The 57,671-nt window shown below is 28.9% G+C and carries 57 protein-coding genes and 1 riboswitch (2 of these 58 cut by a window edge); of the genes, 49 read left to right on the forward strand and 8 right to left on the reverse strand.

What is annotated here, in order from left to right:
• The 3 genes from IC174_RS00240 to IC174_RS00250 all read left to right on the forward strand — a co-directional run.
• Positions 1-2,771, forward strand: partial view of an EAL domain-containing protein gene (locus IC174_RS00240; protein ID WP_227481825.1) — the 3' portion only. It extends 109 nt beyond the left edge of the window; the window shows 2,771 of its 2,880 coding nt (coding positions 110-2,880); its start codon lies beyond the left edge, outside the window; it ends in the stop codon at positions 2,769-2,771.
• A 379-nt stretch (positions 2,772-3,150) separates the two neighbouring features.
• Positions 3,151-3,597 (forward strand): Lrp/AsnC family transcriptional regulator, encoded by a 447-nt coding sequence (locus tag IC174_RS00245; protein ID WP_413927173.1) that lies wholly within the window; start codon positions 3,151-3,153, stop codon positions 3,595-3,597.
• A 71-nt stretch (positions 3,598-3,668) separates the two neighbouring features.
• Positions 3,669-4,253 carry a DJ-1/PfpI family protein gene (locus tag IC174_RS00250; RefSeq protein WP_227481826.1) on the forward strand — a complete coding sequence of 195 codons (585 nt, stop codon included), beginning with the start codon at positions 3,669-3,671 and terminating at the stop codon, positions 4,251-4,253.
• 4 nt (positions 4,254-4,257) lie between these two features.
• Here the strand turns inward: IC174_RS00250 and IC174_RS00255 are convergent, their stop codons facing one another.
• Positions 4,258-4,581 carry a winged helix-turn-helix transcriptional regulator gene (locus IC174_RS00255; protein ID WP_227435669.1) on the reverse strand — a complete coding sequence of 108 codons (324 nt, stop codon included), beginning with the start codon at positions 4,579-4,581 and terminating at the stop codon, positions 4,258-4,260.
• 153 nt (positions 4,582-4,734) lie between these two features.
• Between IC174_RS00255 and IC174_RS00260 the strand changes: the two genes are divergently transcribed.
• Positions 4,735-5,253 carry a nitroreductase family protein gene (locus IC174_RS00260; protein ID WP_227435671.1) on the forward strand — a complete coding sequence of 173 codons (519 nt, stop codon included), beginning with the start codon at positions 4,735-4,737 and terminating at the stop codon, positions 5,251-5,253.
• 243 nt (positions 5,254-5,496) lie between these two features.
• Here the strand turns inward: IC174_RS00260 and IC174_RS00265 are convergent, their stop codons facing one another.
• Positions 5,497-6,165, reverse strand: coding sequence for a phenylalanine--tRNA ligase beta subunit-related protein (locus IC174_RS00265; RefSeq protein ID WP_227481827.1), 669 nt, complete (start codon positions 6,163-6,165; stop codon positions 5,497-5,499).
• A 114-nt stretch (positions 6,166-6,279) separates the two neighbouring features.
• Here IC174_RS00265 and IC174_RS00270 point away from each other — a divergent pair, with 114 nt between their 5' ends.
• The 7 genes from IC174_RS00270 to clpP (IC174_RS00300) all read left to right on the forward strand — a co-directional run bounded on the left by IC174_RS00270 (position 6,280) and on the right by clpP (IC174_RS00300) (position 11,600).
• On the forward strand, positions 6,280-7,686 hold the full coding sequence (locus tag IC174_RS00270; protein WP_227481828.1) for a PLP-dependent aminotransferase family protein: 1,407 nt from the start codon (positions 6,280-6,282) through the stop codon (positions 7,684-7,686).
• 168 nt (positions 7,687-7,854) lie between these two features.
• Positions 7,855-8,598, forward strand: coding sequence for an ABC transporter ATP-binding protein (locus IC174_RS00275; protein ID WP_227481829.1), 744 nt, complete (start codon positions 7,855-7,857; stop codon positions 8,596-8,598).
• A complete protein-coding gene (locus tag IC174_RS00280) occupies positions 8,591-9,448 on the forward strand; it encodes an ABC transporter permease (RefSeq protein ID WP_227481830.1) in 858 nt (285 codons plus the stop codon). Before IC174_RS00275 ends, IC174_RS00280 begins: the two co-directional genes overlap by 8 nt.
• A 57-nt stretch (positions 9,449-9,505) precedes the next feature.
• A complete protein-coding gene (locus IC174_RS00285; protein ID WP_227435684.1) occupies positions 9,506-9,943 on the forward strand; it encodes a LytTR family DNA-binding domain-containing protein in 438 nt (145 codons plus the stop codon).
• 15 nt (positions 9,944-9,958) lie between these two features.
• A complete protein-coding gene (locus tag IC174_RS00290) occupies positions 9,959-10,402 on the forward strand; it encodes a DUF3021 family protein (RefSeq protein WP_227481831.1) in 444 nt (147 codons plus the stop codon).
• Positions 10,403-10,530: 128 nt separating this feature from the next.
• Positions 10,531-11,019, forward strand: coding sequence for a helix-turn-helix domain-containing protein (locus IC174_RS00295; protein ID WP_227435689.1), 489 nt, complete (start codon positions 10,531-10,533; stop codon positions 11,017-11,019).
• Positions 11,016-11,600, forward strand: a complete 585-nt coding sequence (gene clpP / locus IC174_RS00300) for an ATP-dependent Clp endopeptidase proteolytic subunit ClpP (RefSeq protein WP_227435691.1) — start codon at positions 11,016-11,018, stop codon at positions 11,598-11,600. The genes IC174_RS00295 and clpP (IC174_RS00300) overlap by 4 nt, the downstream gene beginning before the upstream one ends.
• 377 nt (positions 11,601-11,977) lie before the next feature.
• Here the strand turns inward: clpP (IC174_RS00300) and IC174_RS00305 are convergent, their stop codons facing one another.
• Positions 11,978-12,469, reverse strand: coding sequence for a DUF2284 domain-containing protein (locus IC174_RS00305; protein WP_227435693.1), 492 nt, complete (start codon positions 12,467-12,469; stop codon positions 11,978-11,980).
• A 279-nt stretch (positions 12,470-12,748) separates the two neighbouring features.
• On the opposite strand from IC174_RS00305, the gene IC174_RS00310 reads away from it, so the two are divergent.
• From IC174_RS00310 to IC174_RS00330, 5 genes are all read left to right on the forward strand, one after another.
• Positions 12,749-13,825 carry a glycosyltransferase gene (locus tag IC174_RS00310; RefSeq protein WP_227435695.1) on the forward strand — a complete coding sequence of 359 codons (1,077 nt, stop codon included), beginning with the start codon at positions 12,749-12,751 and terminating at the stop codon, positions 13,823-13,825.
• Positions 13,826-13,903: 78 nt separating this feature from the next.
• Positions 13,904-15,970, forward strand: a complete 2,067-nt coding sequence (locus IC174_RS00315; protein WP_227481832.1) for an exosporium glycoprotein BclB-related protein — start codon at positions 13,904-13,906, stop codon at positions 15,968-15,970.
• Positions 15,971-16,115: 145 nt separating this feature from the next.
• Positions 16,116-16,877, forward strand: coding sequence for an epoxyqueuosine reductase (locus IC174_RS00320; protein WP_227481833.1), 762 nt, complete (start codon positions 16,116-16,118; stop codon positions 16,875-16,877).
• Positions 16,878-17,139: 262 nt separating this feature from the next.
• Positions 17,140-17,418 (forward strand): CD3324 family protein, encoded by a 279-nt coding sequence (locus IC174_RS00325; protein WP_227435701.1) that lies wholly within the window; start codon positions 17,140-17,142, stop codon positions 17,416-17,418.
• Positions 17,419-17,713: 295 nt separating this feature from the next.
• On the forward strand, positions 17,714-18,277 hold the full coding sequence (locus IC174_RS00330; protein WP_227435703.1) for a DUF1062 domain-containing protein: 564 nt from the start codon (positions 17,714-17,716) through the stop codon (positions 18,275-18,277).
• A 280-nt stretch (positions 18,278-18,557) separates the two neighbouring features.
• Here IC174_RS00330 and IC174_RS00335 read toward each other — a convergent pair whose 3' ends face one another.
• Entirely contained in the window at positions 18,558-19,187 is a 630-nt protein-coding gene (locus IC174_RS00335) for a DUF3786 domain-containing protein (protein WP_227481834.1), read from the reverse strand.
• Between the two features lie 318 nt (positions 19,188-19,505).
• Here IC174_RS00335 and IC174_RS00340 point away from each other — a divergent pair, with 318 nt between their 5' ends.
• The 8 genes from IC174_RS00340 (at position 19,506) to IC174_RS00375 (ending at position 27,383) form a co-directional block, all read left to right on the forward strand.
• Positions 19,506-20,165 carry a response regulator transcription factor gene (locus tag IC174_RS00340; protein WP_227481835.1) on the forward strand — a complete coding sequence of 220 codons (660 nt, stop codon included), beginning with the start codon at positions 19,506-19,508 and terminating at the stop codon, positions 20,163-20,165.
• A gap of 204 nt (positions 20,166-20,369) precedes the next feature.
• Entirely contained in the window at positions 20,370-21,428 is a 1,059-nt protein-coding gene (locus IC174_RS00345; protein WP_227435711.1) for a lysylphosphatidylglycerol synthase transmembrane domain-containing protein, read from the forward strand.
• Positions 21,429-21,672: 244 nt separating this feature from the next.
• Positions 21,673-23,817: a formate dehydrogenase subunit alpha gene (fdhF, locus tag IC174_RS00350; protein ID WP_227481836.1), complete on the forward strand. Its 2,145-nt coding sequence runs from the start codon at positions 21,673-21,675 to the stop codon at positions 23,815-23,817.
• Positions 23,818-23,864: 47 nt separating this feature from the next.
• On the forward strand, positions 23,865-24,698 hold the full coding sequence (gene fdhD, locus IC174_RS00355) for a formate dehydrogenase accessory sulfurtransferase FdhD (protein WP_227435717.1): 834 nt from the start codon (positions 23,865-23,867) through the stop codon (positions 24,696-24,698).
• Between the two features lie 11 nt (positions 24,699-24,709).
• Complete coding sequence (locus tag IC174_RS00360) at positions 24,710-24,883, forward strand: hypothetical protein (RefSeq protein WP_227435728.1); 174 nt, start codon at positions 24,710-24,712, stop codon at positions 24,881-24,883.
• A gap of 36 nt (positions 24,884-24,919) precedes the next feature.
• A complete protein-coding gene (locus tag IC174_RS00365) occupies positions 24,920-25,471 on the forward strand; it encodes a 4Fe-4S dicluster domain-containing protein (RefSeq protein ID WP_227435731.1) in 552 nt (183 codons plus the stop codon).
• Positions 25,472-25,491: 20 nt separating this feature from the next.
• Complete coding sequence (locus tag IC174_RS00370) at positions 25,492-26,868, forward strand: [FeFe] hydrogenase, group A (RefSeq protein ID WP_227481837.1); 1,377 nt, start codon at positions 25,492-25,494, stop codon at positions 26,866-26,868.
• Positions 26,868-27,383 (forward strand): 4Fe-4S dicluster domain-containing protein, encoded by a 516-nt coding sequence (locus IC174_RS00375; protein ID WP_227435736.1) that lies wholly within the window; start codon positions 26,868-26,870, stop codon positions 27,381-27,383. Before IC174_RS00370 ends, IC174_RS00375 begins: the two co-directional genes overlap by 1 nt.
• A gap of 83 nt (positions 27,384-27,466) precedes the next feature.
• On the opposite strand, the gene IC174_RS00380 is transcribed toward IC174_RS00375, so the two are convergent.
• Positions 27,467-28,750: a conjugated bile salt MFS transporter gene (locus IC174_RS00380; protein WP_227481838.1), complete on the reverse strand. Its 1,284-nt coding sequence runs from the start codon at positions 28,748-28,750 to the stop codon at positions 27,467-27,469.
• 193 nt (positions 28,751-28,943) lie between these two features.
• Between IC174_RS00380 and IC174_RS00385 the strand changes: the two genes are divergently transcribed.
• The 8 genes from IC174_RS00385 to clpX all read left to right on the forward strand — a co-directional run bounded on the left by IC174_RS00385 (position 28,944) and on the right by clpX (position 38,084).
• Positions 28,944-29,366, forward strand: a complete 423-nt coding sequence (locus IC174_RS00385; protein WP_227481839.1) for a DUF3783 domain-containing protein — start codon at positions 28,944-28,946, stop codon at positions 29,364-29,366.
• Between the two features lie 107 nt (positions 29,367-29,473).
• Complete coding sequence (locus tag IC174_RS00390; protein WP_227435742.1) at positions 29,474-30,412, forward strand: phosphoglycerate dehydrogenase; 939 nt, start codon at positions 29,474-29,476, stop codon at positions 30,410-30,412.
• Positions 30,413-30,598: 186 nt separating this feature from the next.
• The gene (ligA, locus tag IC174_RS00395) at positions 30,599-32,623 is read left to right on the forward strand and encodes an NAD-dependent DNA ligase LigA (RefSeq protein WP_227481840.1); all 2,025 of its coding nucleotides are present in this window, start codon (positions 30,599-30,601) and stop codon (positions 32,621-32,623) included.
• Positions 32,624-32,780: 157 nt separating this feature from the next.
• A complete protein-coding gene (gene rph, locus IC174_RS00400) occupies positions 32,781-34,130 on the forward strand; it encodes a ribonuclease PH (RefSeq protein ID WP_227481841.1) in 1,350 nt (449 codons plus the stop codon).
• Positions 34,130-34,600, forward strand: a complete 471-nt coding sequence (locus IC174_RS00405; protein WP_227435747.1) for a metallophosphoesterase family protein — start codon at positions 34,130-34,132, stop codon at positions 34,598-34,600. Before rph ends, IC174_RS00405 begins: the two co-directional genes overlap by 1 nt.
• A 193-nt stretch (positions 34,601-34,793) precedes the next feature.
• A complete protein-coding gene (gene tig, locus IC174_RS00410; protein WP_227481842.1) occupies positions 34,794-36,080 on the forward strand; it encodes a trigger factor in 1,287 nt (428 codons plus the stop codon).
• 150 nt (positions 36,081-36,230) lie between these two features.
• The gene (gene clpP / locus IC174_RS00415) at positions 36,231-36,815 is read left to right on the forward strand and encodes an ATP-dependent Clp endopeptidase proteolytic subunit ClpP (protein ID WP_227435751.1); all 585 of its coding nucleotides are present in this window, start codon (positions 36,231-36,233) and stop codon (positions 36,813-36,815) included.
• A gap of 18 nt (positions 36,816-36,833) precedes the next feature.
• Positions 36,834-38,084, forward strand: coding sequence for an ATP-dependent Clp protease ATP-binding subunit ClpX (gene clpX, locus IC174_RS00420; protein ID WP_227435752.1), 1,251 nt, complete (start codon positions 36,834-36,836; stop codon positions 38,082-38,084).
• A gap of 60 nt (positions 38,085-38,144) precedes the next feature.
• On the opposite strand, the gene IC174_RS00425 is transcribed toward clpX, so the two are convergent.
• Positions 38,145-38,675, reverse strand: coding sequence for a chromate transporter (locus IC174_RS00425; RefSeq protein WP_227435754.1), 531 nt, complete (start codon positions 38,673-38,675; stop codon positions 38,145-38,147).
• Positions 38,663-39,175 (reverse strand): chromate transporter, encoded by a 513-nt coding sequence (locus IC174_RS00430; RefSeq protein ID WP_227435756.1) that lies wholly within the window; start codon positions 39,173-39,175, stop codon positions 38,663-38,665. The genes IC174_RS00425 and IC174_RS00430 overlap by 13 nt, the downstream gene beginning before the upstream one ends.
• A gap of 171 nt (positions 39,176-39,346) precedes the next feature.
• Here IC174_RS00430 and lon point away from each other — a divergent pair, with 171 nt between their 5' ends.
• Positions 39,347-41,710, forward strand: a complete 2,364-nt coding sequence (gene lon, locus IC174_RS00435) for an endopeptidase La (protein WP_227435758.1) — start codon at positions 39,347-39,349, stop codon at positions 41,708-41,710.
• On the forward strand, positions 41,700-42,311 hold the full coding sequence (gene yihA, locus IC174_RS00440; protein WP_227435760.1) for a ribosome biogenesis GTP-binding protein YihA/YsxC: 612 nt from the start codon (positions 41,700-41,702) through the stop codon (positions 42,309-42,311). Before lon ends, yihA begins: the two co-directional genes overlap by 11 nt.
• Before the next feature lie 177 nt (positions 42,312-42,488).
• Here the strand turns inward: yihA and IC174_RS00445 are convergent, their stop codons facing one another.
• A complete protein-coding gene (locus IC174_RS00445) occupies positions 42,489-43,859 on the reverse strand; it encodes an MFS transporter (protein WP_227481843.1) in 1,371 nt (456 codons plus the stop codon).
• A 186-nt stretch (positions 43,860-44,045) separates the two neighbouring features.
• A riboswitch (FMN riboswitch) is annotated at positions 44,046-44,161 on the reverse strand.
• Between the two features lie 276 nt (positions 44,162-44,437).
• Here IC174_RS00445 and IC174_RS00450 point away from each other — a divergent pair.
• From IC174_RS00450 to IC174_RS00520, 15 genes are all read left to right on the forward strand, one after another.
• Complete coding sequence (locus IC174_RS00450) at positions 44,438-45,517, forward strand: ATP-binding protein (RefSeq protein WP_227481844.1); 1,080 nt, start codon at positions 44,438-44,440, stop codon at positions 45,515-45,517.
• 169 nt (positions 45,518-45,686) lie between these two features.
• Positions 45,687-46,574 (forward strand): AraC family transcriptional regulator, encoded by an 888-nt coding sequence (locus tag IC174_RS00455; RefSeq protein ID WP_227481845.1) that lies wholly within the window; start codon positions 45,687-45,689, stop codon positions 46,572-46,574.
• Positions 46,571-46,987 (forward strand): SRPBCC family protein, encoded by a 417-nt coding sequence (locus tag IC174_RS00460; protein WP_227481846.1) that lies wholly within the window; start codon positions 46,571-46,573, stop codon positions 46,985-46,987. The genes IC174_RS00455 and IC174_RS00460 overlap by 4 nt, the downstream gene beginning before the upstream one ends.
• Before the next feature lie 421 nt (positions 46,988-47,408).
• Positions 47,409-48,089, forward strand: a complete 681-nt coding sequence (locus IC174_RS00465; RefSeq protein ID WP_227435794.1) for a DUF881 domain-containing protein — start codon at positions 47,409-47,411, stop codon at positions 48,087-48,089.
• A 28-nt stretch (positions 48,090-48,117) separates the two neighbouring features.
• Complete coding sequence (locus tag IC174_RS00470) at positions 48,118-49,461, forward strand: GspE/PulE family protein (protein WP_227481847.1); 1,344 nt, start codon at positions 48,118-48,120, stop codon at positions 49,459-49,461.
• Positions 49,462-49,617: 156 nt separating this feature from the next.
• Positions 49,618-50,703, forward strand: a complete 1,086-nt coding sequence (locus IC174_RS00475) for a type II secretion system F family protein (RefSeq protein ID WP_227481848.1) — start codon at positions 49,618-49,620, stop codon at positions 50,701-50,703.
• A 52-nt stretch (positions 50,704-50,755) separates the two neighbouring features.
• On the forward strand, positions 50,756-51,106 hold the full coding sequence (locus IC174_RS00480; protein WP_227481849.1) for a type II secretion system protein: 351 nt from the start codon (positions 50,756-50,758) through the stop codon (positions 51,104-51,106).
• A gap of 266 nt (positions 51,107-51,372) precedes the next feature.
• On the forward strand, positions 51,373-52,245 hold the full coding sequence (locus IC174_RS00485) for a pilus assembly protein PilM (RefSeq protein ID WP_227435807.1): 873 nt from the start codon (positions 51,373-51,375) through the stop codon (positions 52,243-52,245).
• Positions 52,246-52,689 carry a hypothetical protein gene (locus IC174_RS00490; RefSeq protein WP_227481850.1) on the forward strand — a complete coding sequence of 148 codons (444 nt, stop codon included), beginning with the start codon at positions 52,246-52,248 and terminating at the stop codon, positions 52,687-52,689.
• 14 nt (positions 52,690-52,703) lie between these two features.
• A complete protein-coding gene (locus IC174_RS00495) occupies positions 52,704-53,288 on the forward strand; it encodes a hypothetical protein (protein ID WP_227481851.1) in 585 nt (194 codons plus the stop codon).
• Between the two features lie 252 nt (positions 53,289-53,540).
• Positions 53,541-54,581 carry a YecA family protein gene (locus tag IC174_RS00500; RefSeq protein ID WP_227481852.1) on the forward strand — a complete coding sequence of 347 codons (1,041 nt, stop codon included), beginning with the start codon at positions 53,541-53,543 and terminating at the stop codon, positions 54,579-54,581.
• Between the two features lie 80 nt (positions 54,582-54,661).
• Entirely contained in the window at positions 54,662-55,027 is a 366-nt protein-coding gene (locus tag IC174_RS00505) for a hypothetical protein (RefSeq protein WP_227435824.1), read from the forward strand.
• 4 nt (positions 55,028-55,031) lie between these two features.
• The gene (locus tag IC174_RS00510) at positions 55,032-55,349 is read left to right on the forward strand and encodes a hypothetical protein (RefSeq protein WP_227481853.1); all 318 of its coding nucleotides are present in this window, start codon (positions 55,032-55,034) and stop codon (positions 55,347-55,349) included.
• Positions 55,350-55,396: 47 nt separating this feature from the next.
• Positions 55,397-57,001, forward strand: coding sequence for an FAD-dependent protein (locus IC174_RS00515; protein WP_227481854.1), 1,605 nt, complete (start codon positions 55,397-55,399; stop codon positions 56,999-57,001).
• Between the two features lie 123 nt (positions 57,002-57,124).
• Positions 57,125-57,671 carry the 5' portion of a Na/Pi cotransporter family protein gene (locus IC174_RS00520; protein ID WP_227435832.1) on the forward strand. It continues 1,082 nt past the right edge of the window, so the window shows 547 of its 1,629 coding nt (coding positions 1-547); its start codon is at positions 57,125-57,127; its stop codon lies off the right edge, out of view.

A 57,671-nucleotide genomic window follows, 5' to 3' on the forward strand; every position in this document is an offset into this window, starting at 1 on the left:
GTTTTTTTGATTTTGAAGGATATCATGATTATGATAAAAATGGAAATAGAAATGGGTATGGATATGAATATCTTCATGAGATTGCAAAGTATACTGGCTGGACATATGAGTATGTATCTGGTACATGGGAAGAGTGTCAAACTATGTTAGAAAATGGACAGATTGATTTACTTACTTCTGCACAATATACAAAAGAACGTGCTGAGAAATTTGATTTTTCAGAGGTACCTATGGGAAGTAGTTATGCACGACTTACAGTAAAAAGTGGAAATTCAAAGTATACACCAAATGATTATAAAAATTTTAATGGAATAAAGGTTGGACTACTTTATGGAAATAGTAGAAATGAACATTTAAAGAAATTTGCAAATGAAAAAGGATTTAATTACACATTTAAATATTTTAAAAATCAGGAAGAATTGGAAAATGAACTAAAAAATGGAAAAGTAGATGCTATATTAACTAGTAGTTTGAGAAAAGTCAAAAATGAAAGCATAATTGCGCAATTTGCTCCATCCCCATTTTATTGTATTGTAAAAAAAGGTAACACTGAACTGTTACAAGATGTAAATGAAGCTTTAGAAGATATTGAGATGGACAATCCAGCATATAAGTTTAATTTATATAGTAAGTACTATCAGTCTAGTAATAAAGATACATTTATTCTTTCCAGGGAAGAAAGCAATTACTTAAAAAGAAATAATCATATACGTGTAGTAAGTATGCCAAACTCATATCCATTATCATATTTAGATACAGGTAGACTTAAAGGTATTGTACCAGATATATTTGATTTAATTGTAAAAGAGCTTGGATTAAGTATAGATTATGTAAAAGCTAATTCATATAAAGAATCGATTGATATGGTAAAAGAGGGAAAGGCAGATGTTATATGTTTTTTTAATTCAGATTATGGGTGGTCAGAGCAGAATGGAATTAAGATTACATCTCCTTATATGACATTGAACTATAGCATTATAACTAAAAATTATAAAAATACCAAAATTGATAATATAGCTGTTGCTGAGAGCGATACATTCAATGATGAGTATATCAAAGAACACTATAAAGGTAGCAATATTCAAAGATATAAATCTGAAGAAAAAGCTATAAATGCAGTAAAAAGTGGAGATGCAGATGCAGCATTTGTAAATACATATTCTGCTGAAGACTATATACAAAAAGATTATAATAATTTAAAAGCAATTCTAGTTAATGATTATAAAACTAATATATCTTTAGGTGTTGGAAAAAATATAAATCCAACATTATATTCCATTTTGGATAAGAGAATAAATGCACTTAATAAAGATGAGTATTCAGAAATTATTGCAAAGCATACAATTTTTCAAGACTATAAAATTAGTTTATCACAGTATATTCATCAGCATCCAGTTCAAACAGTTTTAATTTCTTTTTGTTTCTTTTTAGTTATAATAGCAGTACTTTCTTATGTTATTGCAATCAACAAAAGACATTCCAATCATATTTTTGATTTGGCATTTAAAGATGTAGAGAATGGAGTTTGGAATTACAATGGATTTGAAGATCAAGCACCACGAATTCTAGAAAAGCATAGAGAAAAATTTTATACAGTAATTGCTTTTGATATATCTAAGTTTGCTATCATAAATGAAAATTATGGTAGAGATTCTGGAGATATGATTATAAAAGAAGTTGCATCAGTTTTGAATAGAGTTATTGGAGACAGGGCATTAATAGCTCATGTAAAAGCAGACCATTTCCTTTTACTCCTACCCTATGATTTAAAAGAAGATTTGGAATTAACTCTTATTGATATAAGTAAAAGTATTTCATACTTTGAAGTTAAGGGGATTGGCATTAAAGTAAAGGCAAATTTTGGAGTATATATTATCAAAGAGCAAGACATTGTTATTACAAAGGCTATTGATTATGCTGAAATTGCTAGAAGAAAAGCAAAAATAAGTAATTCATCTATTATATATTTTGATGAATCTCTTAGAGAAAGTCTTAACAAAGAAAAAGAGATTGTTGATAGGATAGATTATGCATTAGAACATAATGAATTTCAGATTTATTATCAACCTAAGTTTGATATGAGAACAAATAACATTATTGGTGCAGAAGCACTTGTTAGGTGGAATCATAAAGAACTTGGATTTATGAATCCAGGAGAATTTATACCTATACTTGAAAAGAGTGGTGGAATTATAGATGTTGATTTTTTTGTGTTAGAAGAAGTATGTAAGTTGACAAGATTTTGGATAAGTTCTGGAGTTAAACCCATTTCAATCTCTGTAAATCAATCAAGAGTACATTTTCAGAAAAAAGATTATATAAATAGATTACAAAGTTTGCTTACTAAATATGATATACCTAAAAGCATCATTGAACTTGAGATAACTGAAAGTCTATTTGAAAATGATAGTATATCAAATGATATGATAAATGAGATTAAGGAACTTGGTTTTTTAATTTCTGTTGACGATTTTGGTTCTGGATATTCTTCATTACATCTTCTTAATCAAGTTTCTGTAGATATTCTTAAAATAGATAAATCTCTCTTAGATAATTCTGAAGGAAAAGGTAAGGTAGGTAAGATTATTAGTAAAGTAGTTGAGATGGCAAATGACTTGGGATTAGAGGTGATTTGTGAGGGTGTTGAGAGGATAGAACAAGCAGAATTTTTAATGAGTATTGATTGTTACTATGCACAAGGTTATTTGTATGCAAAGCCTATGCCAAAAGATACATTTCTTAAAGAAGTAGATAAATTTAAAGGTATGTAAAAGGATACATATAATATATGTATATAGAGAAATACATATATTATTAATACTAAGTAATGATTGTAATTTTATAAATATATAAATTATAATCATTACTTTTTTTATAAAATAAAAAAGTTTGTTACTATAAAATAATAATTCGAAGAGTATTAGCTTTACACTTAGAAAAATTTAGTTGATATACAATAAAAATACTAATTTTAATTTAGTTTAAATATTTTAAGTGTGTCATGTATGTTGTATTTAATTAGTTTAAAAATTTAATGATAAATACTATATTTCATTAAATTTTATTGAAATAATTTAAATTATTTACTTATTTTAAATTATTAGATAAAATCATATTAAATAATTAAGGAGGTGAATAGACATAGACGAGATAGATTTAAAAATAATTAATTCTCTAAAAAAGAACAGTAGAGCCTCAACTTCTGAAATAAGTAGACAAGTTAATCTATCAATACCAGCAGTTTCAGAGCGTATAAAGAAAATTGAACAGTCAAATATAATTCAAAAGTATACTATTCAAATCAATCGAGAAAAAACAAAGTATAAACTTTTAGCTTTCGTATTTATCAATACAGATTTATCTAAAAGTATAGAAGAGTTTAAGAAGACTATGTTGGAGTATGACACTGTATTAGAATGTCATCACATTTCAGGAGAATATGATTATTTAATAAAAGTATTAGCAGAGGATACAAATGAACTTGAAGAATTTATATCAATAACTTTGAAAAAAATTAGAGGAATCCAGAAAGCTAATACAACCATTGTTTTATCAACAATTAAAGAGGAAATTAATACAATCAAAGATATTTTTTAGATAAGCATATACTAAAATATTGATTATATTAATACCTACTTTCTTACATATTTTTAGGAGGAAAATACAATATGAAAGTTTTAGTTTTTTTAGCAAAAGGTTTTGAAACTATGGAATTTAGTGTATTTGTAGATGTTATGGGATGGGCTAGAAATGATTATGATTACGATATAGATGTAGTAACTGGTGGATTTAAAAAGCAAGTTGTAAGCACATTTAATGTTCCAGTATTAGTTGACAAAACAATAGATGAAATATGTGTAGATGATTATGATGCATTAGCTATTCCTGGAGGATTTGAAGAGTTTGGATTTTATGACGAAGCATATGATATATCTTTTTTAGACTTAATAAGAGAGTTTGATGCAAAAGGGAAGATAATTGCTACTATTTGTGTAGCAGCTTTACCTGTTGGTAAAAGTGGTGTTTTAAAAAATCGTAAAGCTACTACATATCATTTAAAAGATGGTCAAAGACAAAAACAGTTAAGTAAATTTGATGTAAATGTAGTCAATGAGCCAATTGTTGTAGATAGAAACATTATAACTTCATATTGTCCAGAAACCGCACCACATGTAGCTTTTAAGCTTTTAGAAATGTTGACATCTAAGGAACATATGGAAGTTGTAAAATTAGCTATGGGATTTAAATTATAATAAATTAAAGATTATTTAAGTAATCAGAACCCCAATCACACATAACATCTAAAATAGGAATAATGCTTTTTCCAAAATCAGATAATGAATATTCAACTTTTGGAGGTACAACAGGGTAAACAACTCTTACAATTAAGCCATCTGTTTCTAATTCACGTAATTGTTGAGTTAGCATTTTAGCAGTTGCTTTAGGTATTAATTTTTTAAGTTCATTAAACCTTAATGTGGTATCTTTAAGATGCCAAAGAATAAGTGTCTTGTATTTACCACCAATCAATGCAAGGGTTGCTTCTATAGGACAACTGTAATTACTTGAACATTTTTTCATTTTTTTAGACCTCTCAATATATTTTGAAGTACCCTTTTTGGTACTATGTTACAAAAAAGTACATTATTGTAATATATAATTATAGTGATAAGATTATAGCATAGGTTAAATAAATCATCAACTTAGCCTAATAAAATGATAGGGGGGAAATAAATGAATTTTGTTGAAATCGCAAAAAAAAGATATTCTTGTCGTAATTATCAGGATAAAAAGGTTGAAAAAGAAAAACTTGAGAAAATTTTAGAAGTTGCTAGAGTAGCTCCAACAGGGGGGAATCGTCAGCCTCAAAGATTAATTGTAATACAAGAAAAAGAAGGTCTTAATAAAGTTTCTAAGGCTGCGAATATATATGATGCACCATTAGCAATTATCGTATGTGGGGATAAGGATAAAGTTTGGACAAGACCTTTTGATGGTAAACAACTTACAGATATTGATACAAGTATAGTTACTGATCACATGATGTTACAAGCAACTGAACTTGGATTAGCGAGTGTATGGGTATGCTATTTCAATCCAGATGTAATTAGAGAAGAATTTAATTTGTCAGATAATCTTGAGCCAGTAAATATATTACTAATAGGATACGAAGTTGGAACACCAGAAAGTCCAAATAGACATGATAAAACTCGTCTTCCTTTAAATGAAATTGTTTCTTATGAAACTCTTTAGATATAAAAGTAAACTATCTATATGAGATATATAATGAGTTATTTTTTTAAATAAAGTTTTAAAAAAAGTTAATACTTATATAAAATTAATTTTAGTGAAGTATATATCTAGTTGAACAATGATGTATACTTCACTATTTTAATTACTTAGAATACCCACTAATACTTTGAATATCTGCTAAGCTTAAATTTTCATTATATTAACTAAAATACATTGATATTAATTAAAATATATTTATATTAATTAAAATACATCAATTAAATCAATTTTCGAGTCTGGAAAACCACTTAAAATATAATCCTTTATATCACTTAGGTGGTTATAAATTTGTTTTTCATAAATTCCATCAGGACCATATACAAAGTATAGAATATTTTTAGTTTTTTTTGTAATTTGTGTACGATTATCTGGTCCATTAAGAATACTAGATAGTATACCAAGGTTATCTGATAAAAATAAATCGTCTTTTTTTAGAGTTTGCTTTCTTTCTCCTATACCATAAAAATGTTCATTTTCATTTGCTAAATCTATTTTTAAAGGCAATTCTATCTTATCAAGGTCATGTCCTGCTGTTAGAAGAAGATTTTTTAATTCTGCTAAAAACATTGCTTGAATAGGCAGATTTACATTTGGAATACCTTTTGATTTTAGTAAAAGGGATTCTAATTGAAGTAATACAGGATAAGTTTTTTTAAATTTTTTATAATACTTTATGTAGTTGGAAAGAGGCTCTGTTTTAATTTTTTCTTTGCGATTGTATTCAGGGTTTTGTGCAATAATATTTTCAATTTCAGAGTTTTTAAGAAGTAAAAAATTTTCTTCATTAGGTGTTGAATAGGTCATATTTACAATCATAACTCCAAATTTAATATTGGGATAAATTTCCTTTGTGTTACTTGATATTTCTAACATAATTTAGACTCCTTTTAATTTTTTGTTTTATGGTATAATCTTAGCAAGTAAAAAATGGATTTTGTAGTTCCATTTTTATAGTAATTTTATAGAACCACTTTTGGAGGTATTAAAATGTGGATTACAATTAATAGAAATAGTGGCATATCATTGTCAAGACAAATTTATTGTGAGATAAAAGACATGATTTTAAGCGGGAGCTTAAATTTTGAACAAAAACTACCTTCATCTAGAACTTTGGCAAAAGAACTTTCTGTATCACGAAATACAGTGTTAGATGCATATAATCAATTAATTGCAGAGGGATATTTGGAAACAAGGCATGGCTATGGCACAACTATAGCCAAAGTAATATTAGACCATCAAATTGACTTTAAGTTAGACTATACTTCTGAAATTAGAGATAGTTTACATGAGTATAAACAAAATAATTATATAGATTTCTGTTCTGGAATTCCAGAATTAAAGCTATTTCCACGCAAAGAATTATCAAAGTTATATAAACAAATACTACATGATTTGTCACACTTAGATTTTAGATATAATAGTACTGCAGGGGTGTGGAAATTGAGAGAAGAAATATCACAATATTTATTTCGTATTAGAGGAATTAGATGTAGTCCACGAAATATTATGATTGTTTCTGGTTCAACACAAGGGCTATCTTTAATATCACAAGTTTTATATAAAAATAATCAAAAAGTTATTGTGGAGGATCCTATTCACAAAGGATTGTTAAAGGTAATTTCTACTGTGGGATATTCAGTTGTTGGGATTCAAGTGGATGATAAAGGTATAAATACTAACCTAATAAAATCTATAAAGGATGTTTCTTTTATATATACAACACCTTCACATCAATATCCATTAGGTGGTATTTTACCAATTCAAAGAAGACTAGAACTTATTAAATATGCAGTAGAGAATAATTGCTATATAGTTGAAGACGATTATGACAGTGAATTTAGATATGAAGGTCAACCAATTAGTTCCCTCTATGAACTTAATCCAAATAAAGTAATTTATATAGGTTCGTTTAGTAAAATACTATCTCCAGCCATTCGTATGGGATTTATGTTGTTGCCAGATGATATAATAGATGATTATAAATCCTTAAAAATGTATTCTGATGTTCATACAGAATCTATATCTCAGTATGTTCTAGCTGAATTTATTAAAAATGGAGGTTTGGAAAAACATATATTTAAAATGAAGAAGTTATATAATAGAAAGCGTAAATATCTTATTGATATTTTGAATATTGAATTTATAAATGAATTTAAAATAAAGGGTCAAGTAGCTGGGCTTCACATAGTTGTTCATTTTTATAATGTTATTTTTACTGAAAAACTAATCAATCAAATTTATAAAGCAAATATCAGGGTTTATCCTATACAGCAATATGCAATTGAGAATAAAGCAGAATATGACCATGAAGTTGTCCTAGGATATGCTCATCTTAATTTTGATGAAATTGAACAGGGAGTAAGAATGCTTAGAAAAATAATACATACAAATTAAGATGTATTAGGAAAGGTTTTTTACAATATCTTATTTTTAGGTATGTATTTTACTTTAGTTTTTTTACAACTCACATATTCATTTATACTACATACTTCCAGTTGTATTGTGTGGACAAATTACTTATTGTATTCTGAAATCATCAATTAAGGAAGGTAGATGAAATGTATGAATAAGATAATAGAAGTAATTAATTTGCAAAAAAGCTATGATACTTTTAAAGCTGTGAAAGGGATTGATTTTTATGTAGAGGAAGGGAATTTGTTTGCATTACTGGGAGCTAATGGTGCTGGAAAATCTACAACAATTGATATTCTTTGTACGTTATTGAGTTATGATAGCGGAGAAGTGATTATAGATGGGCATAAATTAGGTGTAGAGGATAATAAAATTAAAGAAAAAATTGGAGTAGTATTTCAAGAAAGTATACTAGATTCACTTTTGACAGTAAGAGAGAATCTTACAATTCGTGCAAAATTTTATATCAAGAATAAAGATAAAGTAAGACAAATTGTGCATAAATCTGCTTTATCTGTAGGAGCTATGGAATTTATAGATAGACCATATGGTAAATTGTCTGGAGGTCAAAAGCGTAGGGCCGATATAGCAAGAGCTCTTTTAAATACTCCTAAAATACTGTTTCTAGATGAGCCTACAACAGGGCTTGACCCAGAATCTAGAAAATGTGTATGGGATACTATATTAAAATTACAAAAACAATATGGTTTTTCTATAGTTCTTACAACCCATTATATGGAGGAGGCTTCAAAAGCTGATTATATTGTAATGCTTGACTATGGTGTTATAACAGCAAAAGGTTCACCTCATGAACTAAAATATAAATACAAAGCAAATAATTTAGATGATGTATTTTTGAATATAGTTAGAAATAGAGGTGAAAAAAATGTTTAATATAGCACAAAGAAATATAATGATTTTTTTAAGAAATAAAAGAGGAGTATTTTCATCTTTTTTAGGTGCAATAATTGTAATCGGCATCTATGTTATTTTTTTAGGAGAAAATTTAAAGGAAGGTTATCCAAATATTAAAGATATAGACATATTAATGAATAGTTGGGCAATGGCAGGAATTATTTCTGTTGTTTCTGTAACTACAACAATGGGTTCTTTTGGAGTTACAGTATTGGATAAGGAGTTAAAAAGAAACAAAGATTTTTATTGTTCACCTGTTAAAACAAGAGAGCTGGTAGGAGGATATATTTTAAGTTCATATTTAATTGGTGTAATTATGAGTATATTTACATTTATACTTGCAGAGATATATATTGTATCAAGTGGGGGACAATTTTTACCTATGCTTTCTATTATAAAGGTTATTGGTGTAATTTTATTAACCGTTTTATCATCTAGTGCAATGATATTTTTTATTGTAAATTTGTTAAATAGCATAGATACATTTTCAACTGCTTCTACGATTATAGGTACTCTTATTGGATTCTTGACAGGAATTTATATACCTATTGGAAGCTTACCTCAAGCAGTGCAAACCCTTATAAAGTTATTTCCAATTTCACATGGGACTGTATTGCTTAGACAAATTATTACGGAGCCTCCATCAAAAGTAACATTTGTGGATTCAACAAATGCATTAACTGAATTTAATGAGCATATGGGAGTAACATTTGGTGGTATTGGAAGTTTGTCTGAAAATTCAATTCATATTATGTTTCTAGTTATTTCTGCAATAGTATTTTATTTTGTTACTATACTTATGGTATCAAGAAAAAAAGCTAGAAATTAATAGTAGGAAAATATACTATAGTCTTTTTATAGAAATCAAAAGAAAGGATGTGTTAGAGTGAAGGTAATAATTGAAACTCCCTTAGACGGAGAAGAGGATGAAATTATAATAAGATGCAGAAATATTGATGATGAAATACTTAAATTGATTTTTAACATCAAGATGCAAAGAGAGTCTCTTATAGCATATAAAAATGAACAACTCTATCGTATCAATCCTTTAGATGTCTATTACTTCGAATCTGTAGATAACCACACTTATCTTTATTGTAAAAATGATGTTTATGAGTTTAAGAAGAAGCTTTATCAGATTGAGGAAATTTTTTTTAATAGTGACTTTCTTAGAATATCTAAGTCTGTAATATTAAATCTTACAAAAATAGACTCAATTGTACCAGCGTTTAATGGTAGATTTGAAGTAATACTAGATAATGGTGAAAAGACAATTATTTCACGCCAATATGTACCAATGTTGAAGAAAAAACTAAAGATATAAAGGAGTTGATTGAATATGAATTTAATAAATACACTAAAGTATGTAGTTCGTTATTTTTGTATGATAACTACAGGAGTTTTAATATCTGTTTTTACTTCTTGTTTAGTATTTAGCCCTGATGAGACATTTAGTATAAATATTTTCCAACAGATTTTATTAATTGCATTGGTCACATCTCTATCCACATTAATTTTTTATTCAAAACGAGAACTAGGTAGAAAAGAGTTACTAATTCGCCAAGTAATTCATATAATTTTTCTATTTGTTTTCGTTCTGTGGTTTTCATTTAAAAGTAATTGGATTGATAGTGGTCATATTTTTCAAACTCTGTTTATAGCACTATCTATATTTATTATCTATCTTTGTATAACACTTGCTACTTGTAAAAGAGATAAGGAAGAATCTATTTTATTAAATAAAGGTTTGAAAGAATATAGGAAAAATAAAATTAGTAAATAATAGCTAAGACAATTCAACAAATTATAAATTTATTATTAATTGAGTTTTTATATCAGTCATTAATTTAAGATAGCAATTTATATTAAGAAGAAAATTCTTGTATGAGTTATAATACTTAAAAGGAGATGATGAGGTTGAAAACAAATACAGATGTAATTATGGAAATCATTGATTATATAGAAGAACATCTTACAGAAAATCTAAATCTAGATAAAATGGCTGATGTTGCTAGTTATTCAAAATATCACTTACACAGAATGTTTACAAACATTGTGGGATGTACTATGTATCAATATATTAAAAGAAGGAGACTTACTGAAGCAGCTAGACAACTTGTATTTACAGATAAATACATTATAGATATAGCTCTTACAGTTGGATATGCTACACACCAGTCTTTCACATTAGCATTTAAAACTTTATATAAAGAATCTCCACAAGTATATAGAAGTAAAGATGAATTTTATCCTATTCAACAAAGATTTGTTTTAAATCCAAATCATCAAATCCAAAATGTAGATTGTATTTCTTATACAAGTATTAGTTATGAACGAAGAAGAGATGAAATCAATTCTTATCTCAACTTTAATATTAATTGTGAGGTGAAAGTAGCATGAGTTTAGTACCACATGTAATTGAACAGACAGGTCAAGGTGAAAGGTCTTATGATATATATTCAAAACTATTAAAAGATAGAATTATATTTATAGGCGAAGAAATTAATGATGCTATTGCAAGTTTAGTAGTAGCTCAATTACTATTCTTAGAATCAGAAGACCCAGATGCAGATATAACTATATATATAAATAGCCCAGGAGGGGCTGTAACATCAGGGTTTGCTATATACGATACTATGAACTATGTAAGATGTGATGTATCAACTATTTGTATTGGTATGGCTGCAAGTATGAGCGCTTTTTTACTTTCTGGAGGTACAAAAGGAAAAAGATATGCCTTACCTAATGCAGAAATTATGATACATCAACCTATGGGTGGAGCTAAAGGGCAAGCAACAGATGTAAAAATAGCAGTAGATAATATGTTGAGAACAAAGGAAAAATTAGATAGAATTCTTTCTGAGAATACTGGAAAATCAATAGAAGATATTAGAGTAGATACAGATAGAGATAATTTTATGACTGCAAAGGAAGCTAAAGAATATGGATTGATTGATCATATAATGGAGAAGTGTGAGTAGAGTATTATTTTAAAAGCTTAATTTATAGTATATAACTAATGTCAAAATAATCATGTTTAAATGAACATGATTATTTTTTTGTTTAAAAAAAGAAGTTTTTTAAAATGTCAAGTAAATAAGTAATAAATAGTAATTTTACGTATCAGTTTAGAGATTTTCTAGAGATATTAACCAATGTGGTTGCAATGATATGATAACTTATAGACCACACTGGTTAATTTGCATAAGGGGTTAATTTAGATGTAAATCCTATGAACTTATGATAAAAGATAAAGAAGATTATAAATATAAGTTTATAATATATAATTGCATACTATTATGCAGATAATAAATACAAAAAATTGATATAAAAAGTTCAGTAGAAAATATTAATTTTTTTAATCAACTAATAATAAGCCAAAGTGGTTTTGAATTTCTCCTTTTTCTCGTAAAGTATTTATTTCAAGTCCATTTGACCTTACTGTAGCAAAAACATCAATACCACATGCTTCCATTGATGGAGCAGTCTTGTTAGGAAAACTACAAGTATCAGGATTACATTTAGCACACTTTGTACAAGGGCCACTTCCAAAAGCAATTGATTTATAATATCCATCTAAAAAAAGTTCTCTTGCTATTTCAACAGCTAAAGGAGTAACAATACTCATTTTATGACATCGAAATAAAATAGCTTTTTTGTAACAATCTATTATTGCTTGCGTCTGTTGATAGGTTGGAGTATTGGGTGGACAACAATGACTATGACCATATGTATTACAACCAAACTGACACTTATAAATTGTCCATGCTGCTGTGACAATCGTTTTAGGGTCTATTGAAACTGCAATGTCAGCTCCACTAGATTTTAATATTTCAAAGTATTTTTTCATAATTTACCTCCTATCAAAAATAGTTTTATTTTTTATCTTGTATGAATGGTTAAATTTTACGTATTCTTATACTTATGGTAACGCAAAAATAAATATCAATCAAATCGATATATTTAAATTATGAATTAAATAAAAATGAACTATAAACATATATGATAAATAAACTTAACTACTAATTTTTTGTCGTTAAAAATTTTCCATATTTCAATAACAAAATAAGAGTAAATACCATATATTACTTATGTCTGTAATATATAAAAGACAAAGGAGTTGTACATTATGATTACAATAAGTTTGTGCATGATTGTTAAAAATGAAGAAGAAGTTATAGGCAGATGTTTAGAGTGTGTAAAGGATCTAGTAGATGAAATTATAGTTGTAGATACTGGTTCCACAGATTCCACAAAAGAAATAGTTTCAAAATATACAGACATGGTGTACGATTTCGAATGGATAGATGACTTCTCTGCTGCGAGAAATTTTTCATTTTCTAAAGCTTCTAAAGACTATATAATGTGGCTTGATGCAGATGACATAATTTTAGAAGAGGATAGAAAAGAACTATCAAAAGTTAAAGAAAATTTAGATACTTCTATTGATATGGTCATGGCAAAATACAATGTATCATTTGATGAAAACGGAAAACCAACTTTATCATATTATAGAGAACGCTTATTTAAGAGAAGTTCTAATTATAAATGGGTTGACCCTATTCATGAAGTAATACCTCTTGTTGGAGAAATATTTTATTCTGACATTGCAATATCACATAAAAAACTTCATAGACAGGACCCTTTAAGAAATCTCAGAATTTTTGAAAAAATGATTTCAGAAGGTAGGATATTGGAGCCAAGACATCAGTTTTATTACTCAAGAGAATTGTATTATAATGCAAGATATAAAGATGCTATAGAAGGTTTTACTAAGTTTTTAGACTCTTCAAAAGGGTGGATTGAGGATTGTATAAGTGCTTGCAGAGATTTAGCCACATGTTATTACTTAATTAATGATGAAAAAAGTGCCTTATATTCTTTATTTAGAAGCTTTGAATTTGATGAGCCAAGAGCAGAAGTTTGCTGTGATATAGGAAAGCACTTGTTTGATAGACAAAGATATAAAGAAGCTATTTTTTGGTATAAAGTAGCATTAACTAGAGATAAAAATGACATTAATGGAGGATTTAAGTCAAATGATTGTTATGGATACTTACCATATATACAATTAAGTGTATGCTATGACAAACTAGGAGAAATGGATAAAGCGATATCTTATCATGAAAAAGCAAAAGAAATCAAACCTAACGATAGTGCTATTTTGTACAATGAAAATTATTTTAGTAAATATAAAAGTTATTGATAAGTCACAATAATACTAATTTTGACATATTATATAGAGAGCATGAAAGCTCAAATATATTAGGAGGTGCTTTAAGTAATGAGTAGAAATAAATATTTTGGCCCATTTGATGGTAATAACCATGATAACAACTATGATGATTGCAATAGCAGTTGTGATAGTTGTAATAGTTGTGACTGTCATCATGGTTGCCCACCATCATGTATAGGTCCAACCGGACCAATGGGTCCAAGAGGTAGAACAGGTCCAACAGGCCCAACAGGTCCAACCGGACCAATGGGTCCAACAGGCCCAACAGGAAACACAGGAGTAACAGGAAACACAGGAGCAACAGGGTTAATAGGTCCAACAGGTCCAACAGGGTCAGTAGGTCCAACAGGAGCAACAGGAGCAACAGGATTTGGAGTAACAGGCCCAACAGGTCCAACGGGAGCAACAGGAAATACAGGAGCAGATGGAGTAACAGGCCCAACAGGTCCAACAGGAGTAACAGGAGCAAATGGAATAACAGGTCCAACAGGGATAACAGGAGCAACAGGATTTGGAGTAACAGGCCCAACAGGTCCAACAGGAGCAACAGGAGTAGGAATAACAGGAGCAACAGGTTTAATAGGTTCAACAGGAGCAACAGGGACACCTGGAGCAACAGGTCCAACAGGAGTAACAGGAGCAACAGGAGCAGATGGATTGGCAGGTCCAACAGGTCCAACAGGAGCAACAGGAACACCTGGAGCGACAGGAGTAACAGGTCCAACAGGAGCAACAGGAGATACAGGAGCAGATGGACTGGCAGGTCCAACAGGTCCAACAGGAGCAACAGGAGCAGATGGACTGGCAGGTCCAACAGGTCCAACAGGAGCAACAGGAGTAGGAATAACAGGAGCAACAGGTTTAATAGGTCCAACAGGAGCAACAGGAACACCTGGAGCGACAGGTCCAACAGGCCCAACAGGAGCAACAGGAGCAAATGGATTGATAGGCCCAACAGGAGCAACAGGAAATACAGGGGCAGATGGAGCAACAGGTCCAACAGGTCCAACAGGAGCAACAGGAGATACAGGAGCAAATGGATTAGTAGGTCCAACAGGTCCAACAGGAGCAGCAGGAGCAGCTGGAGCAACAGGTCCAACAGGTCCAACAGGAGCAACAGGGGTAGGAATAACAGGAGTGACAGGAGCAACAGGAGCAACAGGCCCAACAGGAGCAGATGGATTAGTAGGTCCAACAGGAGCAACAGGAAACACAGGAGCAGATGGAGTACCAGGTCCAACAGGTCCAACAGGAGCAACAGGAAATACAGGAGCAGATGGAGCAACAGGCCCAACAGGAGCAACAGGAAATACAGGGGCAGACGGATTGGTAGGTCCAACAGGAGCAACAGGAAATACAGGAGCAGCTGGAGCAACAGGAGTAACAGGCCCAACAGGAGCAACAGGAAATACAGGAGCAGATGGAGCAACAGGCCCAACAGGGGCAACAGGAAATACAGGAGCAGATGGAGCAACAGGCCCAACAGGAGCAACAGGAAATACAGGAGCAGCTGGAGCAACAGGAGTAACAGGTCCAACAGGAGTAACAGGTCCAACAGGAGCAACAGGTCCAACAGGGGCAACAGGAATACCAGGAGCTAGTGCTATAATACCTTTTGCATCAGGTATACCACTAGCACTTACAACTATAGCTGGTGGATTAGTGGGTACACCAGGATTTGTAGGTTTTGGAAGTTCAGCTCCAGGCCTAAGTATAGTTGGTGGAGTAATAGACCTTACAAATGCAGCAGGAACATTGACTAACTTTGCATTTTCAATGCCAAGAGCTGGAACAATAACATCTATTTCAGCATATTTTAGTACAACAGCAGCGCTTTCACTTATTGGTTCAACAGTCACAATTACAGCTACACTTTATGAATCAACTGCACCAAACAACTCATTTACAGCTGTACCAGGAGCAACAGTTACACTGGCTCCACCACTTACAGGTATATTATCACTTGGTTCAGTTTCTAATGGAATTGTAACAGGATTAAATATATCAGTAACAGCACAAACTAGATTCTTACTAGTATTTACAGCGACAGCGTCAGGACTTTCATTAGTTAATACTGTAGCAGGATATGCAAGTGCAGGAATTTCGATTAACTAAATTATATAATTAAAAAAAGGCTTCTAGTATCTGATTGATATTAGAAGCTTTTTTATATTAATTGATGAGCAGAATATAGCATACTATTATATAATATAAAATAATAGTATTAAATTAGAAAGAGATACTTTTTTGGGGGGATATTATGAAAAATAGAATTGAAAAATTAATGAATAACTTTGTAAAAGATTATTATAATTCAAATGATGTGACTCAAAAGTGGCAAGAGCTTTTATTTGCCTATGCTTCTGCTGAAGATGAAATGTTTTATCAGTTAAAAAATATTGTAGGAACATCTCATGCTATGCCAAAAGATTTTTTAAAAGATGGTAAGACTATAATTACATATTTTATACCCTTTGATAAAAACATAAATAATAGTAATATTGGAGGGCTCGAATGTTCAGAAAGTTGGGCAAGAGCTTATATAGAAACTAATAAATTGATTTCCGATTTAAATAATTTTTTATGTGAAGAGCTAGGCAACATGGGATTTGACTCCTATGCTATTCCTGGGTCATATAATTTTGATAATGATAAATTGATTAGTGATTGGTCACAAAGACATGTAGCATTCATAGCAGGTCTTGGAACTTTTGGTCTAAACAATATGCTTATTACAGAAAAAGGATGTTGTGGAAGGATAGGAAGTATAATCACAAGCTTAAAGTTAGAACCAACTAAAAGACCAGAAAAGGAATACTGCTTGTATAAACAGAATAATAGTTGTAAAAAGTGTGTAAGTAAATGTGTGAAAGAAGCTTTAAAAGAAGATGGGTTTGATAGAAATAAGTGTTATGAAATGTGTATGATAAATGAGAAAAAATATTCTTATATAGGTGGATGTGATATCTGTGGAAAATGTATAGTTGGAGTTCCATGTTCAGTAATAAACCCATCAATGTAAAAGTTTCTTTTAATTAACAATTCTAATTTGATATATAATAAACTACAAATATAAATAAAAAATAAAGAAATTATGTTGATTGACAACTATTTGTGCTATTGATAGACTTATATGTATCGCTGTGATATAAGGAGGGGTGAGACTTTATGCTTGATTTAATCTTTATTTTTGCATAGCAAGGGCTATTGCAACTATAAAATTTAATATACAGATAGCCCTTTGCTATTCCTAATAAAAAATTACTGTTTAATAGGAGAGCAAAATGAGCTATAAAAAAGCAATACATATATTACCAGAAGAATTACTTGAATTGATACAAGAATATGTGGATGGAGAATGTATTTATATTCCCAGAAAATCAAACAATAAAAGAGAATGGGGAAGTAATACATCTACTCGTGAAGATTTAACAATTAGAAATATGCAAATTTATGAAGATTATCAAGTTGGTCATGATTTGCAGTATTTATCAGAAAAATATTATCTGTCTTTGAAGAGTATTCAAAGAATTATATTACAAGAAAAAAGAAAAGATATTTAAATGTAAGCCAGTATAGTTCTATAACTATACTGGCTTATTTTCTTTTGTTAAAAATGTTTAAGGTATAGTTTTTTTTTAGTGGATGCTATAATTTAATTAATTTCAGAAGCTTATATAATAAGAAAATTCAGCAGTAGTGTCGATATTAAGAGAAAATAATTTATTATATAAGTGTGTAATTGAAATTTAAATTTATTAAAAATTAGGAGGTACTGTTTTGAAAAAAATGCTTGATTATATTCCACCTTTTCACGACTTTCTATTTTAGCAATATTATAGAAAGGAAAATGTATTTATGCAAAAAATTACTTGGGAGATTGAGTATAAATCCCAATTGCCAGTAATTAGGTACTGTAAAAAATGTGGGAAAAAGACTGAATACATTTGTTCAGATTTATTTAGAGTGAATGCCCAACATAAGTATTTAGATATTTGGTTAATATATAAATGCTCAAATTGTGATTCAACATGGAATTCAACCATATATTCTCGTATTAATCCAAAAAACTTAAATCCAGAGATATTAGAACAATTTTATACGAATGATTATAATCTTGTTAAACAATATGCTATGAATGTTGAGTTTTTACATAGAAATGGGGCGAAAGTTGGCATCCCAGAATATAAAATAGTAGGTCAAGATATTTGTATTGATGACTCTACACAAATTCGTATTGCAAGTAAGTATCCATGTCAATTAAAGGTATCCACGTTATTACGTGAGAAGCTTGGCATATCTAGAAAGGTCTTTGAAGACATGTTAGACTGTGGGATGATAAAAAGTATATCTGGAGTTGACCTAAGGAGAAGTAAGTTAAATTATGAGATTGTGTTACAAATTGGAAAGAGTAAACAATAATATTTAAATCGGTTAGACCAGCCAGTTTAACATGTTTTATGTAACATCATTTTAAATAAGTATAGCAGCTTTAAAAAATACAAAGAAGCTATACTTATTTGTGTATAATAACATTATCTTTTTTCTAGATTTTCTAATATCTCATAGTAGTGTGTTGTAGCTAGTGTACTTGGCTTACCTTATCTGATAAATATTGATTTTCTACGTTCATTTCTTAATTCCATTTCATATTAGATTCTGACTAAATTTATCAAGAATTCTACTACAATAGTATCAATGTTTATAATTGATTTACTTTATTCAAAATTGCATCTATAGCTGTGTCAGGAACAACTGCTAAGTCTTCTGCATTAAAATAATAAATTATATTAGAGTCAAATAATATATTTGAATTTGGTGGAAATTCATCATCTCCAAACCAAAGTATAAATATCATAGAAGTATTACCTATGTATGTAAACTTATAAGCTAGGTCACCCATCTTTACTTTTTCAGCTCCAATATTCTCCATGACCAGTTTATATTTATCTATTTTAGATGTAAAGATTTCTGAAAGTCTTGCTAGAGTTCTATTTAGAAAGTTAGGATAATAGACATTGCCTCCAGGAACTTCTTTAAAAGTTATATATTTATTTGTAAGAGGTATACCTTTAGAATTACACAAATACCTAAGCATTAGAATCTTAAGTTCGAAATTTTTACAGAGACTTCCATTACTATTCCAAACTTCTCCACTCGGATAATCAACTATATACTGTCTATCAAAAAAATCAATAGTAAATTTGCTTGAATCACTATTAAAGTCAATATTACTTAAATTACTAATTGTATGAGGGTCCAATTCTTTGAGTTTTTTTCGTGCATAATCAAATGGGACATTATAATTACTTGTTTTGATATTTTTATCCATAATATTTTCCTCCGATTTAAAGACCTATTTATATATTTATAAAAAGTTTTCTTATTATTGATTTTATTATATATCCAGAATATTACAATATTAAATTAATAAATAAATTTTGCTATTTAAAGGAATCTATGTAAAATAAATATTAAGTGTTTAAAATATAAATTTTTTATGTTTGAAGTGTTAAAATGATTCTACTATAAAATATTAATTAATTGCTTTAAGTTATAATATAATAGTATGAGATTTTATATAAATTTATAAAGATATAACTAAATATATAAATTAAGGTGTCATTAAATATGTAATGGAGGTGTTAGTATGTCTAAGATACTAGTAGTAGATGATGAATTAGATATGTTAAAGTTAATTGAAAATATATTAAAAAGAGATGGGCATGAAGTAAAGGTAATTAGTGATGTAGAAAACATTTTTGATATTGATTATAATCCTTTTAATCTAATAATATTAGATGTAATGATGCCCAAAATGGATGGTTTTGAAGTATGTAAAATTATAAGAAATAAGGTTGATTGTCCAATATTGTTTTTGACAGCTAAAAATATGGAAAGTGATGTTATGTATGGTCTTGGTATAGGGGCAGATGATTATATTACAAAGCCTTTTGGTGTAGGTGAGTTAAGAGCCAGAATAAATGCTCATTTGAGAAGAGAAAATAGAGAGAAAAAAAATTCATTAACTATATCAAATGTTCAATTTAATTTTTTGGGAAAAGAAATTTCTGTTGATAATAATAAGATAAATTTTACTAAGAGTGAGTACCTAATATGTGAATTTCTAGCAAAAAATAAGGGACAAGTCTTTTCAAAAGAAAGAATATATGAGCATATATATGGATTTGATGGAGAAAGTGATATAAGTGTTATTACAGAACACATAAAAAATATACGAAGCAAGTTGAAATCTTATGATATTTATACAATAGAGACTGTATGGGGGATAGGATATAAGTGGATATAATAAAGTATTACTCAGTGCAAATACATTATATATCTACAAAATGTTTGTAAAATATTAATCTATATATTAAAATTTAATTTATAGATTAATATTTTTTGTAAATTACAAAATTGTAAGGTATTTTGTTATAAAATATTAATATTAGTAGTGTATACTAATAATATGGTGTTTAATATAAATCTTGAGCAAAGGATGGTTTTTCTAATGGATAAACTAAAAAATATTAGAAAGAGTCTACTACAGTATACATTTTTATTTTTATTAATAGGTATAACAATTTACTTGGTATTTAAAACATTAGATATTAAGATGTTATCAAATGTTATAACTATGGTAGATAAAAAGTTTTTATTTGTAGGGGCTTTGGCAATAATGTCTCACATAATGCTTGAAGGATTAGTAATGAAGATAATTATAGAAAGTACTCACAAAGTCAATATTAGATTTATTGGTTTCAAGCTAGCCATTATGGGATTTTATTATAATCTAATAACTCCATTTGCTTCAGGAAGCCAACCAGTACAAATATATGTACTTAAAAAATGCAAAATGCCACTTAGTAAAGCAAGTGCAGTTGTTACAAATAAGTCTATTATTTTTCAAATAGTAGTTACTGTTTATTGCACAATATTAGTATTAATGAATCTAGCTATGCTAGAAAAACAAATGAAAGTAATCATGCCCTTAGTGTTTCTAGGAATAGCAATTAATTCATTTGTTTTAATTATGATAATTTTAGTTATTTTAAATCCTCAAAAAATAAAATATTTTATGAGAGTTTCAGTAAAATATTTATCAAAATTTAAGTTTTTAAGATTCCTAGAGAGTAAAGTAGACTCTATAGAAAATTTTATAGATGATTATAGTAAAGCAATAAGTTTTTTTGCTAAAAATAAAAAAGTATTGATTTTAACTATTATAGTGACTTTTATTCAATTAAGTGCTTACTTTAGTGTATCATTTTGGATATATAAAGCATTTAATTTACAAGGTTATAGTTATATTTATATATTAACACTACAAGCTTTTTTATATATGGCAATATCTCCAATACCAACACCTGGTAATGTAGGAGCTAATGAATTAGCATTTTTCACTATATTTAAATCAGTATTTCCTCAACCTCTAATGGGTTATGCAGTATTTTTATATGGTGGATTTATGTACTATTTGATTCTGATTGGAAGTGGTATCTTTACTGTAATCACTCACTATAGAATGAAAAATAGAATTGGTAGAAATGCCATTTTAAGTGAAAATTAGATAAATCTAAATAAGCATATAGTAAAAAATATGTCATAAGAACTATAATATTTTAATTAGGCGATTAAAATATAAGGATTGTTATGACATATTTTTTTTAAAATTTAAAAGGAATTGTGAGAAAATTGTTGAATTTAATAGATAATATTGCAAAATATTTGTAAATTTTGCATATTATAAAAGTACTTTATTATCTTTAAGGTAAATTTTACTCATCAGGGGATAAATCTAAGGGGGGAAATGTATGGAGAAGAAAATTTTAACAGTTTGTCCATACTGTGGAGCTGGATGCCAATTATATCTAGTAGTAAAAGATAACAAGATATTAAAAGCGGAGCCAGCTGATGGTAGAACAAATCAAGGAAGTTTATGTTTAAAAGGTCGTTATGGATGGGATTTTCTAAATGACCCTAAAATTTTAACACCTAGGCTAAAAAAACCAATGATAAGAAAACAAGGTGTGTTAGAAGAGGTTGAATGGGATGAAGCTATAAGTTATACAGCTTCAAGATTAAACGAAATTAAAGAAAAATATGGTCCTGATTCTATTATGGGAACAGGCTCTGCAAGAGGGCCTGGTAATGAAGCAAATTATATAATGCAAAAATTTATGAGAGCTACAATAGGAACTAATAATGTTGACCATTGTGCTCGTGTCTGACATGCACCATCTGTAGCCGGTCTGGCTTACTCATTAGGTAGTGGTGCAATGTCTAATTCTATACCAGAAATAGAAAACGCAGATGTTTTATTCATATTTGGATATAATGGAGCAGATTCACATCCAATAGTTGCAAATAGAATAATTAAAGCTAAGAAAAATGGAGCTAAGTTAATTGTTACTGACCCTAGATTAACTGAGTCTGCAAGAATTGCTGATATACATCTACCTATAAAGGGTGGAACAAATATGGTTTTAGTAAATGCTTTTGGAAACGTTTTAATAGAAGAAGGTCTTTACAATAAAGACTTTGTTCAAAACCATACACAAGGATTTGATGAGTACAAAGAAATTGTTAAACCATATACAGCTAAATATGCTGAGAAGCTGACAGGAATTCCAGAAGAACTTATAAGAAGAGCTATGAGAGAATATGCAAAAGGTAAGAAGGCAATGATACTTTATGGAATGGGTGTCTGCCAATTTGGTCAAGCTGTTGATGTAGTTAAAGGGCTTGCATCAATTGCTCTACTTACAGGTAATTTTGGTAGAGAAAGCGTTGGAATAGGACCTGTACGTGGACAAAATAATGTTCAAGGAGCTTGTGATATGGGGGCTCTTCCTAATGTATATCCTGGTTATCAAAATGTAACTGATGATAAGATAAGAGAAAAATTTGAAAATGCTTGGGGAGTAAAGTTATCTCCTAATAATGGATATAGTTTAACTCAAGTTCCAAATTTAGTGTTAAAAGAGAAGAAGCTTAAAGCTTATTATATATTTGGGGAAGACCCAGTACAAAGTGACCCAGATGCATCAGAAGTTAGAGAGGCTTTAGATGAGTTAGAGTTTGTTGTTGTTCAAGATATATTTATGAATAAGACAGCACTTCATGCTGATGTTATACTTCCAGCTACTTCTTGGGGCGAACATGATGGAGTATATACATGTGCAGATAGAGGATTCCAATTGATGAGAAAAGCTATAGAGCCACAAGGAGATGTAAAACCAGACTGGCAAATTATAAGTGAAATTTCTACAGCAATGGGATATCCTATGAACTACAAAAATACTAGAGAAATATGGGATGAACTAAGAGCATTATGTCCAAATTTCTTAGGCGCTACTTATGAAAAAATAGAGGCTCAAGGTTCTGTTCAATGGCCTTGTAAGAGTGAAAGTATGGAAGACAAAGGAACTATGTATCTATATGAAGGACAAAAATTCTCTACTCCTAATGGAAGAGGTAATTTATTTGCTGCAGAATGGAGACCTCCTATGGAAGTTGAAGATGATGAGTATCCATTTAGTTTATGTACTGTGAGAGAAGTTGGTCACTATTCAGTAAGAACTATGACTGGTAACTGTAGAACACTTAGTTCATTAGAAGATGAGCCAGGTCGTGTTCAAATAAATTGTAATGATGCAGATAGATTAGGAATTGAAGATGATGAACTAGTTAGAATTAGTTCAAGAAGAGGAAGTGTAATAACAAGAGCAACAGTAACTGACAGAGTTAAAGAAGGAGCAACATATATGACTTATCAGTGGTGGGTTGGAGCTTGTAATGAGCTTACAATAGCAAACTTAGACCCTATATCTAAAACACCAGAATACAAATATTGTGCTGTTAAACTTGAAAAACTTGATGACCAAGAGTTAGCAGAGAAATGTGTAAGAGAAGAATATCAAAGTCTTAAAGATAAAATGACTGCCACAAATGTTTAGTAGTTATTAGATTAAAGATTTATAAAAAGCGGAAGGGCAAATATCTTATGGAGAATATATACTCAAAAACTAAGTCCCAAGAAAATAGTAAAGGTGAAGTTTTTGAAAACAGTTATAGTTTAGTAGATTATGAATACATGAATTCTTTTAAATTAGAAATAAGCAAAATAAATGAACATGATTTATCAAATGAATATGAAGAAATAATTGCAGAATATCCACTTAGCTTTATTTTAAATGATAAATACATAAATACATTTTTATGTACACCATATAATTTAAAAGAGCTTGTAGTTGGTTTTTTGAGAACAAAGGGATATATAGAAAATAAAAAAGACATATTAGATATAGAAATAAATGATAAGGAACGTGTTACAAAAGTAACTATTCAAGAGAGACATAAGGATGAAGAGGAACAAATTATATTTTTAAACTCACTAGACTATATAAGTTGTGCTCCTGTAGAGAGTAATATAAAAATAAATTATGATGCGATTTACAGTATAATGGATAAAAACTTAAATTCGTCAGAATTATTTAAAAATACAGGTGGAGTACATAGTGTATCCATATTTGATAATGATAAAAAAATAGTGACCTGTGAAGATGTAGCAAGGCATAACGCAATGGATAAAGCAATAGGGTTTTGTGTTTTAAATGAAATATCACTAAAAGATAAAACTGTAGTTGTAAGTGGGAGAATATCTTTAGAGATGATACTAAAGGCAGCTATGACTCAAATTCCTATTGTAATATCAAAATCAGCACCAACTAATTTATCAATAGAGCTTTCTAAAAAATTAAATATAACTCTTATTGGATTTGTAAGAGGAAGACGAATGAATATCTATGCAAATTCACAGAGAGTTATCAAAAAGTGAGACTGAAGCGTATGTATGCTAATAAAGAAGAAAAAAAATATTCAAGATGTGAAGTGTGTGGAGTAGTAATTGATGATACTGACAAAGTATATGCCAATAAATATAATTTGTGTAAAAAATGCAAGCGAAATATAAGTATTGAAAAAACACTAAAATATATAAATATATATAATAAAAATAACTAGGGACTTAGAAATATACAAATTGAAAGGTGGGATAATATGAATAATAAAATAGGCTCTTTTGTAATAGCAGACCCAAGTAAATGTACAGGTTGCAGATCTTGTGAAGTAGCTTGTTTTACAATGCATAACCAACATAATAATGTAGGATATACGGTTGGGACAGTTGACATACCAGTTATACCTAGACTCTATTTAGTAAAAGGTGATACTTTCTGTATGCCAATACAATGTAGACATTGCGAAGATGCTCCTTGTCTAAATTCATGTCCACAAAAAGCTATAAACAAAGAGAACAATGTCATGTTTGTTAATGAAGAAAAGTGTATAGGGTGTAAAACTTGTCTCCTAGCATGTCCTTTTGGAGCTATAGATTTACTTCCACAATATAAAGATGGTAAAGAAGTAGAACAAGTAATTTTGGAAGAAAATAAAAAAATAGCGTATAAGTGCGATTTATGTAAAGACAATGAAAAAATAGCTTGTATAAGCGCATGTCCTCAAGATGCATTAAAACTTGTTACTCCAATAGATGACAAAAAAGCTAAGAATAGACAAGCTGCACTTAGTTTATTGTTGACAAATAAATAAAGGATAAAGGGGTGACGTTTATGATAATAAATATAGATAAAGATTTATGTACTGGATGCAGAGAATGTTCAAAGGTATGTCCAGTAAATGCTATTGAGGGGGAAGAAGGAAAACCACAAGAGATAAACCTAGATAGATGTGTTATGTGTGGTCAATGTGTTCAAACTTGTAAATCGTATGCTTCAGTTATAGATGAAGGATTTGAGTTTTTGAAAGATAAAAAACAAGAACGAAAAATACCAGAATCAATAAATGAACCTATATTCGCAGCACATAATGTATGCGATGTAGATAGGGTAAAAAAAGCTTTAAGTGACCCAGATGTATTTACTATGGTTCAATGTGCACCAGCAGTTAGAGTAGCTTTGGGAGAGGATTTTGGATACTATCTAGGATATTTAGGTGCTGGAAAAATGGCAGCAGCGCTTAGAGCATTAAAATTTGATAGAGTTTATGATACTAATTTCGCAGCTGATTTAACTATAATGGAAGAAGGTAGTGAGTTAATTAAGAGGGTTACAGAAGGTGGAACTCTTCCAATGTTTACATCTTGTTGTCCAGCTTGGGTTAAATTTATGGAAAAAAATTATCCTAAGTTAACTAATCACTTGTCTTCTTGTAAATCACCTCAACAGATGGGTGGCGCAATATTTAAGACATATGGCGCAGAAATAAATAATGTGGATGTATCTAAAATATTTAGTGTTTCTATAATGCCATGCACATGTAAAAAGTATGAATGTGATAGAGAAGAGATGGATTCTAGTGGATATAGAGATGTAGATGTAGTGTTAACTACTAGAGAACTAGCTTACCTAATAAAAGACATGGGAATTGATTTTAAAAATTTAAGAGAAGAAAAGTTTGACAGCCCTTTAGGTAGTTACAGTGGAGCTGGAACTATATTTGGTGTTACTGGTGGAGTTATGGAAGCAGCTATAAGAACAGGTTATGAGCTTATAACTGGAGAAAGCATACCTAATGTAGAAGTAAAACAAGTACGAGGAGAAAGTGGTTTTAGAAAATCAACTATTAAGGTAGGAGATTTAGACTTAAGAGTTGGTGTAGTAAGTGGACTGCAAAATGTAATACCAGTACTTGAAGATTTAGAAAAAGGAAAGTTGGATATAGATTTTATAGAGGTTATGACTTGTCCTGTTGGATGTGTAAGTGGTGGAGGTCAGCCAAAAATTTTACTAGAAGAATATAAAGAATTAGCCTATGAAAATAGAACAAAAGCAACATATGTGCATGATGAACACTTGGCAATTAGAAAATCTCATGAAAATTCTGACATTAAAAAATTATATGATGAATATCTAGTGGAGCCATTAGGAGAAAAATCTCATCATTTATTACACACTACATACTGTATAGGAAAGGAAGTGGCTAAGTAATGAATTATTTTGTTATAGCAGACCCTGATAAGTGCATAGGATGTAGAACTTGTATGATAGGATGTGTGGTTGCACATTCAGATGAAGATATTTTTTACAAAAGTCCAGACGAGATAAACTTTAATCCAAAACTTTCTGTCATAAAAACAAAGGAAGTTAGTGCTCCAATACAATGTAGACATTGTGAGGATGCTCCTTGTGCAAAGGCCTGTCCAAATGGTGGTATAGTTAGGGTGGGTAATACAATAAAAATAAATGAAGAAAATTGTATAGGATGTAAGACTTGTATGCTGGCATGTCCTATAGGAGCAATAGATATAGTTACACTAAAAGATATAGACAAAGGAAAGCTTTGCTTTAGAGAAAGAATGACAGCAAACAAATGTGATTTTTGCATAGATTCACCAGAAGGACCAGCATGTGTAAATGTATGTCCAACAAAAGCATTTACTATAGTTAAAGATGAGGATATAGATAATACTGTTAAAAATAAAAGAAAGTTAGCTATATTATAATATAATTAATAAAAAGATGGAGTTCTAGTTGTTATTAGAGTCTCCATCTTTTTTGTATAATTTTTATAGGGATTAAGAATTAATTATTGTGCCAATTTATCTAACCTTTTCTTATTTAACTTTGTCATTCCCATAGAAGCTGTGATAAGTAAAGCATAGGCGACTATAACTGATAAAATTATAATAGACCAAGAGAATTTATAGCCAAAATTATCAACGAGTAATCCAAATAATGTTGAACCAAGTGCAAATCCAATTGCAAAAATTAACTGAACAATGCCAAAAATACTGCCAAACTCCTTTTGACCAAAAAAAGCACCAGTTAAATAAGCAGGTCCTATCATATAAGCAAATACAGAAAGACCCTTTAAAATAGCAAATACAAATGCAAGATTAGAAGATTTATCGACAAATAGTAATGATAAAGTAGCTATAAGTACAAATATAAAAGATATAATCAGTGGTTTTATTTGACCAAATTTATCAAACAATAATCCTCCAAATAAATTACCAATAAGAGCAAATAATGCAAAAGTGGAACCTACTGTTCCTATTAAAATTGGATTTATATAATTTCTAAGGTAGGTCGGATATTGTACAGATAATGATGAAACATATATACCTACAAAAGCAAATCCAATTGTCATAATCCAAAAATATTTATTCTTTTTAGCCTCTTTTAACGTATAACCCCATACTGAAGGGGATATTTTATTAGGTGTTTCATCATTTTTTATTTTAGAGTTTATTTTCTCATTAGTATCTTTAGGCATTTTAAGCATAAATAATGTCACAGGTATACCAACTATTAGTGCTACAATTCCAAATGTTAGATAAGAACGGCTATATCCTTGAGATGCTAATGAACGAACTACAAGTTGTTGTAGAAATATACTACCAATAGAGCCACCAGCAAAAGCAAAGCCCATAGCTTTTCCTTTACTTTTTTCATCAAACCAAGCACTTATTAAAATTGGTATTCCTATCGCAGATATAATTGTAGCTCCAATTTGTACGATGCATGATACTGTATAAAATTGCCATAGTTCAGTACATATAGAAAATGTAGCAAAACCAATGCTAGAAATTATACAGCCTAATAAATATAATATCTTAACATTGACCTTGGAAAATAATTTACCTATAAATGGTGAAGCAATTGCTGAAGCAATAGTACCAAAAGTAAATATTAGAGAAAAAGATGCTAATCTAAAACCTTCTCCTTCTACAACATAACTTATAAACTGAGGCTGTATACTTGCTACAATACTAAATGGTATAGCTTGTATCAACATGCAACCAAGTACTATAATCCAAGCAGATGAAAAGTTTTTAATGCTAAAATTTTTGTTTAGTAGTATCTTCATGGTATGATATCTCTCCTTTAGATTATAATTTGTAAATATTAATCTAATTATTCTAAATTTATATATTAGTTTTGGATAGATGAATTAGTTGTATGTAATTTGGGGTATTAATATAAAAATTATCTGTAAAAATTGATTATTTTAAATAGATAGGGTAAATTAAAATATATAGATAAATGAAAGGATGGATAAAATGTCATTTGAAAAAATAAATAATAATAATCTAGATAAAATACACAGCAGGAAATGTATTATGTTTGTAAATTTTAATCAAAAAGAATTATCATTAATTAAAAATGTTAGTAATTTTGCTGGAATAAGAGACCATATCATTTTAAGTGATAAAAATGGTGAAAACATAGTAAGAGATATTTTGGATGGGAATATATCAAGTGAATGTGATAATGGAATTAAAAGTAAGTCTGTAATATTTAATAATATTTCCAGCACACAAGTAAATGCATTTTTAGAAGGATTGAAAAAAGTAAGAATAAATAGACCTTTTACAGCAATGGTAACAGAGACATCTATTGATTGGACATTAAATAATTTAATAGAAAATTTAGTTCAAGAACGCAATGCTATGTCTTCAGGAAAAACAATTGAGCATAAGTAAATTAGTTTTTAGAACCATCTTCTAATAAATTTAACTAATATGTGTTAAGTATCATATTATACTGTAAGATATAAAAATCTTAATATAAGTGGATGGAGGAAAGTAAAATGAAAGTATTATTTACAATAAATTATGGAGAAGAAAAATTTAAAAAAATAAATGAATTAGGATATGATGTTATACATTATTCTGAAGATAGTATAGAAAATAATGAAGATGTAAACACTGCAGATGTGCTAGTTACATATAATCCTTTTGACAGACTAGATATTTCCAAAATGGAAAATTTAAAATATATACAAACAACAAGTGTAGGTATAGACCAAATACCAAAAGAAGATGTGTTAAAAAGAGATATCAAAATAGCTAACAATAGAGGCGGGTATAGTATACCTATTGGTGAAAGCATTGTTATGTATATTTTAGAAATTTATAAAAATAGTGCAAAATTTTTTAAACAACAGAAAAATAAAGAATGGAAAATGGATTTTTCTGTATCAGAATTATATGGTCAAAGGGTTGGATTTCTTGGAACAGGAACTATATCATCAGAAGCAGCTAAAAGGTTAAAGGCCTTTGGTGTAGAAATATGGGGAGTCAATACTGATGGAAGTAATAAAAAATACTTTGACAAGTGTTTTTCTACTGAAGATATGGATGTTGTATTTAAGGAATGTGACATAATAGTCGTAGCAATGCCTTCTACAAAGAGTACAGACGGAATAGTAAATAAAGATATGTTTAATCTTATGAAAGAAGGTTCTGTATTTATTAATGTAGGTAGAGGAAACACCATTAATCAGAAAGATTTAGAAGATTGTGTAGAGAAGTTTAGAGGTGTAGCGTTAGATGTATTTGAAAGTGAGCCTTTAAGTAAAGATAATAAACTATGGGAGCTTGAAAATGTTATAGTAACTCCTCATAACTCTTGGGTGTCTGATAAAAATAAAGAGAGAACATTTAATATGGTCTATAATAATTTAAAACATTATATAATAGAAAATAAACCTGTAGATAATGTTGTAGATATATCAAAAGGTTATTAAATATATAAAAATTCTAATGAAAATAAAAAACTCTTATTGGTATTGTTAGAGATACTATAAGAGTTTTTTTTGTAATAAATTTAAAGTCAAAAAAGTGATATACTAAAAAATATATAAATAGGAAATAATTAATTATAGGGAAATTTTAAAATGATTCAATTTAAAAAATATGAAGAGGTGCTAAGAGTGAGCGTTAAAAATGAAATTAATAAACTTATAGAACAAATAAACTATCATAATGAAAGGTATTATAACCAAGATAGCCCAGAAATATCGGACTACGAATATGACAAGCTAATGAAAGAACTAATATCTTTGGAAGAACAAAATCCAGAACTAAAGAGAGTTGATTCTCCAACAAATAGAGTAGGAGGTAAGCCATTAGATAAATTTAATCAAATTGTACATAAAACTCCTATGCTAAGTTTATCAAATGCTTTTTCAGAACAAGATTTGAGAGATTTTGATAAGAGAGTTCAAGATTATGTGGGAGACAATGTTGAATACGTTGTTGAATTTAAAATAGATGGGCTTTCAGTAGGTCTTACCTATGATAATGGAGCGTTTGAAAAAGGAGCAACTAGAGGTGATGGGATTGTGGGAGAAGATATTTCTCAAAATTTAATGACGGTCAAAAGCATACCTCTTAAAATAGATGAAAAAAAAGAGTTAATAGTTAGAGGAGAAGTCTATATATCAAAAGATAACTTTAGAAAAGTGAATGAACAACAAGAAGAACAGGAACAACCACTATTTGCTAATCCAAGAAATCTTGCAGCAGGTTCATTAAGACAATTAGACTCAAAATTAACTGCAAAGAGACCACTAGATATATTTGTATTCAATATGGAAAATATAGAAGATTATGACTTAAAAAGTCACAGCGAATCCTTAGAATATTTAGAAAAGCTAGGCTTTTCAGTAAGTCAAAATTATAAAGTTTGTAAAAATATAGATGAAGTTATCGAACATATTGAACATTGGACAGAAAATAGAGGTAATTTAGAATACGAGATAGATGGAATGGTAATAAAAGTAAATAATATAAAACAAAGGGAAGAGATGGGATATACGGCAAAGAGCCCAAGATGGGCAATTGCATATAAATTTCCAGCAGAAAAGAAAAAAACTAAAATAGTAGATATAATAGTAGAAGTTGGAAGAACTGGTACAATAACACCATCAGCAGTACTTGAACCAATTAGACTTGCTGGTACTACTGTAAGTAGAGCAACACTTCATAATGAAGACTATATAAAAGAGAAGGACATAAAAATAAATGATACAGTATTGGTTCAAAAAGCAGGAGATATAATACCTCAAGTTTTAGAAGTTATAAAAGAAGCTCGTACTGGGGAGGAAGTAGATTTTAAAATGCCAGAAAAATGCCCTGTTTGTTCAGAACCAACAGTAAGATTAGAAGGAGAAGCTGCTGTAAAGTGTATAAATATGTCTTGTCCAGCTCAAATAAGAAGGGGAATTATACATTTTGTATCAAGAGACGCGATGAATATAGATGGTTTAGGAGAATCTATAATTACATTGTTGCTAAATGAAAAAATAATTCAAGATGTGTCTGATTTATATTATATAAAACAGGAAGATGTAGTTGATTTAGAAAGAATGGGTGAAAAATCTGCTGATAATTTAATAAATTCAATAGAAAAGTCAAAAGAAAATGATTTATGGAGACTTATAAATGGTTTAGGAATTAAATTTATAGGCGTTAAGGCAGCTAAGATACTTGCTTCAAAATTTAAAGATTTAGATGATGTGATTTCTGCAACAATTGAGCAATTAGAAGATTTAGAGGAATTTGGGAGTATAATGGCAAATAGTGTTGTTGAGTTTTTTAAGGAAGATAAAAATATAAATGTCATAGAAAAACTAAAAAGTGTAGGAGTAAATACAAAATCATTAGAAAATACAGGTGAAACAGTAGAAAGAATATTTGAAGGAATGAAAATAGTATTGACTGGTACACTTCCTACATTAAAAAGAAATGATGCAAAAGATATGATAGAAAAAAGAGGTGGAAAAGCTACATCTAGTGTAAGTAAATCGACAACTTTTGTTTTAGCTGGAGAAGAAGCTGGCTCTAAACTTACAAAAGCAAATGATTTAGGAATTAAAGTTATAGATGAAGAGAGATTTTTAGAATTATTAACTTTATTATCGAAAGATGAAGTAAAAGCTGTATTAGAGGGCTAAAAAGTCACTTAATTTAGTAGAAAACTACTATAATTAATGATAGAATAGTTCAGTAAGCTATCGAATTATGAAAAATGACATTATATGAGATTAATAAAATTAAAACTTATAAAAATAAATTTATAAAATATATAAGGATTAGGAAAGGATATAAAAAATGACCAGAAGTTATGATAGAACTAATGAACAGATAAGACCTGTAAAGATTACTAGAAATTATACAAAGTACGCAGAAGGTTCTGTTCTTATAGAAATGGGAGAGACAAAGGTTATATGTACTGCATCAGTGGAAGAAAAAGTACCTCCTTTTTTGAGAAATAGTGGTACTGGGTGGATAAATGCTGAATATTCAATGTTACCAAGGGCAACTCAACAGAGAAAAATAAGGGACGCATCTAGAGGAAAAATCGACGGAAGAACTCAAGAGATACAAAGGTTAATAGGAAGAGCGATAAGGTCTGTTATAGACTTAAATAAATTAGGAGAAAGAACTATTTGGGTAGATTGTGATGTGATTCAAGCTGATGGTGGAACTAGAACTGCATCTATAACTGGGGCGTTTGTAGCAGTTGCAGAAGCAATCTATAAATTATATAAAGCAAAAACATTAAAAGAAATGCCAATAACAAATTTTGTATCTGCAATTAGTGTCGGAATAGTAAATGAAACTCATATGCTAGATTTATGTTACGAAGAAGATTCTAAAGCACAAGTAGATATGAATATAATAATGACTGATAAGTGTGAGTTTGTAGAAGTACAGGGGACTGGTGAAGAGAAACCTTTTTCAAGAAAAGATTTAAATTTATTGTTAGAGTTAGGAGAAAAAGGGAATAAAGAACTAATAAGGCATCAAAGGGATGTTTTAGGTGAAATAGCAGATGATATATTAGGTATGGATTATGGCAATGAAGTTGTTATTGCTACTAATAATGCTCATAAGTTAGAAGAAATAGGTGCAATCTTAAAGGACTTTGAATATACTGTATATTCTCTAAAAGATGTTGATTTAGCAGGTATAGAAATAATAGAGGATGGAAAAACCTTTGAGCATAATGCATTGATAAAAGCTAGAACAATAGCTAGAAAAACTAAACTTATAGCTATAGCAGATGATTCTGGTTTAGAGGTAGATGCATTAGGCAAAAAACCAGGTGTTTATTCAGCTAGATATGCAGGAGAGCATGCTACAGATGAAGAAAATAGAGAAAAGCTATTAAAAGCCATGCAAAATGTGCCAATGAGTAAAAGAAATGCAAGATTTGTCTCTGCAATAGCAGTAGTTTTTCCAGATGGAAAAGAATTTGTAGTAAGAGGAATTTGTGAAGGAATGATAGGCTTTGAAGAAAAGGGCAAAAATGGCTTTGGATATGATAGCTTGTTTATAGTAAAGGGATATAATAAAACTTTTGGTGAAATACCTAGTGTTATAAAAAATTCAATCAGCCACAGAGCAAATGGACTAAAGATTATGAAACAAGAGTTTATGAAAAGGGTAGTGAAGTAATGAGAATAGGCATAATAAGTGATACACATATGATGATTAAAAATATGGAAAAGACAATACCATATTTAGAAGAATGTGACTTAATAATTCATGCAGGAGACAACTTTACAGACTCAAGATATCTTCATAATATGACTAAAGTGGGAATTATTGCAGTTAAAGGAAATTGTGATTTTGATGCTATAGAAGAAGAACTTGTCTTTGAAGTAGCAAATAAGACTATATTTTTATGCCATGGTGATAAGTATGGTGTAAAATATGGAACACAAATGTTAGAAAATAAAGCTACTGAAGTTAATGCCGACATAGTTATATTCGGTCATACTCATACTCCATTTAGAGAAATTAAAAATGGTGTGCTTTACATAAATCCTGGAAGTACTTCACTTCCAAGAGGAGTATCGTATAAGAGTTTTGTAATTATGGAGATAGAAGAAGATGATATAAATATAGAGGAAATACGCATATAAAGGTGTATTTATCTAAAAAAATAGCAAAAAACACTCAAAAAATTAAATTTTATCAAATAAGTACAACGATATTAATGGAACACTTGTAAATAAAAAAACTTATGTGATATAATTAAGTGGTTGAATTATAAATAGAATGAATTATGATACCATTATCGGGTATTACATAAATATCACTAGGAGGATTAGAAGGATGAAAGCAGAACTAATTAAAAAAGAGGGTAATAAAGTTACTTTAAAAATAACAGTAGATAACAATAAATTTGAAGCAGCAGTAAATAAGGCTTATAATAAAAGCAAAAGCAAATATAATATACCTGGATTCAGAAAAGGTAAAGCTCCAAGAATTGTTATAGAAACTCAATATGGAAAAGGTATCTTCTATAATGATGCTATAGAAGTGTTATTCCCAGAAGTTTATCCAGAAGCTATCAAGGAATTAGATATAGATCCAATAGACAATCCAGATTTAGATATAGAAGAAATAAGCAAAGACAATGGATTAGTTATGGTTCTTAATGTTGAAGTTAAACCAGAGTTTGAATTAGGAAACTATAAGGGTATAGAAGTAGCTAAGGTTGAGAATACTGTAAGTGATGAAAATGTTGAAGCTAAATTACAAGAAATGGTTGAAAAAAATGCTAGATTAGTAAGTGTTGAAGACAAAGCTTTAGAAGATGGAGATACAGCTATAATAGACTTTGAAGGTTTTGATAATGGTGTAGCTTTTGATGGTGGTAAAGGTGAAAATTATAACTTAGTTATAGGTTCAAACACATTTATACCAGGATTTGAAGAGCAATTAGTAGGTAAAAAAGCTGGTGAAGAAGTTGAAGTTAATGTTACTTTCCCAGAAGAATACCACTCAGAAGATTTAGCTGGAAAGCCAGTTGTATTTAATGTAAAAGTAAATGATGTAAAAGTAAAAGAATTATCTGTATTAGATGATGAATTTGCTAAAGATACTAGTGAATTTGATACTTTAGATGAATTAAAAGCAGATGTAAGAGCTAAATTAGAAGAAGAAGCTAAAAATAAAGCAGATGCAGAAATTAGAAATTCAGTAGTAGAAAAAGTTGCTGAAAATACAGAAATAGAAATACCAGAAGTTATGGTAGAACATCAAATAGATAATATGTTAAACGAACTTAATTACCAATTACAATATCAAGGATTTGGATTACAACAATTACTAGAGATGACTGGTAGAACTATGGAAGAATTAAGAGAAGAAAGAAAAGAAGATGCTAAAAAATTAGTTAAATCTTCTCTAGTATTGGAAGCAATAACTAAAGCTGAAGGAATTGAAGCAACAGAAGATGAATTTAAAGCTGAATTAGAAAAAATGGCTTCTGCTTACAATATGGAAGTAGAAAAAATAGAAACTACTTTAAGAGATGCTGATAAGGAAGATATAAAAGGACAAATAAAAATAAGAAAGACAATAGACTTATTAGTTGAAAGTGCAACAATAGCTTAATAAAATAACCGCTATAACTAATACAGTTGACGTTATAGAATGTTTAGTATATAATGTTGTGCAAATATAATTTAGTTAAATGCGTAAAATAATTTACAGTAGCTTAAAAAAGCTACTGTAAATTATATAGAATAAAGGGGGTATGAAACCATGGCATTAGTACCTGTAGTTGTTGAACAAACAGGAAGAGGAGAAAGATCTTATGACATCTTCTCTAGACTATTAAAGGACAGAATAATCTTCTTAGGAGATCAAGTTAATGATGCCACAGCAGGGCTTATAGTAGCACAGCTATTATTCTTAGAAGCTGAAGACCCAGACAAAGATATACATTTATATATAAATTCTCCAGGAGGAAGTATAACTTCTGGAATGGCTATATATGATACTATGCAATACATCAAACCAGATGTAAGTACTATATGTATAGGTATGGCTGCTTCTATGGGAGCATTCTTGTTGGCAGCAGGAGCAAAAGGAAAAAGACTAGCACTACCAAATAGTGAGATAATGATACATCAACCACTAGGTGGAGCTCAAGGTCAAGCAACAGATATAGAAATTCACGCAAAGAGAATTTTAAAAATAAAAGAAACTTTAAATGAAATATTATCTGAAAGAACTGGTCAGCCATTAGAGAAAATCAAAATGGATACTGAACGTGATAACTTCATGAGTGCATCAGAAGCTAAGGAATATGGCTTAATAGATGAAGTATTTACAAAGAGACCGTAGATAGAGAGAGGTGTTAATATGTCTAAATACGAAGAGAAACGACAATTAAAGTGTTCATTCTGCGGTAAAAATCAAGATCAAGTAAGAAGATTAATTGCAGGTCCAAATGTATACATTTGTGATGAGTGTGTTGAACTTTGTGACGAAATTATTCAAGAAGAAATAGAAGATACTATAGATGAAGATACTACATCTTTACCAAAACCAAAAGAAATGATGAATATCTTAAATGATTATGTAATAGGTCAAGAAAAAGCTAAAAAAGCTTTATCAGTTGCAGTTTACAATCATTACAAGAGAATATATAGTAAAAAGTCTAGTAGCAAGGATATAGAAATCCAAAAGAGTAATATACTTTTATTAGGGCCTACAGGTTCTGGTAAGACATTATTAGCACAGACTTTAGCTAGAACTTTAAATGTACCTTTTGCAATGGCAGATGCTACATCACTAACTGAGGCTGGATATGTTGGAGAAGATGTTGAAAATATACTTTTAAAACTTATTCAAGCTGCTGATTTTGATATAGAAAAAGCTGAAAGAGGTATAATATATATAGATGAGATAGATAAGATTGCAAGAAAATCTGAAAATCCATCTATAACTAGAGATGTTAGTGGAGAGGGTGTTCAACAAGCTCTTTTAAAAATATTAGAAGGTACTGTTGCAAATGTCCCACCACAAGGAGGAAGAAAACATCCTCATCAAGAATTTTTAAAGATAGATACTACAAATGTATTATTTATATTAGGTGGAGCTTTTGATGGGCTAGAAAAGATAATCCAAAAACGTGGTGGAGATAAGACACTAGGATTTGGAGCTAAGATAGAAAGTAAAAAAGAATTAGATTTAGGGAAGTTATATGAAAAAGTACTTCCAGAGGATTTATTAAAGTATGGTATAATACCTGAATTTATAGGAAGAATACCAGTTTTAGCTACTTTAGAATTGCTGGATGAAGATGCACTAATGCAAATACTACAACAACCTAAAAATGCTCTAGTAAAACAATATAAGAAATTATTAGAGTTAGATGATGTTGAACTAGAATTTGAAGATGATGCTCTTCGTGCAATAGCTAAAAAGGCTATAGAAAGAAATACAGGAGCTAGAGGACTTAGAAGTATAGTTGAAAGTGTAATGATGGAAACTATGTTTGAAGTACCATCTAGAGATAATATAAAGAAGGTTATAGTAACAGAGAAATCTGTGAACGAAGACTCAGTAAATCCTATCATAGTACTTAAGGATCAAGAGGAAAGTGCATAAGATGATGAAAAGGAGCTTTAAAAGGCTCCTTTTTTTATGCTAATATGAAATTAGGTATTATTATGATAAAAATGTGAGTAGAATACCTATAATACCAAAGACGAATACAATTGCAATAGAGCCAATTTTTCCCTTATATAGAAGATAGAATGATGCTGCAAATGCGATTATTCCATATAAGTCCCAATTAACTTCTTTTGCAGATGAAAAAGCGGCTGACAGTATAAAACCTAGAGTAATTGGTCTAAGTACCATTAATAAATTCTCTACCTTTTTATTATTTTTGAACTTAGCAAATAACTTTGATATAATGGTTAAACCTACTAATGCAAATACTGTAACACCGATAGTTGCAGATAAAGAACCAAAAAAACCAGCAGTCTTAAATCCAACAAATGTAGCACTATTTATTGCTACAGGACCTGGCGTAGATTGTGATATAGCAAGTAAATCTAAGAACTCTTGATTAGTTATAAGGTGGTATTTAGATATAAATTCTTGTTGAATAAATGGTAGCATAGCATAACCACCACCAAAACTAAAGGCTCCTATTTTAAGGAATATTAAGAAGAGTAGTGTTATTTCTGACATAGACTATATACACCTCCTCCAATTATTAAATAAATAGGACTTATATTGAATACACCAACAGATAAAACTGCTATAATTAATAGTAGTATGTTAGTTTTAGACTTTGGCAGTTTCTTAAACATGCTTGTAAAAGAATACAATATAAGAGCTATTACTACAGGCGCAACTCCTTTAAAAAATCCATCTAGAATTTTAGATGAGGAATTTTTAAAGTATAAATATGACAATACTAAGACTATACAAAATGACGGTAGAGCAGAGCCTAGGGTACATATAAGAACTCCTGGTATACCATAAAGCTTATATCCTAATAATACAGATATATTAATTGCTAGTACTCCAGGATAACTTTGAGCTATGGATAGATAATCGATAAATTCTTCCTGCTCTAAAAGTTTTTGTTTGTTTACAAGTTCATCTTGTATAAGAGGAACCATAGCGTATCCACCACCAAATGTAAACGCACCAATTTTTAAAAAGGTTAAAAACAATTTCAACATAATAGAAACCTCCAAATGATAAATAACATCTAAGTATACTAACATTAATATTATATCATAATAAAATAATAATATAATATGCCAAGAAGTTATTGTTAATGTTGAAAATTAACATGTGCAAATATATAATATAAAATGCAAAATAATTAAACTAGAAAAGGAGTAATGTTGATGGAACAAAATTATACTAAAATAGATCATGAATTACCATTAATCCCTTTGAGGGGATTAGCAATATTTCCATATATGATATTAAATTTTGATATAGGAAGAGAAATATCTCTTAAAGCTTTAGACCAAGCTATGATGGATGAAGAACTTATATTTTTAACATCTCAAAAAGAAGCAGATGTTGATGAACCAGGTGAAGAGGATTTTTATCATGTAGGAACAATTTGTAAAGTTAAACAAATGATAAAATTACCAGGAGATACAGTTCGCGTTTTGGTTGAGGGTGTATCAAGAGGTAGAGTTAAAAAAATAGAGCAAGAAGAAGGATACTTTAGAGCAGTAATAGAAGAAATTGTTTTTGATAGTGATAATTTAGATAGTGAAACAGAAGTTGAAATTGAAGCATTTGTAAGAAATGTATTTGATGCTTTTGAAGAGTATATAAATATTGGAAATAGAGTATCACCAGAAATATTGATATCTTTAGCTGATATAGAAGATGTAGATAGATTTATAGATACAATAGCTGCAAATATTTATCTAAAATCAAGTCAGAAACAAGAAATATTAGAAGAATTTGATATTAAGAAAAGACTTGAACTTATATATTCTATATTACTAGAAGAGATAGATATATTAAAAATAGAAAAAAAGATAACTTTAAGAGTTAAAAAACAAATGAATAAAGTTCAAAAAGAATACTATCTTAGAGAGCAATTAAAAGCTATACAAAAGGAATTAGGTGAGGAAGAAGATATAAATTCTGAAGCAGATGAGTATAGAGAAAAGCTTAAAAAAATAAAAGCACCTAAAACTACTAAAGAGAAAATAGAAAAAGAAATTGATAAATTTTCAAAGATATCTTCAATGTCTCCAGATGTATCTGTAAGTAGAAATTATTTGGATACTATATTCTCATTACCATGGAATAAAGAAACAAAGGATAAACTAGATATAGTTAAAGCACAAGCTATACTAGATGAGGACCATTACGGGCTGGAGAAGGTTAAAGAAAGAATATTAGAGTATTTAGCCATAAGAACTCTTGCTAAATCACTTAAAGGTCCTATAATATGTCTAGTTGGACCTCCAGGGACAGGGAAAACATCTATAGTCAAATCAATAGCAAGAGCATTAAATAGAAAATTTGTAAGAATATCTTTAGGTGGCGTTAGAGATGAAGCCGAAATAAGAGGACACAGAAGGACTTATGTAGGTTCTATTCCAGGAAGAATAATTAATGGAGTCAAAGAAGCTCAGACTAAAAATCCTGTGTTTTTATTTGATGAGATAGATAAAATGGCAGCAGATTATAAAGGTGACCCAGCTTCAGCTATGCTGGAAGTATTGGACCCAGAGCAAAATAAGGATTTTGTGGACCACTATTTAGAAATACCTTTTGATTTATCAAAGATACTATTTGTTACAACAGCAAACAGTTTAAGCAATATTCCAAGACCATTATTGGATAGAATGGAAGTAATAGAAGTATCTGGATATATAGAAGAAGAAAAGTTAAATATAGCAAAACAATACTTACTTCCAAAACAAATTAAAGAGCATGCTTTAAAAGAGAATTTTGTAAAAATGGATGATGAAACTTTAAGAAGCATAATAAATCATTATACAAGAGAAGCTGGAGTAAGAACATTAGAAAGAACTATTGGTAAAGTTTGTAGAAAAATTGCCAAAAAATATGTTGAGGACCCAACACTTGAAGAAGTTGTTGTAAATAAGTCTGACTTAGAAAAATATCTTGGAAAAGATATGTTTAAATACCAACTTGCAGAGCTTAATCCTCAAATAGGGCTTGTAAATGGACTTGCATGGACAGCAGTTGGTGGAGTTACCCTTGAAGTAGAGGTAAATGTGCTTAAAGGAAAGGGTGAAATTGTATTAACTGGAAAACTAGGAGATGTTATGAAAGAATCTGCTAAGACAGGTATTTCTTATATAAGATCAATAGTGGACAAGTTTGATATAGACCCTGATTTTTATAAAACTAATGATATTCATATACACATCCCAGAAGGTGCTGTTCCAAAAGATGGACCATCAGCTGGTATAACTATGGCACTTGCAGTGATTTCAGCACTTACTAAGAGACCTGTACCAGGTAATATAGCTATGACAGGAGAAATAACTTTAAGAGGTAGAGTGTTAGCTGTAGGAGGAGTTAAGGAAAAACTATTAGCAGCTCATAGAGCTGGCATAACAAAAGTTCTAATTCCTAAAGAGTGTGAAGCTGATTTAGATGAGATACCAGAAAATGTAAAAGAAAAGATGGAGTTTGTACTTGTAGAGCATATGGATGAAGTATTAGAACAAGCTTTATTAAAGAGTGGTGAAAAAAATGAAAATTAGAAGTTCAGAGATAACTATGAGTGCTGTGAATAAATCACAGTATCCAGCAGAAGGTATCCCAGAGATAGCTCTGGCTGGTAGGTCAAATGTTGGAAAATCATCAATAATAAATACATTACTTAATAGAAGAAACTTTGCTAGAACTAGTCAAACACCAGGAAAAACTAGAACTATAAATTTTTATCTTATAAATAACGAATTTTATTTTGTAGACCTTCCAGGATATGGGTATGCTAAAATAGCCAAATCTGAAAAAGAAAAATGGGGAGGTATAATGGAACGATATCTAGAAAGTAGACAAGAATTATGTTCTATATTCCTACTTGTAGATATTAGACATGAACCTACAGCAGACGATAAACTTATGTACGAATGGATAAAACATTTTGGATATAACTGTGTAGTTATTGCAACTAAGGCAGACAAAATATCTAGAGGACAATATCAAAAGCATATAAGTATTATAAGAAAGAAATTGCAAATGGAGAGTAGTGAAAAAGTAATTCCTGTTTCTTCACTAAAAAAGACTGGTGTTGAAGAACTTTGGGAAGAAATTGTAAGTCAATACAATCAACATGGATATGAAATAACAGTAGATTAATTTTAAGTGTTTATATATATTAAAATCAAATAAAGGATGCCTCAAAATGTTTTTAAGGGAAATTTTGTGGCATCCTTGTTGTTTATAAGCAATAAATATCGGTAATTATTGTTAGAAATTAATAAAATTAGTTTGTTTAAAGATTTACTGACTTATATAATTAGTAATGAATTTTGACTAAGAAGTAGATTTTTCTGTCTTTCTCATAAAGCAAACGGTAAGTATGAGTCCTATAAAGCATACTGATGCTGCAATCCAGTAAGATTGATTACTAGCCGCAACATAAGCTAGTGTATGACTTGTAGACTTTTGATGATATGTAAGTCTTTGTGCAAAGAAACTACTGAAAAAGGCTGTTCCAAGAGCAAATGACAAATTACGAACAGTTGCAAGAAAACTTCCCCCATATCCTTGTTTTTGAGGAGGAACGTCTGCCAAGATACTACTATTGTTTGGTGAACTAAAAGAACCTAATCCAAAGCCAAAAATAATTAAGCATAGAATCAAAAGATATAATGGAGAATCAGCTTTTAAAAGTGCCATTCCAACCAGAGCAATAGTCATAAATGAAAAAGATACAGTCAGAATATTTTTTGCACCATGTTTGTCAGAAAGAGAACCGGAAATAGGTGCTATAAGTACCATAATAAGTGGATGAACAGTCATGACAGAACCAGCCATCATAGGAGATAAATTTTTTAGTTGCTCTAGATAAAAAGGAAGTAGAAAAGATACTGCCATTTGAGGAAAATAACAAGCTATTCCAATAATATTGCCTATAGTGAAATTTCTATTTTTAAACAAAGGTAAATCAATAAAACTTTGTTTAAATTTTACTTCTCTTAATACCAACATTAAAAATGCTATAATTGCTACTATTCCTAGATACCATTTTGTATTTCCTTCTCCATTCATTGCAAGTAAGATAAGTGTGGTACAAGATGCAAATAATAGAAGTCCTGGAATATCGAAACTTTTGTTTTGTTCATCTAAAATAGGTTTTGGTAGAAATTTTATTCCAAGAAAGACTGCTATAATACCAATAGGTATATTGATTATGAAGATAGAAGGCCATCCAAAGTGCTCTAAAAGTATTCCACCAATTACAGGACCACTCATATTCCCTATCCCAACTACTGCTCCAGTAATTCCTATAGCCTTTCCCTTCTCATTTGCTGGAAATGCATTAGAAACTATACCAAGTCCAGTTGCCATTAAAATACTTGCTCCAATTGCTTGAAATATTCTTGATAAAATCAATGTTGTTAGGTTATTAGATATACTACATAGAAAGGAACCTATTGTAAATACAAAAAATCCTAACGTATATAGATAATTTGAACCCACCTTATCGCCAAGTTTCCCAAAAAACAACATAGTAGCTGTTACAACCAACATATAAGCTGTAACTACCCATTGGATTTGCGACATATTAATTTTAAAGTCGGCAGCAATTGTAGGATTTGCGATATTTAGTATACTTCCATCAAGAGTAGACATAAATACACCAATACAGATGATAATTAATACTATCCATTTTTGTTTCACTGATAACACCCCAATCTTTTACATAGTAGATTTTGTTTTATAAGTACAGTATAGTTACAAAATAAACAACAAAAAAGCACCTATGTTTTAGGTACCTTAGAATATGTTTATTTTCATGAATAAATGCGGTAGTTGAAGGATTTGTATAGATTACTCATGTAAAATTACATAAAGGTACTCGTATACTATTTTCTTCTACCATCCAGATTTTACTGTCGGCTTTGGAATTTGACCAAATTCTGCCATAAGGCTCGCGGGCTTTTACCGCCGATAGGGAATTTCACCCATTTCTGAAGAAAAACAGATGTATTTTTTAATTTTATTTTAACATAAAATAACAATCGAGACAATTAGATTTAAGCAATACAGACAGCTACACCACAATATAGAAGGTTTTATTATACTTTTGGACAAAACCTAAATTAGAGTATAATAATAGATTGAAATTAAGTAAAATAAGTTATTGTCATTGCTGAATGATAAGTTTTATATTTAGTAAAAGCATAAAGCTGTAACAAAACTCGTATAATATTAATATCTTAATTAAGAGGTATGGTAAATTATGAGGAGGCGCTAATATGGAAGGAAAGATAAAAAAGGCATTTCCAGGTGGAAACACATCACAAGGCTCATATTCTTTTTTTGACTATATAATTCCGGAAAATGTAAAAAGAGTTTTTTGTTTAAAGGGTGGACCTGGAGTAGGAAAATCCTCACTAATGAAAAAAATTTATAAAGAGTTTTTGCATAGAGGATATGATATTGAATTATATCATTGCCCTTCTGACCCAAGTTCGTTGGATGGTGTAGTTATAAAGAAACTAGGCGTGGTACTTATGGATGCAACTGCTCCACATACTGTAGACCCTAAACTCCCAGGTGCTTTGGACGAGATAATTAATTTAGGAGATTACTGGAATACAGAGGAGTTAGAAAAAAATAGACAAGAAATTTCAAACTATGATAAAGATATTAGTAATGCTTTTAAAAGAGCATTTAAATTTTTAAAATCAGCAGAGCCAATTTTTAGAGATATCGAGGAAAAATATTCTGACTGTATGGACTATGGAAAAGTAAATTTAGTTACAGAAGAATTCATAAAAAGATTATTTGATGGAGTAGATAGTACAGGAAAGTTAAAGAAAGAAAAGCATTTATTTGGCTCAGGGATAACTCCTGTAGGATGCTTAGATTATACAGAACATATTTTAAAGGATGTAGGGAAGGTTTATTATTTATCAGGGGAAATAGGCTCTGGGAAAACTACACTTTTGAGTAAAGTGTACAAAAAAGCAATTGAGAAAGGTTTGAATGTAGAAGTTTATCACTATCCGCTTATTCCTGAAAAAATTGAAACTATATTATTAACTGATTTAGATATAGGAATAACTATAAGCAGTACTTTTAAAGATGAAGATACAATTGATTTGAATCAATTTTTAAATAGAGAAAAATTACTTAAATACGAAGAAGATATTAAATTTGATGAGAAAGTTTTAGATGACTTAATTTGTTGGTCAATTTTAAATCTTAAGAGAGCTAAATCAAAACATGATATTATAGAAAGTTACTATAGTCCGAATATGAGATTTGATGAAGTAGGAAAATTGAGAGATGAATTAGTTAAGAGAATCTCAAAATATGAGGAAAATATATAAAGTATGTCTGTTTAAAATTAATATTAACTAGTATATATAATCAACAGCAAACTGCTATGGCTTTGAAGCTATGGCAGTTTGCTGTTTTTTGCTATAATTTAAACAGATAAATCTTTGCACAAAAAGACAAGAAAATTTAGAAAATTTATTATAAAATATGGGGGTACATATGAAATGGCTAGATGGATTACAACAATCTATTGATTATATTGAAGAAAATATTTTAGAAAAGTTAGATTATGAATATTTAGCAAGGTATACAAATATGTCAGTGTTTTATTATCAACGAATGTTTAGTGTATTAGTAGGTATATCTGTTGGTGAATATATTAGGAATAGACGATTAACACTAGCTGGGCTTGAATTAACTACTTCAAATAGTAAAATCATAGACATAGCTTTTAAATATGGTTACGAAACAGCAGAAAGCTTTACTAAAGCCTTTGTTAGATTTCATGGAATAACGCCATCTATTGCTAGAAAAGGAAATTCAAGCCTAAAATCATTTAGCAAGATAACATTAAAAATATCTTTAGATGGAGGAAATATTTTAGATTACAAAATTGTCGATGAGGGAGAATTTTCAGTAATTGCTTTAAAAAAACAATTTTCGAAAGATGAAGATGTATTTAGAAAACAAATACCAAGGTTTTGGCAAGACTTGTTTAAGAGTAGTTTGTATAGAGAACTAATTTCTTATGTAAAAGAAAACACTATTACAAAAGGTGGGATTTTAGGAATAGATGAAATGGCAGTTTCACAAAACAAACAATTATTTAATTATTATGCAGCTGTTGAGACAGATGAAAAACCTAAAAATGATAAATTTACCTTATTTAAAATACCTTCTCATAAGTGGGCTATTTTTAAGTGTACAGGTGCCATGCCAAATTCTATTCAAAACTTATGGGTAAAAATATATAGTGAGTTTTTCCAATGCTCTAGCTATGAACCAGTTGCTGATTTCAATTTTGAACTTTACCTTGAAGGAGATAGTAATAAAGATGATTATGTTAGTGAAATTTGGGTTCCAATAAAAAATAGGAGGAGTTTATGAAAAAATGTAGAGTATCTGAGATAACAGCTTATTTTAATGCAGATGTGGAAACAGTTTGGAATATAGTTACAGACAATCGTGATTATAAATGGAGAAGTGATATAAGTAAAATTGAAGTATTCGATGATGGAAGTACTTTTATTGAGTACAATAAGGATGGAAACAGTACAAAATTTACTGTTACAGAAAAAACTAAAAATAAGCTTTATAAATTTAACATGGAAAATAAATTTTTCTATGGTAATTGGCAAGGTGAATTTTTTGAAGAGAATGAAAAAACTAAAATAGTGTTTATAGAAAATATATATGTTAAAAATCCTATTATAAAAATTTTATCTTATCTCTTTATGAACTTAAAAAAAATACAAATGCAATATGTTGAAGACTTAAAAAGAAAATTAAATGAGATGTAAAATATTAATACTTTGTATACATATAGATTTATTATAATTAAATTATATTGGAGAAATATTTTAATTTATAAATAAAAAGGAAATGAACTAGTAAAAACTCATTTCCTTTTTCTATTTTAGATTTTAATAGATTTATATTTACAATTACATTTTCTAAAGCATTAATTTTATTATATTTAAAAATTGGAAATAGAAAAAACTATTTTTAAGGCGACTTAAGTTATTTTTTTCTTCTACAGCAAAATCCAATGTACCCATATATTCGATGTTAGTAGGGTAGGGGCATAAGTATAATGTATGATATTATATACTAAAGATGAATTTTAACATATAACTCTGATATAATAAGCATATGTAAATGTTTAATATTTAATTAAAGAAAATTATCATATAAAAATAAATTTGTAAGGAGTAATACAGTATGAAAAAACAATATGTGTTTATAATACTAGCAAGTACTATTTTAGGTATGCTTGTTGGAACCATATTTAGAGATTATAGCAATGAAGAAACAGTTTATACAAGTAAGGATAAGTCAATAAGAAAAGAAATAAGAATAACAAGAAAATCTATAAAAGAACTGGCAAAAGAGAAAGATAAATTAGATAAAGAAATTAATTCAATGAAGAAAAATCAAAAGAATTCTGATGAAATCTCTAAAATAGAAAGTCTTAGGGAGAGTCTTTCATATTCAGATGTAAATGGTAGCGGAATAGTATTAAGTATAGATGCCATAGATGAAAAAACAGGAAACATTGCCAATAGCATAGACTACAATAAAATCCTTGTGAAAGTCATAAATGAATTAAAAGCAAATGGAGGAAAATACATAGAAATAAATGGTCAAAGAATTAATCAGTACTCAGAAGTTGTACTTGCAGGTAGCCATATAAATATAAATGGAGTTCCAGTGGCACAACCCTATGAAATAAAATGTATTGGTGATAAAGATAAACTATCTAGTTACGTAGATAAAGGTAGTAAATATTTAGATAGTATACAAAGTACTTATCCAATGAAAGTTAGTATAAAAGCTGAAGAAAATATCTCTATGAAAAAACTAAAAATACCTAATAAATTAAAGTATATAAAGGGTGAGTAAGATTATATTAGAGGAAAGCAGTTTACCAATGTTAATACCAGAAAAACTTGCAAAAAAATATAATGTATTTCCAGTGGAATTTCAAGATGATAATCTAGTAGTAGAAATAGAAGATGAAGACATATATGCACTACAAGACTTGAGACTAGCAACAGGGAAAGAAATTATATTAAAAAAAGAAAGAAGAGAACTTATAAGTGAGAAGATAGAAAAATATTACAATAGCTTTGAACTTGATGAAAATTATGCAAAAAAATTATTTGAAAATCTTATAGAGAAAGCTATAAAAGAGAACGCAAGTGATATACATATAGAACCATTTAAAGAGCATTTGATAGTTAGAATGAGAGTTGATGGAGAGTTAAAAGAAATATCAAAATTTTTAATAGATGTTTATCCAGCATTAGCTACAGTTGTTAAATTAAAAGCTTCAATGGACATAACAGAAAAAAGACTTCCTCAAGATGGAAGAGTAGACATAAAGCTAGATGATAGCTTAATTGACATTAGAGTTTCATCAATCCCAACTGTATATGGTGAAAAAATTGTTTTGAGAATCCTTAATAGAGATACTTTTTTAAAAGATAAATCAGAACTTGGATTTTCAGAAGAAGCGATAAATTCTATAAATCATATAATAAGTAAAAGAGCTGGAATATTATTAGTAACAGGGCCTACAGGGAGTGGAAAGACTACTACAGTATATTCCTTATTAAATGATTTAAGAGGGATAAACAAAAATATAATGACTATAGAAAATCCAGTAGAATACAAGATGGATGGAATAAGTCAAATACAAGTAAATTCAAAAGTAGGGTTGAGTTTTGACGTAGGTCTTAAAGCTATATTAAGACAAGACCCAGATATAATAATGGTTGGAGAAATCAGAGATGCAGAAACAGCTAAGATAGCAGTAAGAGCCGCTATAACAGGCCATTTAGTTATAAGCACTTTGCATACTAATGATGCAGTATCTTCTATAGCTAGACTATTGGAAATGCAAATCCCACCATATCTTTTAAATGCATCTCTTATAGGTGTAATATCTCAAAAACTAGTTAGAAAGGTTTGTAATCATTGTAGTCATGAGATTATGATAAAAGATGATTTTAGTGGAGATGTAAATACTAAAGTAGCTGTAGGCTGTGAAAAATGCAATGACAAAGGTTATTTTGGTAGAACAGCAATTTATGAAATTCTAGAAATCAATGATGATATAAAAACATGTATAAGGGATATGAAGGATTCTAGTATTGTTAAAGAAGTAGCACAAAAAAATGGAATGATAACATTTGAAGATAGCTGTCAAAGGCTAATAAATGAAAAAATAACAACATTAGAAGAATGTTTAGTGGTAAATGAAATAATTTAATTCAATTTAATAGTACAACTAAACTTTATACAATCGATTTTAATTAAAAGTCTCGATTGTAAATCGTATCTAGATAAAATAAAATTAACATATTAAAGTAGAAAATATCGAGCTTATTTAATTATAATTAATATAATTTGGAAGGAATTATAATACATGAAATCATCTGAAAGTATATTTTATAATTTAGACAAGATTCATTTAGTATTAAACAAGATTAGCAATAAAGAGCTTAGAGTAATTTGCAAAGAGATAGGTATTTTACTAGAATCTGGATGTGAAATTACAAAGATATTTCAAATTATTGAAGGACAATCTAGTAAAAAAGTAAAAAGTTTGTTTAATACAGTATCAAATCATATTCAAAATGGGAATTCCATAGCAGAATCATTTCAAATCACAGGAACATTTTCTAAATTTTTTATAAGTATGATAAAAGCGGGTGAAACCAGCGGAAACTTAGATATAATAATGAGCGATTTATCTAATTATTACGATAAAGAATATAAATTAAAAATAAAAATAATAACTATTTTAATCTATCCAATAATACTTATCATATTATCTGTAATATCAATAGTATTTATCTTTATATTTGTGATACCAAATTTTCAGGTGGTTTTTGCCAGTAATGGAATTGAACCACCTTTCATAACTAAGGTTTTAATAGGAATTTCTATAATAGTTACAAATCATCTAGGTTATTTAATACTTAGTCTTATATTGATTTCAATAGTAACTATTTATTTTTTTATAATGAATAATAACCTAAAGAAATTAATTAATTCATTTAAATTCAAAATACCTTTTTTAAAAGGAGTTAATCAATTAATAGCTACAACTAGATTTTCAAGGGCATTATCTATTTTGCTTAGTAGTGGAATACAAATAGTGGATGCAATAGAGATGTCAGCAAGTGTCATAGATAATGAATTCATTTATGAGAGACTAAAGATTTCTAATAATTATATAAAAAAAGGAAATAGTATAGGTAAGTCTTTGAATCTAGCAAATATATTTCCTAAGTTATTTGTTTCAATGGCAAATACAGGTGAAGAAAGTGGAAAACTCGATAAGAGTCTAGATGTAATAAACAGATTTTATGAAAATGAATTAAATAATAAAATAGAGCAGATAATGAAATTTGTAGAGCCTGTAATAATTGTATTCATGGGATTTATTGTTGGAGTTTTTGTTTTATCAATGGTTATTCCAATGTTTGATGCAATTACTAGTTTCTAATATAAAAATAAATTTTACTAAATAAAACTTTTAAAAAGGAGCGAAAATTTAATTGATAAATAAAAAACGAAAAGGATTTACACTTGTTGAGATGATTGTAGTAGTAACAATTTTAGGCGTTATATCTAGTATAGCATTAGTTAAATATGGTAAGGTCCAAGAAAGTGCTAAGATAAATGCGGATTATACAAACGCAGCTAATATAGTAACCGCAGCGAGTATGGCTATTAATGATGATGAAAATATAGCGGAATCTCTAAGTGTAGAATCACTTAAAGAAAAAGGTTATCTAAGTACAGTTCCAGTTCCTCAAAGTACATCAGGTAAGTTTGAACTTGTTATAAGTGATGATGGTACAGATATAAGTGTAAATGTAAACTCAAAACAATTTTATCCAAGATAATATTTATTTTTATGCGTTTTTAGTGTCAAATTGTAAAGATATTTTTAGTATTAAATTATAATGAATTGTAGATATATTAAGTTTAATTCAAAACATAATTAAATGATTTAAATAGGTATTGATTATTTAAAGTTAATATATGCATAAATAAAAGATTAAGTATTTGTATAATTAAAATATGTCTATATAAATACTGTATAGTCTCTGTAAAAATCAAATATACTGTGCGTTATAAAATTTAAAAGCTATTATCACCTAAGGAGGAGATGGTTATAATTAAAAAATTTTTAACTTTAGAAATAAATGACGATTATATAAGGGTTGTACTTTTAAGAAAAAACTATAAAAAAATATTTATAGATAAATCTATTATAAAAGAAGTAAGCTTTAATATTAAAAGTGATATTGATGAGATTGAAAAAACTGGATATGTAGAAAATGTAGTAAAATTAGTAAAAGATGAAATAAATAATATAAAAAAATCATACAAAAATTTGTACTTTAATATTCAAACTCAAGACATAGTTATTAGAAATATTGAGATATTGAATACTAAGAAAAAAAGAGACATATTAAACATGATAGAATTTGAGATAACACAATATATTCCAATAAACATAAATAACTATTCAATAAAATATAAAATTATAAACTCTAGTAAGGATAAGTTAAATATACAAGTAATTCTTTTTCCTAAAAATATTATCAAAGTAATTAAAATCATTTCAGAAAGTCTAAATATGAACCCAAAAGCGATAAACATAAATTTTGATATACTACAAAAACTTATAAGTTTAAATTTAATAGATAATTTTATAGAAGATGGAGTGTTTATAGAATGCAAAAAAAATCAATTTATTATAAACATAACAAAAAATAAAAAAATAGAAGAAACATATCTATTATCAAAAGAAATAAAATCCTATGACTCAGTAAAAAAATTAATAAGTAGATTTAAATATGTTTATTATTATGGTATAGAAAATTGTTTTATAGAAGAGTATTTTAAAGATACAGAAAAAATTGCTGAAGTAAATCCATTGAGATTAAAAAATAAAGTAAGGGTGGAAAATAATTTTGATAAGGGCTTAAGAGATACTAGTATAACTTATATAAGCAGTATAGGGATGATTATTTAAATGAAAGCTTATAAAACAATAAATTTTTTAAATGGATTTAAAGAAACTAAGCGATATAATAAAATCTATAAAATAACGATAATATCAATTTTAATATGTGTTTCATTAAAAATGTTTATGTATATGAAATCTATAAATGAATTAGAAAATTATATAAGTCACAATAAACCCATAAATGAATCTAAATATACCGTACCAAATCTGGAAAAAACAGAAGAAAAGTTTTCTAGAATAAAGCTTGATGAAATTAAAAAAATATATGAAATAGTTGGAACAGATAACATTACTAAAATATCTATAGATAAAAACAAAATGGAGATGGAAGGAGTATGTGATAATCTAGATATTTTAGATAATTTAAGAAAAATAAATTACATAAAATATTACTATATAGACAGCATTATAAGAGATGGAGAATGTTATAAATTTAGAATAAAAAGTTAGACAGGTGATTAATTTTGAAATTAAATAAGAGAGAAAAAAATCTGATGAAAATATTGCTAATATTAATTATTGTATTAGTAGTTAATGTAATGTCCAGACCTCTAGAAGAGAACCTAACTAATTTGAAGAAAGAAAAACAAAATATAGTGAATGAAATAAAACGACAAGATAATTACAAAATTAAAGGTAATGGGTACAAAGATGATAGATATGTAAAAAATGTTGAATTAGATAGTAATACAAAATTAAAAAATAATTTTAATAACTCATTTTTAGATAAAAAAACAAATAAAGATATAGTATTATTAGTAGAAAATGAATTGAGAGATATTGTAAATGTGGAATACATCAATCAAGAAAGTAGCTTAGACAACTACAGTAAAAAACAAACTAATTTAGAAGTAAAAGTTAATGGAGAACTTGAAAATGTGTTGAAACTTGAAGGTGTAATGAAGAACTTAAGGTTACATAATAAAATTGAAAAAATAGAAATTAATAAATTAAAAACAAGTAATCTTGAGGCCAAAAACATTTCAAACGAATATAAACAAGAAAAAAACAATCTTGTAGAATGTAAAATGACAATTAGAGTCACATAACAAAAAAGAATAGATAAAGTAAAAAACTATTATCAGTTCATAAAACTTTATAGAAGAATTAGTTTTACGATAATCCATTTCTGTAAGAGGGATTGTTAGTGATTTTATCGAAATCCTAATTAAAGTGAATATATTATACCAAAATATAAGTAAATTTGAGATAATATTTGCTTATACTATAGATTGATTGATAAAAAAATGGTATAATAACAAATTGTACTTTAATTTAATAATAAGGGAGTGGAAGTCATATTGTTAGGGAGAAATGAGCTATGCCCTTGTGGAAGTGGCAAAAAATACAAGAAATGTTGTTTAAATAAAGATATTGTTTCAGAAAGAGCAAGCAGAAAAACTGAACTTTCACAAAAGCAATATACAGATTTATATTCAAAATTATATGATTATTCAAGACAGGATAGATTCAAAGATGAATGTGAAAAAGCTAAAGAAATGTTTTATATAATGCAAAATGATACTGTAAATGAAAAGTTCGAAAGATTTTTTAATACGTATTTAATACAAGACCACATAATGGAAAATAAAAAGGTCATGACGGTTGGATTTCTTGAAGAGAATGGTGCAAACTTAAGTCAATCAGAAATTTCAATATTAAAAAGTTTGTTTGAATCCTATGTAAGCATTTACGAAGTAAAAGAAATTTCTACAGGAAAAATAGTTTTAAGAGATTGTTTAAGTGGGAAAGAACTTTACACAGAAGATGTAAAACTTCTAAGAAGCTTTAAAATCGGAAGCTGTATGATAGCTAGAATAATTGATGTTGAAGGAACTAATATATTAATAGATGTAACTATAAGTATATCAAATGAAGTTAAAGATATAATTTTAAATGATGTTATGAATTTATTTAATCAATATAAAGACCTATATAAAGATATGAAGACGTTCTTAATTTATCATACACATGTATTATATAAATATATACAACAGCTTTTAGACCCAAGTATAGCCGAATATTTAAAAAGAGAAAGAGATAAAAATGATAGTAAAAAAGTTAATTTAGAAGGTGAATTAGCTGAAGTAGAATGTAAAGTTTTAGATACTCTTAAAGAAAATGTGGAAAAAGAAAATATAGATGCATGTATAGAGTTCTGGAATGAATATAAGAAAAGTCATGAAAATATAAAAGGAGCTGAAAGTGGTTGGGCAGCTGCTGTTGAGTACTATGTTAAGAAAGAAGCAGGACAACCTATAACTCAAGTGCAAATATCAAAAAAATATGATATAAGCTCTAGTACATTAGGAAAAAGATACAAAGATTTAAAAATATCTTAATTAATTATAAAAAGCTTTAAGTCATAGATAAAGAATCTATAGTATAATATATGTATAATGTGTAGAAAGAGGTATTAATAATGAGTCTTAGTTTAGGAAATGCAATTGCTGTATCAACAAACTTTATAAAATCTAACCCAGCAGTACCTGTATACGACGGAGAAGAAATATATGCAGTTATTTATCATATAGAAATAGGATATAATAATGGTGTATCACCTGATACTAAACAATATATAATAATAGACTATAAAGAGTTCGATTTATCTATGGATAGAAAAAATGAACTAGTAGAAGTTGCTAAGGAGTACTGCAAATCTAAAAATATTGTAGAAAATGAAAATCTTGAAATAAATCTTTTGGATAATGAAGAAGCAGAAAACTTCTTAGAAAAGGTATTTAATAACATGAAAGTTATAAGAGGCCTTATAACTAAAAGAGGATAAGTTAATGGAGTTTATTGGTATAGAAAATATAACACCATATGAAAACATATATGAATTTAGTGTATATAAATACGATGATGAAATCACTTTAGGTAGTGAAGATTTATATATATGTGAATTAAGGGTTATATTAATTAAAGTTAATTCTTTATACGTTGAAAGATTGAATAAATCAGTTGAAGCAATGGTTTTAGTAAAAAATCTAAAAAAAGATTTGGGTAAAGAACTTATTGTAGACAAAATAAAGAAATTTGTGCTAGACGAAATTTGGGTAGAAAATCTAGTAAAAGAGAATATAGAAGTTATATTTGTAGAAAGCTAGGAGTAACCCTAGCTTTTTTATATTATAATCTAAGAGAGGAAAACAATATGTTAAGGGTATCTAATATAAAACTTGGAATCGATAAAGATATATCTTTATTAAAAGATATTGTACTTAAGAAATTAAGAATAAAAGAAAAAAACTTAATAAAATATAGTATATATAAAGAATCTATAGATGCTAGAAAAAAAGGGAAGATGGAATTTGTTTATTCTGTAGATGTAGAAGTTAGAGATGAAAGTAAAATACTAAGCTCAAAAATAAAAGATGTAACAAAAATAAAAGATGTAAAATATGTAAATGTAGCTATGGGTCATAAAAAATTGAATAATAGACCTTTAGTAATTGGAAGTGGACCAGCTGGTCTATTTGCAGGGCTTATTTTGGCTCAAATGGGTTATGAACCAATTATACTTGAAAGAGGTCTTGATGTTGATAGTAGAACTAAGGACATAAGTAATTTTTGGACGACTAGAAAGTTTAAAAATAATTCAAATGTTCAATTTGGAGAAGGTGGAGCAGGAACTTTTTCAGATGGGAAACTCACAACTAGAATAAAAGATATACGATGTAGAAAAGTGCTAGAAGAATTAGTTCAGTTTGGAGCACCAGATGAAATATTATATTCACATAAGCCACATGTTGGTACAGATATATTAAAAAGTGTAGTTAAAAATATAAGAAATGAAATAATAAATCTAGGTGGACAAGTTAAATTTGATTCAAAAGTTACAGATATAGTTGTATTAAATAATTCTATACAATCTGTAATTGTAAATGATAGTGAAAAAATAGATACAGATGCAGTTATATTAGCTGTTGGGCATAGTGCAAGAGATACTTATGAGATGTTGCATTCAAGAGGTGTAAAAATAATTCAGAAACCATTTGCAATAGGAGCTAGAATTGAACATCCTCAAGACTTGATAAATAAAGCACAGTATAAGGAATTTTATAATCATCCTCGACTAGGAGCTGCTGATTATAGACTTATAGAACATGTCTCAAATGGAAGAACAGCATATACTTTTTGTATGTGTCCAGGAGGCAGTGTCATAGCATCTGCATCAAATGATTTTGAAATAGTTACAAATGGAATGAGTGAACATGCAAGAGATAAAATAAATGCTAATAGTGCATTTCTAGTAAATGTACTTCCAGAAGATTTTGATAGTGATAATCCACTAGCAGGGGTTCATTTTCAGCAAAAATATGAGAAATTAGCTTTTGAATTAGGTGGTAAAAATTACAATGCGCCAGTTCAACTTGTTGGAGATTTTATTAATAATAAGACTTCTGAAAATTTAGGAAGTGTTGAACCATCATACAAACCTGGATACAAGCTTACAAATCTCAATGAATGTTTGCCTAGTTTTGTGGTAGAAACTATGAGAGAAGCATTTATATCTCTTGATAAAAAATTAAATGGATTTGCAATGCATGATGCAGTCTTAACTGGTGTAGAAACTAGGTCATCATCACCAATAAGAATAGTAAGAGATGAAAACAGTTTGGAGTCAATAAGTATTAAAAATTTATATCCCTGTGGTGAAGGTGCTGGATATGCAGGTGGAATAGTCACAGCAGCAGTAGATGGTATAAAATGTTCAGAAAAAATAATACAAAAATATGCTAATAACACAAAAATTTAACATAAACTTAATGATTTTTTAATATTTAACATGAATTTAACATTACTACTCCTATAATTTGATAAAATACAATAGGTTATAAAATTTTTAAATATAGTAATCTCTTTACAAGGAGGAAATAATTTGAATATTATAATAAGTCTAATGGGTGGATTAGGGCTGTTCTTATATGGTATGAACCTTATGGGAGAAGGTCTGCAAAAATCTGCTGGGACAAAATTAAAAAAGATAATAAAATTACTTACTAGTAATCTATTTATGGGAGTTTTAGTAGGTACAGGAGTTACAGCAGTAATACAAAGTTCAAGTGCTACTACTGTAATGGTTGTTGGTTTCGTAAATGCAGGCATAATGACTTTAAAACAAGCAATAGGGGTTATAATGGGTGCTAATATAGGTACTACTGTTACAGCCCAATTAGTATCTTTTGATTTAGCTGGAATGGCTCCAGTAGCATTAGGTATAGGTATTATACTTTATTTATTTGGAAATAAACCTAGAATAAAAAATATAGCCGAGATACTTATAGGTTTTGGGATATTATTTACAGGTATGGATTTTATGAAAATGGCAGTTGAACCATTAAAGGACTATCAAGGGTTCACTGATTTACTTGTTACATTTGGTAATTATCCGCTACTTGGACTATTATTAGGATTTGGTATTACAG

This window comes from Clostridioides sp. ES-S-0001-03, from assembly GCF_020676075.1.
Classification (GTDB): domain Bacteria; phylum Bacillota; class Clostridia; order Peptostreptococcales; family Peptostreptococcaceae; genus Clostridioides.

What these genes read in the sequence shown, in the direction of transcription:
- IC174_RS00475 (WP_227481848.1), top strand. Translation starts at nt 49,618, where the DNA reads ATGAAATCATCTGAAAGTATATTTTATAATTTAGACAAGATTCATTTA.
- IC174_RS00325 (WP_227435701.1), top strand. Translation starts at nt 17,140, where the DNA reads ATGAGCTATAAAAAAGCAATACATATATTACCAGAAGAATTACTTGAA.
- IC174_RS00275 (WP_227481829.1), top strand. Translation starts at nt 7,855, where the DNA reads ATGAATAAGATAATAGAAGTAATTAATTTGCAAAAAAGCTATGATACT.
- IC174_RS00360 (WP_227435728.1), top strand. Translation starts at nt 24,710, where the DNA reads ATGTATGCTAATAAAGAAGAAAAAAAATATTCAAGATGTGAAGTGTGT.
- IC174_RS00375 (WP_227435736.1), top strand. Translation starts at nt 26,868, where the DNA reads ATGAATTATTTTGTTATAGCAGACCCTGATAAGTGCATAGGATGTAGA.
- IC174_RS00365 (WP_227435731.1), top strand. Translation starts at nt 24,920, where the DNA reads ATGAATAATAAAATAGGCTCTTTTGTAATAGCAGACCCAAGTAAATGT.
- IC174_RS00305 (WP_227435693.1), bottom strand. Translation starts at nt 12,469, where the DNA reads ATGAAAAAATACTTTGAAATATTAAAATCTAGTGGAGCTGACATTGCA.
- fdhD (WP_227435717.1), top strand. Translation starts at nt 23,865, where the DNA reads ATGGAGAATATATACTCAAAAACTAAGTCCCAAGAAAATAGTAAAGGT.
- IC174_RS00385 (WP_227481839.1), top strand. Translation starts at nt 28,944, where the DNA reads ATGTCATTTGAAAAAATAAATAATAATAATCTAGATAAAATACACAGC.
- IC174_RS00380 (WP_227481838.1), bottom strand. Translation starts at nt 28,750, where the DNA reads ATGAAGATACTACTAAACAAAAATTTTAGCATTAAAAACTTTTCATCT.
- IC174_RS00485 (WP_227435807.1), top strand. Translation starts at nt 51,373, where the DNA reads ATGGTTATAATTAAAAAATTTTTAACTTTAGAAATAAATGACGATTAT.
- IC174_RS00430 (WP_227435756.1), bottom strand. Translation starts at nt 39,175, where the DNA reads ATGTTGAAATTGTTTTTAACCTTTTTAAAAATTGGTGCGTTTACATTT.
- IC174_RS00510 (WP_227481853.1), top strand. Translation starts at nt 55,032, where the DNA reads ATGGAGTTTATTGGTATAGAAAATATAACACCATATGAAAACATATAT.
- clpP (WP_227435751.1), top strand. Translation starts at nt 36,231, where the DNA reads ATGGCATTAGTACCTGTAGTTGTTGAACAAACAGGAAGAGGAGAAAGA.
- IC174_RS00315 (WP_227481832.1), top strand. Translation starts at nt 13,904, where the DNA reads ATGAGTAGAAATAAATATTTTGGCCCATTTGATGGTAATAACCATGAT.
- IC174_RS00345 (WP_227435711.1), top strand. Translation starts at nt 20,370, where the DNA reads ATGGATAAACTAAAAAATATTAGAAAGAGTCTACTACAGTATACATTT.
- tig (WP_227481842.1), top strand. Translation starts at nt 34,794, where the DNA reads ATGAAAGCAGAACTAATTAAAAAAGAGGGTAATAAAGTTACTTTAAAA.
- IC174_RS00405 (WP_227435747.1), top strand. Translation starts at nt 34,130, where the DNA reads ATGAGAATAGGCATAATAAGTGATACACATATGATGATTAAAAATATG.
- lon (WP_227435758.1), top strand. Translation starts at nt 39,347, where the DNA reads ATGGAACAAAATTATACTAAAATAGATCATGAATTACCATTAATCCCT.
- yihA (WP_227435760.1), top strand. Translation starts at nt 41,700, where the DNA reads ATGAAAATTAGAAGTTCAGAGATAACTATGAGTGCTGTGAATAAATCA.
- IC174_RS00295 (WP_227435689.1), top strand. Translation starts at nt 10,531, where the DNA reads ATGAGGTTGAAAACAAATACAGATGTAATTATGGAAATCATTGATTAT.
- IC174_RS00260 (WP_227435671.1), top strand. Translation starts at nt 4,735, where the DNA reads ATGAATTTTGTTGAAATCGCAAAAAAAAGATATTCTTGTCGTAATTAT.
- IC174_RS00290 (WP_227481831.1), top strand. Translation starts at nt 9,959, where the DNA reads ATGAATTTAATAAATACACTAAAGTATGTAGTTCGTTATTTTTGTATG.
- IC174_RS00330 (WP_227435703.1), top strand. Translation starts at nt 17,714, where the DNA reads ATGCAAAAAATTACTTGGGAGATTGAGTATAAATCCCAATTGCCAGTA.
- IC174_RS00515 (WP_227481854.1), top strand. Translation starts at nt 55,397, where the DNA reads ATGTTAAGGGTATCTAATATAAAACTTGGAATCGATAAAGATATATCT.
- IC174_RS00270 (WP_227481828.1), top strand. Translation starts at nt 6,280, where the DNA reads ATGTGGATTACAATTAATAGAAATAGTGGCATATCATTGTCAAGACAA.
- IC174_RS00250 (WP_227481826.1), top strand. Translation starts at nt 3,669, where the DNA reads ATGAAAGTTTTAGTTTTTTTAGCAAAAGGTTTTGAAACTATGGAATTT.
- IC174_RS00265 (WP_227481827.1), bottom strand. Translation starts at nt 6,165, where the DNA reads ATGTTAGAAATATCAAGTAACACAAAGGAAATTTATCCCAATATTAAA.
- IC174_RS00455 (WP_227481845.1), top strand. Translation starts at nt 45,687, where the DNA reads ATGAAATGGCTAGATGGATTACAACAATCTATTGATTATATTGAAGAA.
- IC174_RS00370 (WP_227481837.1), top strand. Translation starts at nt 25,492, where the DNA reads ATGATAATAAATATAGATAAAGATTTATGTACTGGATGCAGAGAATGT.
- IC174_RS00340 (WP_227481835.1), top strand. Translation starts at nt 19,506, where the DNA reads ATGTCTAAGATACTAGTAGTAGATGATGAATTAGATATGTTAAAGTTA.
- IC174_RS00465 (WP_227435794.1), top strand. Translation starts at nt 47,409, where the DNA reads ATGAAAAAACAATATGTGTTTATAATACTAGCAAGTACTATTTTAGGT.
- IC174_RS00310 (WP_227435695.1), top strand. Translation starts at nt 12,749, where the DNA reads ATGATTACAATAAGTTTGTGCATGATTGTTAAAAATGAAGAAGAAGTT.
- IC174_RS00470 (WP_227481847.1), top strand. Translation starts at nt 48,118, where the DNA reads ATGTTAATACCAGAAAAACTTGCAAAAAAATATAATGTATTTCCAGTG.
- IC174_RS00450 (WP_227481844.1), top strand. Translation starts at nt 44,438, where the DNA reads ATGGAAGGAAAGATAAAAAAGGCATTTCCAGGTGGAAACACATCACAA.
- IC174_RS00490 (WP_227481850.1), top strand. Translation starts at nt 52,246, where the DNA reads ATGAAAGCTTATAAAACAATAAATTTTTTAAATGGATTTAAAGAAACT.
- IC174_RS00280 (WP_227481830.1), top strand. Translation starts at nt 8,591, where the DNA reads ATGTTTAATATAGCACAAAGAAATATAATGATTTTTTTAAGAAATAAA.
- IC174_RS00335 (WP_227481834.1), bottom strand. Translation starts at nt 19,187, where the DNA reads ATGGATAAAAATATCAAAACAAGTAATTATAATGTCCCATTTGATTAT.
- clpP (WP_227435691.1), top strand. Translation starts at nt 11,016, where the DNA reads ATGAGTTTAGTACCACATGTAATTGAACAGACAGGTCAAGGTGAAAGG.
- clpX (WP_227435752.1), top strand. Translation starts at nt 36,834, where the DNA reads ATGTCTAAATACGAAGAGAAACGACAATTAAAGTGTTCATTCTGCGGT.
- IC174_RS00460 (WP_227481846.1), top strand. Translation starts at nt 46,571, where the DNA reads ATGAAAAAATGTAGAGTATCTGAGATAACAGCTTATTTTAATGCAGAT.
- IC174_RS00390 (WP_227435742.1), top strand. Translation starts at nt 29,474, where the DNA reads ATGAAAGTATTATTTACAATAAATTATGGAGAAGAAAAATTTAAAAAA.
- IC174_RS00505 (WP_227435824.1), top strand. Translation starts at nt 54,662, where the DNA reads ATGAGTCTTAGTTTAGGAAATGCAATTGCTGTATCAACAAACTTTATA.
- IC174_RS00320 (WP_227481833.1), top strand. Translation starts at nt 16,116, where the DNA reads ATGAAAAATAGAATTGAAAAATTAATGAATAACTTTGTAAAAGATTAT.
- rph (WP_227481841.1), top strand. Translation starts at nt 32,781, where the DNA reads ATGACCAGAAGTTATGATAGAACTAATGAACAGATAAGACCTGTAAAG.
- IC174_RS00255 (WP_227435669.1), bottom strand. Translation starts at nt 4,581, where the DNA reads ATGAAAAAATGTTCAAGTAATTACAGTTGTCCTATAGAAGCAACCCTT.
- IC174_RS00425 (WP_227435754.1), bottom strand. Translation starts at nt 38,675, where the DNA reads ATGTCAGAAATAACACTACTCTTCTTAATATTCCTTAAAATAGGAGCC.